Source organism: Acidimangrovimonas pyrenivorans (genome assembly GCF_042643245.1).
Taxonomy (GTDB): domain Bacteria; phylum Pseudomonadota; class Alphaproteobacteria; order Rhodobacterales; family Rhodobacteraceae; genus Acidimangrovimonas; species Acidimangrovimonas pyrenivorans.
Genome location: NZ_JBHRSK010000006.1, coordinates 1 through 54635, shown reverse-complemented (window position 1 = coordinate 54635; position 54635 = coordinate 1). Strand labels below are relative to the sequence as shown.

The following is a 54635-nucleotide window of genomic DNA, read 5'->3' as shown; positions in this document are numbered from 1 at the left end:
ACCGGGTGATAGACGGTGTCGGCCCGGTTGCGGATATCGGCTTCGAGCGCGGCATCGCTGCCGTCATGGGCATAGAGCCGCTTGCCGCGCCAGGGCGCCAGCGGTTCGGCCTTCAGGATGCGGTCGAGCATCCGCGCACCGGTCTTCATCAGGGCGATATCGGCCGGGTCGGTCAGGAAGCCCGGGTCGATGCGCGGTGCCGAGGCCGGGTTGGCGTCGGTCAGCCCGACCGTGCCACGGCTTTCCGGCCGCAGGGCGCAGATATGGGCGGAATAGCCGTCCGCCAGGTGCAGCTTGCGCATGTGTTCGTCGACGATGCCGACGACGAAGTGGATTTGCAGGTCGGGCCGGGTGAGCTCGGGCCGCGATTTCAGGAAGGCCCCGCCCTCGGCCATCGGCGAGGCGAAGAGGCCGGTACCGGTCTTGCGCCAGCGCAGCGCCGCGCGGCCCAGCCGGCCCAGCCCGCGCGGGTTGAGGCCGACGACATCGCGGCGCCGCGATTCGTGGGTCAGGATGTAGTCGATATGGTCCTGCAGGTTCTGGCCGACGCCGGGCAGCTCATGCACCACCTCGATGCCATGGGCGCGCAGCTCGTCCGCCGGGCCGATGCCCGACAGCATCAGAAGCTGCGGCGATCCGAAGGCGCCGCCCGAGACGATCACCTCGCGCCGCGCCTCCAGCGCGATCTGCTTGCCGCCCTGCCGCACCAGCGCCCCGGTCGCGCGGCCATTCGCGATCACGATCCTCTCGGCCCGCGCCTTGGTCAGCACGGTCAGGTTCTTGCGTCCCAGCACCGGCAGCAGGTAGGCGGCGGCGGCCGAGCAGCGTTCGCCCTTGCGTTCGCCGTCGAAGAACTGCGTCACCTGGTAGAGCCCGGCGCCCTCCTGCTCGGGGCCGTTGAAATCGGCGTTGCGCGGGATTTGCAGCGTTTCGCAGGCCGCGACGAAAGCCTCGGCAACCTTGCGCGGGGCGCTCTGGTCGGCGACCTGCAGCGCGCCGTCAGCGCCGTGCAGGGCATCGGCACCGCGCATGTTGCGCTCGGACTGCTGGAACCAGGGCAGGCAGCTTTGCCAGTCCCAGCCCTCGGCGCCCAGTTCGGCCCAGTCGTCGTAATCGGAGGGATGGCCGCGGACATAGAGCATGGCATTGATCGCCGAGGAGCCGCCCAGGGCCCTGCCGCGCGGCTGGAAGCCACGGCGGCCGTTCAACCCGCGTTGCGACACGGTCTGGAAGGCCCAGTTGTTGATCTTGGGCCGGCCCGAGATCATCGCCGCTACCAGTGCCGGGGCACGGATGAAGATGTCGTTGCCGCCGCCGCCGGCCTCGACCAGGCAGACCGAGACCCGCGGATCCTCCGACAGCCGCGCCGCCAGCACCGCGCCGGCCGAGCCGCCGCCGAGAATCAGGTAGTCGTATTGCATCGCGCCCTCCCGTTGCGGGCGTCCTCCGCCCCCGCCGGGACGAGCCTAGGCAATTGCCGCGGCTTGGCAAACCCGACGCTGGGGCAACCCGGGGGGCGGGCACGAAAAAGGGGGCCGCGGCGGGCCCCCTTCGCGATCCCCTTGCGGCAGGCCTCAGCCGCGCAGCACGCCGCCGGTAGCCTTGGCGACCTTCTCGACGATCTTGGCGCTGACCGCCTCGATCTCCTCGTCGGTCAGGGTCTTGTCCTTCGGCTGCAGCCGGACCGAGATGGCGAGCGATTTCTTGCCTTCGCCCATCTGCGCCTCGGCCTTCTCGCCGGTGAACTGGTCGAAGACCGAGACCTTCTCGATCAGCGCCTTGTCGGCGCCCTGCGCCGCATTGACCAGGGTCAGGGCCTCGACCTGGGCGTCGACGACGAAGGCGAAATCACGCTCGACCGCCTGCAGGTCAGAGAGCGCCAGCGCCGGCCGGGTGGCCGTCTTGGCCTTGGGCATCGGCACGTTGGAGATGTGCAGGGTGAAGGCCACCGCCGGACCCTTGACGCCGAGGGCGTTCAGCACCTTGGGATGCAGCTCGCCGAAGCTGGCCAGGACGTTCGGCCCCAGCGCCATCCGACCCGCGCGGCCGGGGTGCCACCAGGGATCGACCTTGCGGTTGATCTGCATCCGCGCCGGAGCGCCGATGGTCGACAGCACCGCCTCGGCATCGGCCTTGGCATCGTAGAGATCCACCGGCCGGCGCGAGCCATAGGGATCGCGCGGGGCCGAGCAGCCGACCAGCAGGCCGGTCGCCTGCACGTCCTGCTCGCCCGGCTCGCCGCCATGGAAGGCCGGGCCGATCTCGAACAGGGCGAGGTCCATGAAGCCCCGTGCCTGGTTGCGGGCGGCGGCCTGCAGCAGGCCGGGCAGCAGGTCGGGCCGCATATGGGTCATCTCGGACGAGATCGGGTTGTCGATGCGCAGCGCGTCCTGGCCGCCGCCGAACAGCGCGGCCGCGGCCTGGTCGATGAAGCTGTAGCTGACGCATTCGTTGTAGCCCAGCCCGGCCAGCATCCGCCGCGCGGCGTTCTCGCGCCGCTGCATCGGCGTCAGGATCGGGGCCGGCACGCCGGTCTGCACCCGCGCCATCGGCTTGCCTTCCAGCTTGGTCAGCGAGGCGACGCGCGCCACCTCTTCCACCAGGTCGGCCGAGCCGAGCACGTCGGGCCGCCAGCTCGGCGGGTAGGCCATGTCGCCGTCGAGCTCGAAGCCGAGCGCCTCGAGCGTGCGGCGCTGCTCCTCGGCCGGGATCTCCATCCCGACCAGCGATTGCACCCGGTCGGTATCCAGCTTGTAGCCGCGGCGGGTGTCCGGCACCGCGCCGTCCATCACCACCTCGGAGGCCTCGCCGCCGCAGAGTTCCAGCACCATTTGGGTGGCCATTTCCAGCCCGGGCAGGGTGAATTCGGGATCGACGCCGCGTTCGAAACGGTAGCGGGCGTCGGAATTGATCTTCAGCGCCCGGCCGGTGGTGGCCACGGTGATCGGGTCCCAGTAGGCGCTTTCAAGGAAGACGTCGACGGTCTCCTCGGTGCAGCCCGAATGCTCGCCGCCCATGATGCCGGCGATCGACTCGACGCCGCTGTCGTCCGAGATCGCCATCATCCCCGGCTGCAGCGTGTAGGTCTTGCCGTCGAGCGCCAGGATCTCCTCGCCGCCCTTGGCCGGGTGGATGCGCAACTCGCCGCCCGCCACCTTGGCGACGTCGAAGACGTGCAGCGGCCGGTTCTGGTCCATGGTGAAGAAGTTGGTGATGTCGACCAGCGCCGAGATCGGCCGCAGCCCGATGGCGCGCAGCCGGGCCTGGAGCCAGGCCGGCGAGGGGCCGTTCTTGACGCCGCGGATCACCCGGCCGGCGAAGAGCGGGCAGCCCTTCTCCTTCAGCGCCGGGTCGATGCTCACGCTGACCGGGCTCTTGAACGAACCGGCGACCGGTTCGATGGTCTGCGGTTTCAGCGTGCCCAGGCCGCGCGCGGCCAGGTCGCGGGCGACGCCGCGGATGCCCAGGCCGTCGGGCCGGTTCGGGGTGATCTTGATGTAGATCATCGGGTCGTTGAGACCGCGATAGTCGATGAAACGCTCGCCCAGCGGCGCGTCCTCGGGCAGGTCGATGATGCCGTCGTGATCCTCCGAGATCATCAGCTCGCGCTCGGAGCACAGCATGCCGTTCGACTCGACGCCGCGGATCACGCCGGGCTTGAGGTCGACGCCGGTGCCGGGGACATGGGTGCCGACCGGGGCGAAGACGCCGACAAGGCCGGTGCGGGCATTCGGCGCGCCGCAGACCACCTGGACCTCCTCGGTCTTGCCGCCGGGACCTTCCGGGTAGGTCTCGACCCGGCACAGCCGCAGCCGGTCGGCATTGGGATGCTGGACCGCCTCGATCACCCGGCAGATGCGAAAGACGCCCAGCGTGTCCTCGGGATTCTCGACCTCCTCGACCTCGAGGCCGAGATCGGTAAGGGCATAGAGGATGTCATCGAGGCTCGCCTCGGTCTCGAGGTGATCCTTCAGCCAGGACAGGGTGAATTTCATCGCCGGGATCCTTCGGATTTCGTGCCGCGTCTTGCGCCTCGGCGGCTTAACGCAAAGCCGGCGCGAGGGAAAGGCCCGCACCGCCGCAGCCACCGCGACAGGGCATCGGCATTTCCGAACCGGAAACGGAGAGTTGCCGAGCTGCCTTGCAAATGCCACATTTCGCCGGGGAATTTCATGTATAAGACACATTATGGACCAAATTCTTGCCATTCCCCAGGGCCGCAAACGGCAGAACATCCCGCTGATGTGTTCGATCATGGCGGTGACGGCGATTCTGATGCTGAGCTACATCAACGTCCTCTCCGTCCCGGTGAAGGTCTCGCACCCCGAGCCGTCGGCCATGCACATGCACGGGTTGATCGTCGCCTCTGCCGACGACTGAGCCCCGATCCGATCCGGATGCCAAAGCCCCGTCACGCGGGGTTTTTCTGTTATTCCAAGATGTTGAGCCGGGTGCCCGGGCCTTCCAAATTGCCGCGCCGCATGCGACAGTCGGGCGAAATCCGTCCGAGAGGTTCCGATGCTCCAGATCGCCCGCCGGCTGAATGCCGTCCTGTCGCGCCTGCTGGGGCTGCGCGCCGCGCCCGCGCTGCTGGTGACGGTGCTGGTGCTGGCCGCCTTCCTGCCCGCCTTCACCACCCTGCCGCCGGTCGACCGCGACGAGGCGCGCTTCGCCCAGGCGACCAAGCAGATGATGGTGAGCGGCGACTATGTCGACATCCGGTTCCAGGACCGGACCCGCTACAAGAAGCCGGTCGGCATCTACTGGGCGCAGGCGGCGGCGGTCGCGGCGGTCGGGCATCCGGGTGACCGGACCATCTGGCACTACCGCCTGCCGTCGCTGATCGCCGCGGTGCTGGCGGCGGTGCTGACCCTGCGCCTCGCCACCCTGTTCGGCGGCGCGGCGGCGGGGCTGGCGGCCGGCGGGCTGATGGCCGGGATCTTCATGCTGGGGGCCGAGGCGCATCTGGCCAAGACCGACGCGGTGCTGCTGGCGGCGACGGTGGCGGTACAGCTGGCGCTGGCCCGGCTCTACCGCGACGCCCGGGCGGCGGGGTTCAGGACGGAAGAGATCGGGCCGCTGGGCTGGGGCCGTTTCGCCCTGTTCTGGGGCGCGCTGGCCGTCGCGGCGCTGGTCAAGGGGCCGATCGGGCCGGGGATCGTCGCGCTGACGGTGCTGCTGCTGGCGCTGGGGCATCGCCGCGTCGGCTGGCTGCGGGCGCTGCGGCCGGGCTGGGGCCTGGGCCTGCTGGTGCTGCTGGTCGCGCCCTGGTTCGTCGCGATCACTTTGAAGGCCGGGATGGGGTTCTGGGACGAGGCGCTGGGCCGCGACCTGATGAACAAGCTGGCCGGCGCGCAGGAAAGCCACGGCGCCCCGCCCGGCAGCTACCTGGCGATGCTGTGGATCACCTTCCAGCCCGCCGCGGTGGCGCTGCTGCTCGCCCTGCCGGCACTGTGGCGGGCGCGGCGCAGCTCGGGCGTGATCTTTGCCGCCGCCTGGGTCGTGCCCGGCTGGATCGGCTTCGAGGCGGCGCCGACCAAGCTGATGCATTACGTGCTGCCCTTCTACCCGGCGCTGGCGCTGGCGATCGGGCTGGTCTGGGCCGAGACCGTCGCCGCCGCGCCGAAGCTCTGGCGCCGGATCGGTTTCTGGGCCCTCGGCGCGCTGCCGGTCCTCGTCCTCCTCGCCGCCGGCGGCTATGCCATCTCGCAGGGCGCCTGGAACGCGCTGCCCTTCAGCCTGATCGCGCTGGTCCTGGCCGGCGCCGGGCTGCTCCTCGCCGCCACGGCGCTGCGCGCGCAATTGCCCCATGCCGCGATCCTCGGGCTATGGCTGCTCGGGGCGGGCTTCCTGTCCGGCCTGTTCCCGGTCGCCGCCCGCCTGCCGGCACTGTGGCCTGCCAGGCAGATCACCGCCCTGATCCCGCCGGACCCGGCTTGCGGGCAGATCACGCTCTACGCCACCGGCTACGAGGAGCCCTCGCTGGTCTTTCTCGCCCCCGGACCGGTGAAATGGGCGACGCCGGACGCGGCGGCGCAGGCGCTGGGCACCGACCGCTGCACCGCCGCCGTGGTGCCGTCAGCCGATGCCGCACCGCTGAGCGCCGCCGGCGCGGTCGAGCGTGGCCGGGTGAACGGCATCAATCTGGGCACCGGCAAGCCGGTGGCGCTGGCGGTGTTCGGGCCGGCAAACAAATAGGAGGGGGCTGCGACTCCCAAAGCCTCTGCCCCTTCATCTTCACGAAAATATCCCGGGGGGCGCCATTGTCGCGCCATTGGTCCGAGGGGCAATGGCGGTGGGGCTGGCCCCCCGGCCTATCTCACCGCGACGACCGACCGTCCTAGCGGTTCAACCCGCCATGCAGCATCGGCACGTCGAGCGACTGGAAGCCGTAATGGCGCAGCCAGCGCAGGTCGCTGTCGAAGAACGCCCTCAGGTCGGGGATGCCGTATTTCAGCATCGCGATCCGGTCGATCCCCATGCCGAAGGCGAAACCCTGCCACTGGTCCGGGTCGACCCCGGCAGATTGCAGCACCTTGGGATGGACCATGCCCGAACCCAGCACCTCGAGCCAGCCGTCGCCCTCGCCGACCTTGACCTGGCCGCCTTCCCACGAGCACTGGATGTCGACCTCGGCCGACGGTTCCGTGAACGGGAAGTGCGAGGCGCGGAAGCGGGTCTTCACATGGGTGCCGAAGAAGGCCGAGAAGAACTCTTCCAGCACCCATTTCAGGTTCGCCATGCTGAGGTCGCGGTCGATCGCCAGGCCCTCGACCTGGTGGAACATCGGCGCGTGGGTCTGGTCCATGTCCATGCGGTAGACGCGGCCCGGCGCGATCACCCGGATCGGCGCGCCCTGGGCCGCCATCGCCCGGATCTGCACCGGTGAGGTATGGGTGCGCAGCACGTGCGGCGGGCGGTCGTCGCCCTCGGCCCGGGCCATGAAGAAAGTGTCGTGCTCCTGCCGCGCCGGGTGCTCCGGCGGGATGTTGAGCGCGTCGAAATTGTACCAGTCGGTCTCGATCTGCGGACCCTCGGCGACGGCGAAGCCCATGTCGGCGAAGATCGCCGTCAGCTCGTCGGTGACCTGGGAAACCGGGTGGACGGTGCCCATCCGCCGCGGCCGGCCGGGCAGGGTGACGTCGAGCCATTCGGCCCGCAGCCGCTCGTCGAGCGCGGCATCGGCCAGCGCCGCCTTCTTGGCCTTGAGCGCGGAGTCGATCTCGGACTTCAACGCGTTGAGCGCGGGGCCGGCGGTCTGGCGCTGTTCCGGGCTCATCTTGCCCAGTTCGCGCATCTTCAGGCTGACCTCGCCCTTCTTGCCGAGCGCGGCAAGCCGCAGCTCTTCCAGCGCGGCCTCGTCGCCGGCCTCGGCGATGCGGCCGAGGTAGTTAGCCTTGAGTGCGTCCAAACCGTCCATCGGGGCCTCCGGGAAATTCCGCGCCTGTGCTAGCGGCAGGGCGGGGCGAATGCAAGCGGCAGGGCGGTCGCGGTTGGGGGAGGCGGTGACCAGCGGCGCCTCCGCCAAAGAAAAACCCCGCGTGCCGAAGCGCGCGGGGCCTTTTCACTGTCCCGGTAAGGGGTCTTACGCGGCGGCCGCGGCTTTCGCCTGTTCGACGATCGCGCCGAAAGCCTCCGGCTCGTGCACGGCCAGGTCGGCCAGGACCTTGCGGTCGACCTCGATCCCGGCCTTGGCCAGGCCGTTGACGAAGCGCGAATAGGTCATGTCGGCATCGGCGGCGCGGACCGCGGCGTTGATGCGCTGGATCCACAGGGCGCGGAAGTTGCGCTTGCGGGTCTTGCGGTCGCGGGTCGCGTATTGGTTGGCCTTGTCGACCGCCTGGGTGGCGGTGCGGAAGTTCGTGCTGCGCGCAGCGTAGTAGCCTTTCGCCTTCTTGATCACCTTGCGGTGGGCGGCGTGGGTGACTTTCCCGGATTTGACGCGTGCCATTGTCCAGCCTCCTCAGCGATCGTAGGGCATGTATTTCTTGACGATCTTGGTATCCGCGTCCGACAGGATCATGGTACCGCGAGCGTCACGGATGAACTTGTTCGTCCGCTTGATCATGCCGTGGCGTTTGCCGGCCGGGCCGGATTTCACCTTGCCCGATGCGGTCGTCGAGAACCGCTTCTTGGCGCTGGCCTTGGTCTTCATCTTGGGCATTTCCATCTCCTCTTGCGAGCGGTTAGCGCGCGACTCGGCATGCCACTTCGGCCGGCCGCACGGATCGAGCGCGCCGTATAGGCGGACGGGACGCCGCTGGCAAGGGGAAAACGCCGCCACCGGAAGGGCGGCAGGCTAAAGCAGGGAGCCGTTGAGCAGCCCGCCGACCACCCGCAATACCACGTCGGGGATGTTCTCGAAGGTGTAGGCGGCGGGTTTCTGGCTCACCGCGGTGACGATCAGGACACCGGCGATTAGCACCATGATCGCGGCGGCGCGGGGGGCGCGACTTTCCGAGAAGGCGCTGAAGATCGAGGGGATGGCCAGCACCCCCACGACCAGGCCGATCACGAACATCAGGTCGGTATTCATCCCGCACCCCCGCGGCTGAAAGCCCCATTATTCGGGATCGGAGCGATAAATCAACCGTTCCTCGCAGGGGGCGACGCGCAGGATGTTGGTGGTGCCGGGCACGTTGAACGGCACCCCGGCGACGACGACGATCTGGTCGGTATCGGTGGCGAAGCTGTGTTCGCGCGCCGCCCGCACCGCCGAGATCACCGCGCCCTTGAACCGTTCCTGCTCCTCGGTCTTGACGCAATGCACGCCCCAGGTCAGCGACAGCCGCCGCGCCGTGCGGTCGAGCGGGGTGAGCGCGATGATAGGCACCCGCGGCCGCTCGCGCGCGGTCAGGATCGCGGTGGTGCCGGACTGGGTGAAGCAGCAGATCGTCTTGATATGGGCGCTCTCGGCGATCTCGCGCGCGGCCGAGACGATGCCGTCGGCGACCGAGCGCCGCTCGACCCGGCGCGAGCTTTCGATCACCTCGCGATAGGTCGGGTCGCTCTCGACCTCGACGGCGACGTTGTTCATGGTCTGCACCGCCTCGATCGGGTAGTTGCCCGCCGCGCTCTCGGCCGAGAGCATGACCGCGTCGGCGCCCTCGTAGATCGCGGTGGCGACGTCGGAGACCTCGGCCCGGGTCGGCATCGGCGATTCGATCATGCTCTCCAGCATCTGGGTGGCGACGATCACCGGCTTGGCCGCCATCCGGCAGCCGCGCACCAGCTGCTTCTGGATCGGCGGCAGGTTCTGCACCGGCAGCTCGACGCCGAGGTCGCCGCGCGCCACCATGATCCCGTCGGACACCGCCAGGATGTCGGCGAAGCTCTTCACCGCCGAGGGTTTCTCGATCTTCGAGATGATCGCGGCGCGGCCCTTGACCAAGGCACGGGCGTCCTCGACATCGGCGGGACGCTGGACGAAGGACAGCGCGAGCCAGTCGATGCCCAGCTGGCAGGCGAATTCCAGGTCCTTGCGGTCCTTCTCCGACAGCGCCGCCACCGGCAGCACCACGTCGGGCACGTTCACCCCCTTGCGGTTCGAGATCATGCCGCCGACCATCACCGTGCAATCGGCGAAGTCCTTGCCGCAATCCTCGACCTGGAGGCGGATCTTGCCGTCATTGACCAGCAGGGTCGCGCCGGGTTCGAGCGCGGCGAAGATCTCCTCGTGCGGCAGCTGGACGCGGCGATCGTTGCCCGGCGCCGGGTCGAGGTCGAGCCGGAACTTCGCCCCTTCCTCGAGCTCGACCGCCCCGGCGACGAAGGTGCCGACCCGCAGCTTCGGGCCCTGGAGGTCGGCGAGGATGCCGATCGGCCGGCCGGTATCGGCCTCGATCTTGCGGATGGTGGCGTGGCGGGCGGCGATGTCCTCGTGGCTGCCATGGCTCATGTTGAGCCGGAACACGTCGGCGCCGGCCTCGAACAGGGCGCGGATGGTCTCGTAAGTGTCGGAGGCCGGGCCCAGGGTGGCCACGATCTTGACGTTGCGAAGGCGTCTCATGCTGCCTTGCTCCTCAGGTTATATTCAACTGTCGTGGCGGGCCGGCGCCTGTATGGCGGAATTCCCCGGCCGGGGCAACTGGCCCCGGTGCCGCGGGGTCACTTTGCCCGGCCCCGGGGGCGGCGTGCCGTTCCGGTATCCGTCCTGCCCGCTTTCCTGGCGGTGCCGGAAGCCAAGGCCGGGGGTTTCACACCCCCGGACCCCCGTGGAGTACTTGGACAAAGAAGAAGACGGGCTGCATTTCTTCTTTGCGAAAATACTCCGGGGGTCCGGGGGCAGCGCCCCCGGCCTTGCTTGCCTATCCCTGCGCATAGCCAACTGGCGCTTTCTCCCGGCATGACCTAAACCGGCGCCGGAATGACAGAACACGGTAACGCCTCCATGACCTACAGCCCTTACGAGATCGTCGGCGAAACCCGCCCCTCGCGCTGGCTGATCACCTGCGACCATGCCGCCAACACCGTCCCGCCCGAGATCGGCGGCGGCAGCCTCGGCATCGCGCCGCATGACATGGAGCGCCACATCGCCTACGACCTCGGCGCCGCCGGGGTGACGCGGCGGCTGGCCGATCTGCTCGATGCGCCGGCGATCCTGACCAATTTCTCGCGCCTGGTGATCGACCCCAACCGGGGCGAGGCCGATCCGACATTGGTGATGCAGCTCTATGACGGCACCATCATCCCGGCCAACCGCCACATCCCGGAAGCCGAGGTCCAGCGCCGTCTGCGCAGCCTCTACTTTCCCTATCACGAGGCGTACGAACGGTTGGCGGCGCGGCGGGCCGACACCGTCATCGTCGCCATCCACAGCTTCACGCCGCGGCTGGTCGGGCGCCATCCGCGGCCGTGGCATATCGGCGTGCTCTACTCGCCGCACGATCCGCGGCTGTCGAAGGCGCTGCTGACCCGGCTGCGGCAGGAAAGCGATCTCTGCGTCGGCGAGAACGAGCCCTATAGCGGCCACCTGCCGGGCGATTCGATCGACCGCCACGCGCTGATCCCCGGCCGCCACAATACGCTGATCGAGCTGCGCCACGACCTGATCGCGACGCCCGAGGGCCAGAGCGAATGGGCCGAACGGCTGGCGCCGATCCTTGACGAAGTGCTGGGCGCAGACGATTTCTGAGGCAAAGGAGATTGCCCATGGACGACGCCACCCGCACCGAGATCGAAGCCGCCGCCTTTCGTGCCCTGCGCGAACACCTGATGGTCAAGCGCCCCGAGGTGCAGAATATCGACCTGATGAACCTCGCCGGCTTCTGCCGCAACTGCCTGAGCCGCTGGTACCAGGAGGCCGCCAACGCGCGTGGCATCGCGATGACCAAGGACGAGGCGCGCGAGATCTTCTACGGCATGCCCTATGACGACTGGAAGGCGCAGCAGCAGACCGAGGCCGATGCCGACAAGCAGGCCGCTTTCGCAAAGGCCTATCGCGAGAACGTGGGCGACGCCGAGAAGGGCTGAGCGGTCCCGATCCGGGACCGAACAGGCCGCGGGGCGAATCGTCGATGGGGGCGATGCGCCCTGGAGGCGGAAACAATGGCGGTCATGGTGCCGGATTGACCTGTGTCAGGCGTTAATAATCACAAGTTTCTCTCTTCAAATCACAAGTTTCTCTCTTCAAATCACAACCTCTTTACTCCCTGCGGCTGACCTCTACTGTCCATGGACAACGGGGGCGTGTGTGGGGCGAGTGCGATGGGGGCGCTGTTTTTCTTTTCTCTTCTGGCTGCCGGGCTTGTCGCCTCGGTTTTCGTCGACGGGTTCGACGGGTCCGATGACGAGGATCACGCAACCGAAGGTGACGACAGGCTCACGGGCAGCAACGGGCCCGATCTCCTGGACGGTATCGGGGGCGACGATACGATCGAGGCCGGGGCTGGCGACGACACCATCGACGGCGGGGACGGCAACGATTCAATAGACGCAGGCGACGGCGACGATCTGGTCCGCGGCGGTGCGGGCGACGACAGCCTGCATGGCGGTACCGGCGACAACACGCTCTACGGCGGCAGCGGCAACGACACCGTTTACGCCTTCGGCGGCAACGACCGGATGGCCGGCGGGCCCGGCGATGACAGCGTTGCCGGCGGGCCGGGGGACGACACGCTCGATGGCGGCGACGGGAACGACACGCTCGACGGCGGCCAGGGCAGCGACCTGATCCACGGCGGCGCGGGCGGTGACCTGATCTATAGCGGCACCGCGGCCCATCTGGCCGGCGCCGACACGATCTACGGCGAGACCGGCGACGACACGATCCATGCCGGCTATGGCGGCCCTCACTCGATCGACGGCGGCGACGGCAACGACTATGTCGACTACAAGGGCAGCGGCGGCAGCGTGTCGGGCGGCGCAGGCGACGACACGGTCGATGCGCGCTACTCCCATGTCGACTCCATCGACGGCGGCAGCGGCGATGACCGGCTGGTCGCGGGTGGAGGCGGCGCGACCGTCAATGGCGGGCTGGGCGAGGACATCGTCATCGGCGGCGCCGGCGACGACAGCCTGAGCGGCGGCGACGGCGCCGATTCCATCACTGGCGGTTTCGGCGACGACAGCATCGACGGCGGGGACGGCAACGACACGATCGACGCCACCACCAACGATCCCGATCAGGGCTGGTCGGGCCACGATCTGGTCAATGGCGGGGACGGCAACGATGCGATCCGGTTCGATCTCTACGATACCGTGACCACCGGCGCCGGTACCGATACGATCACGCTCGACCACCCCTACTCGGCCTACGGCGACAAGATCTCTGTCACCGATTTCGACCCGGCGCAGGACCGGATCGAGATCGACAACAGCCTGCAAAGCGGCGAGACCTTCGAGGATGTGCTGCATCCCAGCGCCGTGCTCCATGTCGTGGACGGCGAGAATGGGGTCGAGCTGCAATTGACCACGACCTATGCGGAATATCCCGACCGGGCCGGCACGCCGGAAGTGATCGGCGTCCTGAACGGGGTGAGCACCGCCGATCTGAACGCGGCGAATTTCAGCTTCGTCGGAGTCAATCAGGCCGGCGAGCCGATCCCGTCGCAGGTGGTGATCGGCGGATAGGGTCCGCTGGGCGCGGGCCCGCGGCGCCATGGCGCGCCCGTGAGGGCGGGGAATGTGCTATGATCGCAAGATGCCGTTGCCTGTCCGCACAGAATACAGCCGCGCCGAGCTGATCAGCGATGCCGTCGTCCATGTCTCGGGTCTGGCGGCGGTGCTGATTGCCGTTCCGGTGCTGATCGCCGTCGCGCTGTGGCGCGGCAGCGCCGGAGAGGCGCTCTTCGCCGTCGCGCTCTACGGTGCGACGCTGATCGCGATGATCCTGTTCTCGGCGCTTTACAACATCGTCGGCCGGCATCGCTGGCACGGCGTTCTGCGGCGGCTCGACCATTCCGCGATCTATGCCAAGATCGCCGGCACCTATACCCCCTTCACCCTGATCCCCGGCGGCCATGGCGGCTATCTGCTGGCCGGGCTCTGGGGCGCGGCGCTGGCCGGGATGGGGTTGAAGCTGATCTCGCCGGCGCGGCTGCGCTGGCTGGCGCTGGCGCTCTATCTCGGCATGGGCTGGGCCGGGGCGGTGGCCGGAGGCAGCTTCTTCGCGACGCTGTCGGGCCCGGTGATCGTGCTGATCGCGGTTGGCGGGGGGCTCTATACCGTCGGTGTCGTCTTCTACCTGTTCGAGCGGCTGCCCTTCCACTACACGCTGTGGCATGTCTTCGTGCTGGTGGCGAGCATGGTGTTCTATGCCGCCGTGACGGTGCACCTGGTGCAGGGCACGGCGTGACCGTGCGGCGGTAGCTGTGCGACGGCGCACTGGCACTGTGTGATCCTTCGCTCCTGACGGCCCGGCCGCGCCGGCCTATGTTCCCCTTGTTCGCAGCCGATCAGGAGGACGCCGATGTCCAGCCGCATGCCGACCTATTTCATCTCGCATGGCGGGGGGCCGTGGCCCTGGATCCCGCAGATGCGCGCCGGGTTTGCCGCGCTGGAGCAGGCGCTGGCCCGGATGCCGGAAGAGCTGCCGGAACGGCCGAAGGCGGTCCTGATGGTCTCGGGGCACTGGGAGACCGAGGCGGTCTCGGTCATGCACGCAGCGCGGCCGCCGATGGTCTACGACTATCACGGTTTCCCGCCGCACACCTACGAGATCACCTATCCCGCCCCCGGCGCGCCGGCGCTGGCGGAACGGGCGGCGGCGCTGATAGAGGGCACCGGGCTGCCGGTGCGGCTGGACGAGACCCAGGGCTATGACCACGGCACCTTCGCGCCGATGGAGATCATGTATCCGCAGGCCGACATGCCGCTGTTCCAGGTCTCGATCCGCAAGAATTACGACCCGGCCCAGCATGTCGAGATCGGCCGGGCGCTGGCGCCCATGCGCGACGAGGGCGTGCTGATCGTCGGCTCGGGGCTGAGCTATCACAACCTGCGCCTGTTCGGGCCGCAGGCCAAGGCGCCGTCGATGGCTTTCGACGCCTGGCTCAGCGACGCGCTGGCGTTGCCGCCGGCCGAGCGGCTGGCGGCGCTGCTGGGCTGGGAAAGCGCCCCCTCCGCCCGGCTCTGCCACCCGCAGGAAGATCATCTCGTGCCGCTGTTCACCGCGTTGGGCGCGGCCGAGAGCGAGCCCGCCAGCCGGCCCTATCACGAGGACGGGATCATGGGCGGGGTGACGGCATCGAACTTCCGCTTCGGGTGAGGGGGCGAGGGGCAGCCTGACAGAAGTCCTCCGGGGCGTCAGCCCCGGATCACGCCCGACCCCGCCCCCCAAGGGCGGGCGCGATTGCGCCCACCCTCGGGGCCGGGCGCGATCCTCGTGCAATTGGCCGAGACTCGATGGCTCCCTTCGCCGAGCCCGAAAACGAAAATGGCGCAGGTCTCCCCGCGCCACCCTCACGAATTCGGCTTGCCGATCCCTCAGGTCGCCGTCTTGCGGCTTTCCTCGAGGTAGATCTCGCGCAGCCGCTTGGCGATCGGGCCCGGTTTGCCGTCGCCCAGGGTAACGCCGTCGATCTCGACCACCGGCATCACGAAGGCCGAGGCCGAGGTGGTGAAGGCCTCGTCGGCTTCCTTGGCCTCGGCGATGGTGAACGGGCGCTCGACCACTTCCATCTGCGCCTCGCGGGCGAAGCGCAGCACCGCGGCGCGGGTGATGCCGTGCAGGATGTCGTGGCTCAGGTCGCGGGTGATGATCCGGCCGCCCTTGACGATATAGGCGTTGTTCGAGGTGCCCTCGGTGACGAAGCCGTCCTCGATCAGCCAGGCGTCGTCGCAGCCCGCCTTCTTGGCCGCCATCTTGCCCATCGACGGGTAGAGCAGCTGCACCGTCTTGATGTCGCGGCGGCCCCAGCGGATGTCCTCGATCGAGATGATCTTGGCGCCGGTCTTCGACATCGGCGCATCGGCCATGCCCGGCTTGGACTGGGTGAACAGCACCAGCGTCGGCCTGGTGGTCTCGGGATCGGGGAAAACGAAGTCGCGGTCGCCCGGGTTGCCGCGGGTGACCTGCAGGTAGATCATGCCGTCGACGAGGTCGTTGCGCTTGACCAGTTCGCGGTGGATTTCCAGCAGCTCCTCGTGGCCGACCGGCGCCTGCATGTCGAGCTCGGACAGCGAGCGGGCAAGGCGGGCGGCGTGGCCCTCGAAATCGAGCAGCTTGCCGTCGAGGACCGAGGTCACCTCGTAGACCGCATCGGCCATCAGGAAGCCGCGGTCGAAGACCGAGACCTTGGCCTCTTCCTCGGGCAGATAGTCGCCATTGACGTAAACGATGCGGCTCATCCTTGGTCCTTTCTGTCACGCGTCGGGCCGGGCCCGGTCATATGGTCGCCCTATCGGGCCGGAAAACTGGCGGGGGCTCCGCCCGTTCGGCGTCAAGCGCGCCTCACCCCCACAGAGCCGCCTGCGGCCCGTGCACGCCGCGCTCGTCGTAGAACAGCGGCGCGTCGCGGTCTTCGGCCAGAAGCAGCGGGCCGTCAAGATCGACGTAATCGGCGCCCTGGGCGACCAGGGTCGCCGGCGCCATCGCCAGCGACGAGCCGACCATGCAGCCGACCATGACGCCGTAGCCCTGCGACCGGGCGAGATCGCGCAGCGCCAGCGCCTCGGTCAGGCCGCCGGTCTTGTCGAGCTTGATGTTCACCATGTCGTACTTGCCGACCAGATCGGGCAGCGAGGCGCGGTCGTGGCAGCTTTCGTCGGCGCAGACCGGGATCGGCCGTTCGATCTCGGCCAGCGCCTCGTCGGCGCCGGCGGGCAGCGGCTGCTCGACCAGCGCGACGCCGATCTTCTCCAGATGTGGCGCGAGGTCGGCGTAGATCTCGGTGGTCCAGCCCTCGTTGGCGTCGACGATGATCTTCGATTTCGGCGCCCCGGCGCGGACCGCGGCCAGCCGGTGCATGTCGTCCGGCGTGCCGAGCTTGATCTTCAAGAGCGGCCGGTGGGCGTTCTTGGCCGCCTCGGCGCGCATCTTGTCGGGATCGTCGAGCGACAGGGTGAAGGCGGTGATCATCGGCTGCGGCGCCGGCAGGCCGGCGAGGTCCCAGACCCGCTTGCCGGCCTTCTTCGCCTCCCAGTCCCACAGCGCGCAATCGACGGCGTTGCGGGCGGCGCCGGCGGGCAGGGCGTCCTGCAGTTCAAGCCGGTCGATGCCGGCAGGCAGGCCCTCGATCTGGGCGCTGACGCTGTCGAGGCTCTCGCCATAGCGGGCGTAGGGAACGCATTCGCCATGGCCGATGACGCCGTCCCGCTCGATCCGCGCGGTCAGCACGCGGGCCTCGGTGCGGCTGCCGCGCGAGATGGTGAAGACCTGGGCCAGACGGAAGGTGTCGGCGGTCACGGTGATGGTCATGGGGCCTCCTAGCCTCTTCGTGGCCCGCCGGGCCCTCATCGGCGAGGAGGGCCCGAGGGGCGCGACGAGCGTCCCGGGTGTCAGATCGCGGCCAGCGCGTCGACCAGCCTGCCGGCACCATGCCGGAACGGATCGACGGCGGGAAGACCCATCCGTGCTTCGACCTCGGCAAGGTAGGCCGTGGCCTCTTCGTCGCCCATATGCTGGGTGTTGACCGAGATGCCGACCACCTGGCAGGCCGGGTTGGCGACCTTGGCAAGGTTCAGCGCGGTGTCGCGCAGCGCCTCGAGGCTGGGCAGCTGGTAGCCGGGCAACCCCCGCATGTGGTCGCGGGTCGGCTCGTGGCACAGGATCAGCGCGTCGGGCTGGCCGCCATGGATCAGCGCCATGGTCACGCCCGAATAGGAGACGTGGAACAGGCTGCCCTGGCCCTCGATCAGGTCCCAGTGGTCGGCGTCGTTGTCCGGCGTCAGGTATTCTACCGAGCCGGCCATGAAATCGGCGATCACCGCGTCCAGCGGCACGCCGTCGCCGGTGATCAGGATGCCGGTCTGGCCGGTGGCGCGGAAGCTGGCCTTCAGGCCGCGGTCGCGCATCTCCTTGTCCATCGCCAGCGCGGTATACATCTTGCCGACCGAGCAGTCGGTGCCGACGGCGAGGCAGCGTTTGCCGGTCCGCTTGACGCCGTTGGCGATCGGGTATTGCACCGAGGGCACGCGGACGTCGTGCAGGGTGCGGCCGTGGCGCTGGGCGGTCTCGACCAGGTCATGCTCGTCGCGCAGCAGGTTGTGCAGCCCGCTGGCGATGTCGAAGCCCTGCTCGAGCGCCGTGTGCAGCACCTCTTTCCATTTCTTCGAGATCACGCCGCCGCGGTTGGCGACGCCGATCACCAGGGTACGGGCGCTGGCGGCATGGGCTTCGGCCAGGTTCATGTCGGGCAGCTTCATGTCGGCCTTGCAGCCGTCCATGCGATACTGGCCCAGCGCGTATTCGGGGCGCCAGTCGCGGATGCCCTGGGCCACCTTGGCGGCGAGTTGGTCGGGGGCATCGCCGAGGAACAGCAGGTAAGGGGTCTGGATCATCGTCGTCTCCTGAATCTCGGGCGGCAGAATGGAGGATGTGGTCGGGGATGTCTTGGGAAAGTTGAAGTCACGGCGGCGTGAGGGCGGGAGGATTTCGCGTCTTTCGGCTCATTTGGCGAAGTTTTGTGCGTCACTGCCGAGCGAGGCGGCGAATCCAGTCTCGGCCCTGCTGCGTCGCGGCGCATATGCTGCGGCGCAAAAACAGGCCTTGCAACCCGGAGCGCAACAATCTATCCACTTCCGTCGTAACGGCGAAACATCATTACCCGAGGAATTCGATGAGCTTCCGCATCCAGCCCGCCGCCCCCGCGCGCCCGAACCGCTGCCAACTCTTCGGCCCCGGCTCGCGCCCGGCGATCTTCGAGAAGATGGCGGCGAGTGCGGCGGACGTGATCAATCTCGACCTCGAGGATTCGGTGGCACCGGGCGACAAGGACACGGCGCGGGCGAATATCATCGCCGCCACGCGTGAGATCGACTGGGGCAACAAGTATCTCTCGGTCCGGATCAACGGGCTCGACACGCCGTTCTGGTATCGCGACGTTGTCGAACTGCTGGAACAGGCGGGCGACCGGCTCGACCAGATCATGATCCCCAAGGTCGGCTGCGCCGCGGATGTCTATGCCGTCGACGCGCTGGTGACGGCGGTCGAGGCCGCCACGGGCCGGAGCAAGCCGATCAGCTTCGAGGTGATCATCGAATCGGCCGCCGGCATCGCCCATGTCGAGGAGATCGCCGCCAGCTCGCCCCGGCTGCAGGCGATGAGCCTGGGCGCGGCCGATTTCGCCGCCTCGATGGGGATGCAGACCACCGGCATCGGCGGGACGCAGGAAAACTACTACATGCTGCACGAGGGCGCCAAGCACTGGTCCGACCCGTGGCACTGGGCCCAGGCCGCCATCGTCGCCGCCTGCCGCACCCATGGCGTGCTGCCGGTCGACGGCCCGTTCGGCGATTTCTCGGATGACGAGGGGTTCCGCGCCCAAGCCCGCCGCTCGGCGACTCTGGGCATGGTCGGCAAATGGGCGATCCATCCCAAGCAGGTGGCGCTGGCCAACGAGGTCTTCACCCCCTCCGAGGCCCAGGTGACCGAGGCGCGCGAGATCCTGGCCGCGATGGAAGAGGCCAAGGCGCGCGGCGAGGGCGCGACCGTCTACAAGGGCCGGCTGGTCGATATCGCGTCGATCAAGCAGGCCGAAGTCATTGTCCGCCAGGCCGAGATGATCGCCGGCTGACACTTGGTCCGGCGCGGCGGGGAGGCCGGCCGGACGACAAGGAGGAGGCGCGCCCCGGGAGACGATCCCCGGGGCGCGATTCGTTTCGGCGGATGGATCGGGCGCGCCCCGACGGGCGCACAGCCCTGCATTTCTGGAAGATCCGCCATGCTGTCACATCCTTGTCGCACAGAACAGTTGACGCGATGCCCATGCGCGGGGCAGCATCCCGGCGACGCTGCGTAAATTGTCCGCAGCCCGTTAAACCGCGTCCGGGCGGCGAGGAGGCCCCTGGACTGGCGGGAGGAGGCGCGCCCCGGAGAGATCCGGGGCGCTGCTTGTTGAAATCCCCGTTTGCAGGGCTTGAGTGGGACCGCGGTCAGCCTTCGGCCGGCGCGACCGGCTGGCGCAGGATCGTGCGCAGCTTCTCGGGCGCAGTGCGGCGCGGGTCGGAGAGATAGATCTCGTGATGCAGCCCCGCCGGCCGCAGCCCGAGCCCGGGGATCACCTCGCCATGCAACCGGGCCAGCACCGGCGCCTCGTCGAGATAGGACCCGACATGAAGCGTTTGCAGGCAGTCGCCCTCGGCGAAGCGGAGCGGCGCAACCCGCGCCAGGGTCGCGGCGTCGCAGGCCGGGGCGGGCTTTTTCGCGAGCGCCTTTGCGGCCACCGCGCGGGCCGCCTCGACCGCGTCGGGGCCGATGTCCCCGGGCATCCGCAGCACGGCCCGCCACTGCCAACGCTCGCGCCCGCCCGAGCCGGGCTGGAAGTCGGCCATGTCCTCGGCCCACCACAGGGCTTCGAGCGGACCGACCGTGAAATCCTCCGTGCCGGCGGCCTTGCGCGCGAATTTCACCTTGTAGGCCACCGCGTAGAGCGCGGCGATGGCGGCGGCAAAAGCCGGCCCGCCGGGGTCGCCCCGACCGTCGATGGCAAGGAAGCTCATCTCGGGCACCGCCAGCCGGTCCCAGCGCCCGACCTTGCCCGAATAGAACGGCTTGTCGATCTTGCGGAAGTCGATCTTGGTCATCGCGGTCTCCTTCTGAGACAAGCCTGCTTGATCGTCGCCATCCCCGCCATGACCGCGCGCAAGATGTCCGCCCCGTTGCAAACGGCCTTTCGTGCCGTCATATAGCGGGGGTCCGCGACAGGAGCCGAGCATGAACTATCTCGAATTCGAAAAACCCCTGGCCGAGATCGAAGGCAAGGCCGAGGAGTTGCGCGCGATGGCGCGCACGAACGAGGGGATGGATGTCGAGAAGGAGGCCAGCGCGCTCGACCGCAAGGCCGAGGCGATGCTGACCGAGATCTACAAGGGGCTGACGCCGTGGCAGAAATGCCAGGTCGCGCGCCATCCCGAACGGCCGCACTGCATCGACTATGTCGACGCCCTGTTCACCGAGTTCACCAGCCTTGCCGGCGACCGCAACTTCGCCGACGACCTTGCCGTGATCGGCGGCCTGGCCCGGTTCGACGACCAGCCGGTGATGGTGATCGGCCAGGAGAAGGGCAACGATACCAAGAGCCGGATCGAGCGCAATTTCGGCATGGCCCGGCCCGAGGGCTACCGCAAGGCGGCGCGGCTGATGGACTTGGCCCATCGCTTCGGCATCCCGGTGATCACCCTGGTCGACACCACCGGTGCCTATCCCGGCAAGGGCGCCGAGGAGCGCGGCCAGTCCGAGGCCATCGCCCGCTCGACGATGAAATGCCTCGAGGTCGGCGTGCCGCTGATCTCGATCATCATCGGCGAGGGCGGCTCGGGCGGGGCGGTGGCGCTGGCGACGGCGAACCGCGTCGCCATGCTCGAGCATTCGGTCTACTCGGTGATCTCGCCCGAGGGCTGCGCCTCGATCCTGTGGAAGGATGCCGGCAAGATGCGCGAGGCCGCCGAGGCGCTGCGCCTGACCGCGCAGGACCTGCTCAAGCTGGCGGTGATCGACCGCGTCATTCCCGAGCCGGTCGGCGGTGCCCAGCGGGATCGCGAGGCGACGATCGCGGCGGTGGGCGAGGCGATCCGGGCGATGCTGAAGGACCTGTCGGGCAAGAAGCCCGACGCGCTGATCAAGGACCGGCGCAAGAAATACCTCGACATGGGCTCGAAGGGGCTCGCCGCCTGATCCGGCGGCGCCCCGGCGTTCCTCCCTCCCCCTGACACGGCCCTGTTGCGGCGTCCGCCCCTCCCTGGCGGACGCACGCGAAGTCACGACCGATCAGGGAATTTCGATCTTCCGAGAGCGCATCGTGCATTTCGGGGCCGCCGCGCGCGGCTCTATCAACGATGGGCAGGCGCTCCGCGGGCAGAGGCCGGCGGCGCGCCGGGCCGGCCACGCCCGGGAGGCCGAATCCCGGGCGGTTCGTTATCTCGGGAGGAAGTCATGCCGTTCACTCAACCGCACACCCCGCAGACGGCGGCAGGTCCGCGCACCCGCCGGCGCCGCAGCGCGGCCCGGCTTCTGACCACGGCGGCCGTCGCCCTTGGCCTCGGCGCCGGCGTCGCGGCGGCGCAGGGGCTGACCGCCACCTCCTTCAGCGCCGATTTCTCGGCCATGGCGCAGCTCAAGGCCGTCGCCGCCAAGGGCCAGGGCAAGATCGGCATCCTGCTGCCGGAAACCACCACCTCGGCGCGCTACACGTCCTTCGACGCGCCCTATCTCAAGCAGGCGTTCAAGGCGGCGGGCCTGTCGCCCGACCAGTTCATCATCACCAACGCCCAGGGCAGCGAGTCGAGCGAGCTGACCCAGGCGCAGTCGGACATCTCGCAGGGCGCGACGGTGCTGGTGATGGACCCGATCTCGTCGGGCGTCGGGGCCTCGATCGAGACCTATGCCAAACAGCACGGCGTGCCGGTGATCGATTACGACCGGCTCACCCTCGGCGGCAGCCGCGGCTACTATGTCAGCTTCGACAATGTCGCGGTCGGCAAGCTGATCGGCCAGGGCATGGAGCAATGCCTGAAAGACTGGAAGGTGAAAAGCCCGCAGATCCTGGTGATGCGCGGCGCGCCGACCGACAACAACGCGACGCTCTTCGCCAAGGGCTACATGGACGTGCTCAAGCCCAAATTTGCTTCCGGTGCCTACAAGAACGTCGGCGAACCGGCGGGAACCTGGGACCCGGCCAAGGCGCGGACCACCTTCGAGGAACAGTTCACCGCCCATCCCGACATGAACGCCGCCGTCGTGCCCAACGACGACAACGCCAACGCGGTGATCTCGTACCTGAAGACGCTGAAGGTGCCGCCGCACAGCTTCCCGACCACCGGTCAGGACGCGACGCTGACCGGGATGCAGAACGTGCTGACCGGCTACCAGTGCGGCTCGGTCTACAAGCCGATCTATCTCGAGGCGCAGGCGGCGGCCGCGCTGGCGCTCTACCTGCGCGCGGGCGAGGCGCCGCCAGCGGGGCTGGTCAACGGCAAGACGATGGATTCGCAGGCCAAGACCGAGGTGCCCTCGGTGCTGCTGAAACCGCTCTGGGTGACGCAGAAGAACATGGCGGCGACGGTGGTGGCGGACGGCTTCGTCCCGGCCAAGAAGCTTTGCGCCGGCGGCACCATGGCCAAGGCCTGCAAGGCTGCGGGGATCAACCCGGCGATGGGGTCGTGACCGCGCATGACGGCCAATGAAACGGAAGCCGGCGGAGGGGCGCAACCGCTCCTCCGCGTGCGCGGACTCGAGAAGAATTTCGGCGCGGTCCAGGCCCTCGCCGGGGCCGACCTAGAGGTCTATCCCGGCCAGGTGACGGCGCTGGTCGGCGACAACGGCGCCGGCAAGTCGGTGCTGATCAAGACCATCGCCGGCATCCATGCCGCGGACGGTGGCGAGATCCAGTGGCAGGGCAAGCCGGTCCGCATCCACAGCCCGCGCGATTCCGCCGCGCTGGGGATCGAGGTCGTCTACCAGGACCTCGCGCTGTGCGACAATCTCGATGTCGTCGAGAACATGTTCCTGGGCCGCGAGCGCACCGCGCGCGGCCTGCTGGCCGAGGACGACATGGAGCGCGCGGCGGCCGAGACGCTGTCGGGGCTGCAGGTCACCACGCTGCGCTCGATCCGGGCGCCGGTGGCGGCGCTGTCGGGCGGGCAGCGCCAGTCGATCGCCGTTGCCAAGGCGGTGATGTGGAATTCCAAGCTGGTGATCCTCGACGAGCCGACGGCGGCGCTGGGGGTGGCCCAGACCCGCCAGGTGCTGGCGCTGGTGCGGCGGCTGGCCGATCAGGGTCTCGCCGTGGTGATGATCTCGCACAACCTCAACGACGTCTTCGCCGTGGCCGACCGGATCGCGGTGCTGCGGCTGGGCCAGATGGTGGCGCAGGGGCCGGCCGAGGAATTCGACCCGCCGCTGGCGGTCGAGCTGATGACCACCGGCCGCTCGGACCGGCTGGGCAAGGTCAAGGTCGATCCCGAGGCCGAGGGCCGCCGGGTGCTGCCCGAGCCGGTCGATGACAGCGGCACGGGCACAAGCCGGACGGCCGTGGTGGGCGCCGGGCAGGTGCAGAGCCTGGGCGCCTATGCCCGCAGCCTCTGGACGAAGGTGGCGGCGGGGCAGAGCGGGGTGCTGCCGGTCGTGCTCGGCGTGATCCTGATCGCGGCGATCTTCCAGAGCCAGAACGCCAAGTTCCTGTCGCCCGGCAACCTGGTCAACCTGCTGGTGCAGGGCTCGGTCTTCATGCTGATCGGCATGGGCGAGGTCTTCGTGCTGCTCTTGGGCGAGATCGACCTGTCGCTGGGTTTCGTTGCCGGCATCGGCGCCACCATCGCCACCATGCTGGTGCAGCCCGATGTCGGCTGGCCGTGGTGGGCGGCGATTGCGGCGGCGCTGGCCTGCACCGCTGCGCTGGGCGCGCTGCAGGGCACGCTGATCACCCGGGTCCGGCTGCCTTCCTTCGTGGTCACGCTGGCCGGCTTGCTGGGATTCCAGGGCGTGATGATCGAGCTGCTGGGCACCGGCGGCACGATCCCGATTCCCGACGAGACGATCAACAACCTCGCCAACGGCACGCTCAGCCGCGCCGGCGGCTGGGCGCTGACGCTGCTGGTGCTGGTGGTCTATGCCGTGCAGACGGCGCTGCGCGACCGCCAGCGGCGCAACAGCGGGCTGGTGGCGCCGCCACCGGGTGTCACGGCGCTGAAGGTCGGTGCCGCGGCGCTGGCCGGCATCGTGCTCGTGGTGGTCAGCAACGTCGCCCGCGGCGTACCGCGCTTCCCGCTCTACGGCATGCCCTGGGTGATCCCGATCGTCTTCGTCGTGCTGACCGGCTGGTCGGTGCTGCTGGGCCGCACCCGGCTGGGGCGCTTCATCTACGCCATTGGCGGCAATGCCGAGGCCGCGCGCCGGGCCGGCATCAACCTGGCCGCCATCCGCACGCTGGCCTTCACCCTGGCGGCGCTGACCGCCGGGCTGGGCGGCATCATCTATGCCTCGCGCCTGCGCTCGATCTCGACCAGCTTCGACGGCGGCACGATCGTGCTCTACGTCGTCGCCACGGCGGTGATCGGCGGCACCAGCCTGTTCGGCGGCCGCGGCCATCCGCTGCACGCGGTCCTGGGCGGGGTGGTGATCGCGGCCATTGTCAACGGCATGGCGCTGCTGGGGCTGCCGGCGGCGGTGCAGCTGATGGCGACGGCGCTGGTGCTGCTGGCCTCGGTCACGGTCGATGTCGTGGTGCGGCGGCGGGGCGAGACGGCCCGTTAGACGGCCTGGTAACGGCAGGGGCGGGTTCCCGCCCCTACCACATCGTCCTGGCGGCGCGGCCGGACCATTCGGCGTCATAGGTGGCGCCGTCGAAGGCGCCCGCGGTCATCTCGCGCAGCATGTCGCCGACGGTCGGCAGGCCCTCGGACTCGTCGCCCGCCGACCAGGTCCGGGCGCGCAGCAGGGCGCGGGCGCATTGCGAATAGATCTCGCCGATCTCGATCACCAGAACGGTGCGCGGCTGCCTGCCCGCCTTCTCGAACCGGGCGCACAGATCGGCGTCGTCGGTGATCCGGGCGCGGCCGTTGACCCGCACCATGTTGTTCGAGCCGGGCACGAGGAAGGTCAGCGACACGCGCGGATCGCGGACGATGTTGCGCAGGCTGTCGATGCGCTGGTTGCCACGCCAGTCGGGCAGGGCGAGCGTGCCGGGATCGAGCTCGGTCACCACCGGGCCGTCGTCGCCGCGCGGGCTGCAATCGGTGCCCTCGGGGCCGACGGTGGACAGCAGGCAGAGCCGCGACCGGCCGATCCAGGCGCGGTAGGTCGGCGTCATCCGTCGCGCCACCTTGACCAGCGACGCTTCGCCCGGCGTGCCGTAGAGCGCCTCGAGCTCGGCGACATCCTCGAGGAACCTCATGCCTTCGCCTCCCGGGCCTGCCGTGCCGCGCGCGCCGCCGGGGCGTCGTAGCCGGCTTCGGCCATCAGCCTGTCCGACGCGGTTTCGACCTCTTCCTCGACCCTGGCCATGAACTCCTGCACCGGCAGTCCCGCCTTGATCCGCGGCAGGAACTCGACCACGGCGAGGCCGGGCTTGCGGTAGATGCCGTGGCGCGGCCAGAACACGCCGACATTGGCGGCGGCCGGCACGCAGTCCTGGCCGAGCTGGTCGTAGAGCAGCCCGGTGCCGATCTTGTAGCTGCGGGTCGCGTCGGGGGCGGTGCGGGTGCCCTGCGGATAGATGATCAGCTGGCCGGGACGGCTGCGGCCGTCCTTCACCCCTTTCATCATCTGGGCGATGGCCTGGCCGCGCTTGCCGCGATCGACCGGCACGCAGCCGATGCGCAGCGCGTACCAGCCCAGGATCGGGGCGCGCAGCAGTTCCTTCTTCATGATGAACTTGGGCCGCGGCGTCTCGCTGACCAGGATGATGATGTCGAAGAAGGACTGGTGCTTGGAGGCGATGATGACCTCGTCGGTCGGGACCTCGCCGCGGATCTCCGAACGCAGCCCGACCATCACCCGCGCGGTCCAGCGCACCCAGCGGCAATAGCTATGGACCGCGGTGAAGGCGGCGTCGGTCTGCACCAGCACCCAGGGGGTGAAGAACAGCGCCATCAGCGCCATCATCAGATACATCTGGATGATGAACAGCAGCGACAGGATCCATTGCACTGCGTAACGCATCAGCTGAGCCTCCTGAGTGAGCGGAAGGCGGCCAGCCGCGTCGCCAGGAAGGCGACCACGGCGGCCAGCGGCGGGATCACCAGCGGCAACAGCCAGCCGGGGCCGTGGAAGCCGAGCCCGGTGAGGAAGCCGCCGGCGGTATCGGTCGCCGGCAGCAGCGCGACGCCGGCGATGCCGAGCGCGGTGCCGACCAGCGCGCCGGCCAGCGCCCGCAGGGTGAAGCGGCGGACGAAGGCGCGGGCGATATAGCTGTCGCGGGCGCCGATCTGGCGCAGCACCCGGATCACCTGGCTGTTGGCGGCCAGCGCGGCGCTGGCGGCAAGGGTGATCATCGCCGCGGTCGAGGCGGCGATCAGGGCGATGGCGATCAGGCCCAGCAGCCGCAGCCGCTGCGCCGCCAGGGCCAGGGGCCGGCGCCAGCGGGTGTGATCGTCCAGCACCGCGCCCGGCGCCTCGGCCGCCAGCCGCTGGCGCAGCCCCTCGGCATCGAAACCGGCGCCGCTTTCGCGGATGTCGATCAGCTGCGGGATCGGCAGGCTGTCGAGCGGCAGGTCGGGCCCGAACCACGGCGCCAGCAGCTTGCGCTCCTCCTCCTTGCTCAGCGTCCGCGCCTCGGCGATGCCGGGCGTTGCCGAAAGCACCTTCAGCACCGCCTTGGTCTGGACCTCGATCTGGCCCGGCGGGGCCGAGATCCGGATCGTCGCGCTGTTGGCCAGCGCCGAGGCCCAGCGGTCGGCCAGCCGGCCCGAGGCCAGCGACAGGGCAAGGGCGAAGACGGCGAGGAAGGCCATCGCCGCGGCGGTGAAGCCGGTCAGCCGGGCGATGACGCCGGTCGGCGGCACCACCCGCGCGGCCTGGCGGTCGCCGACGACGAGAGCGGTGATCGGGGAGAAGAACGCCATGTCAGAGATCGCTCCCCGCCAGTTGCAGCCGCCGGTCGCGGATCCGCAGCACGCGGGCGGAAACCTGCGCCTTGGCGCTGCGGATCAGGTTGAGGTCATGGGTGGCGATGACCACGGTCTTGCCCATCCGGTTGAGCTCGACCAGCAGGGCCAGCAGGCGCTGCGACATCTCCCAGTCGACATTGCCGGTCGGTTCGTCGGCCAGGATCACTTCGGGCCCCATGATCACCGCCCGGGCCAGCGCCGCCCGCTGGCGCTCGCCGCCCGACAGCTCGGGCGGGCGCTGCTCGGCCAGCGCGCTCAGCCCGACCCAGCCCATCAGTTCTTTCAGGTCCTTCGGATCGGCGCTGCGGCCCGAGACGGTCAGCGGCAGGGCGATGTTTTCGGCCACCGGCAGATGGTCGAGGAACTGGCAATCCTGATGGACCACGCCGACCCGGCGCCGGGTATGGGCGATGTCGTCGCGCGTCATCACCCGGACGTCGCGGCCGAACAGCTCGACCCGGCCGGCGGTCGCCTGCAACTCGCCGTAGCACAGCTTGAGAAAGGTGGTCTTGCCCGCCCCCGATGGCCCGGTGAGGAAGTGGAAGGAGCCGGTCGCCAGCGACAGCGTGACCTCGGACAGAAGCTCGCCTCCGCCGTAATTGTAGGCGACGTTGTGAAACTCGATCACGCGATGCTCCGAATCCTGCTGTCCTGCGCCGGGGCAGTCTCGCCCAGCCCGGGCCCGGTTTCAATCAGGCGCGGGCGGCGATGACAAGACTATGACACTAGGGCTTGGAGAAACTTTTGCGCCTTGCTACAATATCAAGAATTTAGCGGGCCTTGCCGAGGATCACCCGGGGATCGCGCGGCAAGTGAGTGGTGAGGCAGGGACATTATGCGGCTGACGTGCCCGAATTGCGACGCGCAATACGAGGTCGATGATCGGGCCATTCCCGAGAGCGGGCGCGACGTGCAGTGTTCCAACTGCGGCCATGCCTGGTTCCAGCTGCCACCGGATGCCGAAGCTCGCCTGCAGGAGGCCGCGCGCCAGGGCACGCAGGTGCAGGACGCGGCGGAGCAGGACACGGCGGTGCAGGATGCTGCGGTGCAGGATACGGCGGCCGGGGATTACCTGCCCGAAAGCACCGCCGGCGTTGATACCGCCGCCGATTTCGATCCCGAAAGCTTCGATGCCGAATCCGCCGAGGCGCCGCTGCCCGAGCCGCCGCCCGCGGCCGCCGCGCCATCGGGGATGGAGCGGCGCCGGCGCGAGCTCGACGAAGGCGTGTTGAACGTGCTGCGCGAGGAGGCCGAGCGCGAGACGGCGGCCCGGAAGGCCGAGGGCGGTGGGCTGGAAACCCAGACCGAGCTGGGATTGGAGGCGCCGGGCTCGGCGCTGCCGGCGGCCGAGATCACCCGACGGTCGGGCGAGCGCGAAGAGACGCCCGCGCCCGAGGCCGCCGCCGCCGAAGAGGCGCCGCGGGAGGCCGAAAGCGAGCCGCCGCGGGAGGTGGCCGCCGCCGCGCCGGAAGCGCCCGCCGTGCCGCGCCGCCCGGCCGCCGCGGAGGGACGGAACGACGCGACCGGCTCGCGCCGCGACCTGCTGCCGGACATCGAAGAGATCAACTCGACCCTGCGGGCCAATTCCGAGCGCGAGCGCGGCGAGCCGGGCGGCATGGCCGCAGCCGAGGCGCCGGCCGAGCGCCGGCGCGGGTTCCGGCTGGGTTTCGGCCTCGTTCTGGGTCTCGTCGCGCTGTTGCTTCTGGCCTATACCTCGGCGCCGCGCATCGTCGCCAAGTGGCCGGCCGCCGGGCCGGCGATGCAATCCTATGTCGCCGCCGTCGATCGCGGCCGGGTCTGGCTCGACGGCCAGATGCAGACCGCGGTGCGGATGCTGCGCCCGGTAGGTGCGGCGGGCGATGGCGGGGCCGAAGACGGCAACTGACCGCAGCGGCCGGTTATCCAATCCCGAGACGCCGGGGCGCCGGCGCGGTGCCTAGAACGGCTCGAGCAGGCGCTTGAGATAGTCGCGCTCGACTTCCGGCCGGCTCTGGTCGCCCGAGCGCCGGCGCAGTTCCTTCAGAAGCTCCTGCGCCCGGCGATAGATGTCCTCGCCCTGCAGCAGGCTGCGATCGGTGCCCATGCGGCCGGTTTCGCCGGTCTGGCGGCCGAGAGGATCGCGGCCCTGTCCGCCCATGGCCTGGTCGCTGTTGCCGCCCTGCTGGCCCTGCTGCGGATCGTTGCGCGCCATCGCCCGGCCCAGGTTGCGCATGCCCTCGCGCAGGGCGTCCATCGCCTCGGCCTGGCGGTCCAGCGCCCCGGCCATGTCGTTGTTGCGCAGCGCCTGTTCGGCCCGGTCCATCGCCCGGCCGGCGCGGTCGAGCGCCTCGCGTCCGGCCTTGCCCTCGGGCGTGCCGGCGCCGGGCAGGCCCTGCTGCGCCTGGCGCCGGAGCTGGTCGCGCAGGGCGCGCTGGCGGTCGGCCAGCGCCTGGGCGTCGCCGCCCTGGCCCTGCTGGCCCTGACCCGGCTGCATGCCCTGGCCGGGCTGGTCGGGCCGCTCACCCATGCCCATGTCGCCCTCGCCGGGCTGCTGGCCTTGGCCCTGGCCCTGGTTCTGCAGGTTGCGGAAGGCGCGGTCGGACAGGCCCTGCTGCTGGCGCAACGTGTCGGCAAGCCCCTGCATCTGCTGCTGGCCCGGGATCGGCATGCCGTTCTGGCCCTGCGCCACGCGCATGTTCTCCATCATCCGGCTGAGCTGGTCGAGCAGCTGCTGCGCCTCGGCCATCCGGCCCTGCTCCATCAGCTGCTGCAGCCTGTCCAGCATCTGCTGCAGCTGGTCGCCGGTGATCTTCAGCGACTGCTGGTTCTCGGCGCTCTGCTTGTCGGGGTTGTTCTGCTGCTGCTGGGCGAGCTGGCGCATGTAGTCGCGCAGCGCCTTGTTCAGCTCGTCCATCAGGCTGGCGATCTCGTCCTTGCTGGCGCCGTTGCGGATCGCCTCGGACAGCCGGTCCTGCGCCCGGCGCAGCCGTTCCAGCGCGTTCGACAGGTCGCCATCCTCGATCTGCACTGCCACCTGCCACAGCGACTCGGCGATCTCGTCGCGGACCTCTTTCGTCAGCCCCTCCTCGTTGGCGCGTTCGAGGCGGCGCAGGGTGATGCGGAGCAGCAGATAGGCGCTCTCGTTGCGGATGAAGCCCTCGGGCTTGTTGGTGATGGCGCGCAGGATCTGGGCGGTGCGCTTGCCGTTGGCGCGCGACCATAGCAGGTCGCGCCGCATCTCGATCACCGCCGCCGCCAGCGGCTCGAAGAAGCGACGGCCGGGCAGCACCATCTGGTGCGGCGCGGTCGTCGTGATGTGGCCCGCGGCGTCCTCGACCGACAGGGTCATCTCGACCGGCAGGTTGGCCCAGGCATCCTTGGACAGGTTCTCGATCAGGGTCTCGTCGAACTTGGTCCGGTCGCCCGAGATCGGCATCGGCAGGTCGAGCACGATCGGGTCGCGCTTCTCGGGTTTGACGGCCAGCCCGTAGCGGCGGTCGAGCGCGCCGGTGTCGAGGCTGATCCGCGCCCGGCCCGTGGTGACGCCGTAATCGTCATGGGCGGCGAAACGCTGGTGCATCTCGCCCGAGGCGCGGCGGGTGGCGGTGCCGAGGAACTTCACCGAGGGCGTGCCGTCGGGGATCACCGTGATCTTCCAGCTGCGGCCGCCGGGGCCCTCGATGGCCAGCGTGCCCGAGCGGGCGATGTCGAAGTTCTGCGCCGGGGCCGAGGGATCGGTCGAGGCGGGACCGGTCGGCTTGGTCTCCGGCTCGGTCGGGGCCGGGGCCGAGAGGTCCTGCGTCACCTTCAGCGCGCCCTGCTTGCCGTAGAGTCGCAGGATGACGTGGCTGCCGACGGGCAGCGAGAAGCCGTCGCGGGTGATGTCGTTGAGGTAGAGCGACGGCTTGCCGGTATAGGCAGGGGGCTGGATCCAGCCCTCCCAGGCCGGGCCGGCGGCCAAGGCGGCGCCGGGGCCGGGGGCGAGGTCCTGCACCCCGATGACGCGGCCGACATTGCCGAACAGCAGCGCCAGGATCGCCGCGATCAGGGTGACGTAGCGCAGCGCCAATGGGTCGCGGGCGGAAAGCCGCAGATCGGGGGCGACGGGCCGGGCCTGCGCGGCGCGTTCGGTCATCCGCTCGATATGGGTGCGCCAGACCGCCACCGATTCGCCGTCCGCCGCGCCGATCGCCTGGTGGTCGCGCAGCGCCGCCAGCGGCCGGCCGGGCAGCCGGGCGTCGAGCCGGTCGAGCACCTCGTCATGGCCGGGGCGACGGAAGCGCATCCCGCCGGCGATCAGGCTCCAGACCACGCCGAGGCCGCAGGCGGCCAGCCCGGCCCAGTCGGCCCAGAGCGGCAGGATGTCCTGCAACCCGAAGGCCAGCGCCGCGAAAAGCCCAAGAAGGATGGTCCAGACCGGCCAGAAGGCGCGCGTGATCCGTTCCAGCCACAGCCCCGCCCAGGTCAGGGCGAGGGGCAGCTTCACGCGGGCCAGCGCCGCCTCAAGGCTCAGGTTGGTCTCTGTCATCTTCCCGTCCGGCCCGGCGGGAGGAGGCCCCGCCCTTCACAGCCATTCGGGAATGGTATCGCGCCCGAGCATTTCGTCAAAGCTCGGACGTGCGCGGATCACCGCGAAGCGGTCGCCATCGACCAGCACCTCGGGGATCAGCGGCCGGCTGTTGTATTCCGAGGCCATCACCGCGCCATAGGCCCCGGCCGAGCGGAAGGCGACCAGATCGCCGGCCTTCAGCGGCGGCATCACCCGGGCGCGGGCGAAGGTGTCGCCGGTCTCGCAGACCGGGCCGACGATGTCGAAGGGGTGCTTCTCGACCCCGGCCTCGGGCTCGACCACCGGGACGATGTCGTGATGGGCGCCATACATCGACGGCCGCACCAGGTCGTTCATCGCCGCGTCGAGGATCAGGAAGTCGCGGCCCTCGCCCGATTTCACGTAGACCACCCCGGCGACCAGAACCCCGGCATTGCCCGAGATCAGCCGCCCCGGCTCGATCTCGATCTCGCAGTCCAGATGGCCCAGGACGCGCCGGATCATCGCGCCGTATTCGATCGGCAGCGGCGGGGCGTCGTTCGAGCGTTCGTAGGGGATGCCCAGCCCGCCGCCGAGGTCGAGCCGGCGGATGTCGTGGCCGGCGGCGCGCAGGGTCTCAGTCAGCTCGGCGACCTTGGTGAAGGCGAGCTCGAACGGTTCCAGCTCGGTCAGCTGGCTGCCGATATGGACGTCGATGCCGACCACCTCGATCCCCGGCAGGGCGGCGGCCTCGGCATAGACCTCCACGGCGCGGGCGATCGGGATGCCGAACTTGTTCTCGGACTTGCCGGTGGCGATCTTCTCATGCGTGCGGGCGTCGACATCCGGGTTGACCCGCAACGCGATCGGGGCGGTGACGCCCAGTTCCGTCGCGATCTCGGACAGCGCCCGCAACTCGGGCTCGCTCTCGACGTTGAACTGGCGGATGCCGCCCTCAAGCGCCAGCCGCATCTCCGCGCGCGTCTTGCCGACGCCCGAGAAGACGATGCGTTCGCCCGGCACGCCGGCGGCCTTGGCGCGCAGGTATTCCCCGCCCGAGACCACGTCCATCCCGGCGCCCAGATCGCCCAGGAGCTTGAGCACGGCGACATTGGACAGCGACTTGATCGCGAAGCAGACCAGGTTCGGCAGGTCGCCCAGCGCCTCCTGGAACAGCTTGAAATGCCGCGTCAGGGTGGCGCTGGAATAGCAGTAGAACGGCGTGCCGACAGCCGCCGCGATCTCGGTCAGCGGCACGTCTTCGGCGTGAAGCGTGCCGTTGCGGTAGAGGAAATGGTCCATCAGGTCACCGGACGGGTTCGAAGAAACAGGTAGAGCGGCAGCCCGCAGGAGACACCGATCAGGAAGGTCGCGGGAAGCGCCGCCAGCGCCCCCCAGTTGCGGCGCACCGTGGTCTCGGCCAGGATCCAGACGGTCAGGGCGATGGCCGAGATCGTCAGGTCCCACATCAGCGCCGTGCTGGCCGCGTTGGCCTGCCACGCCGCCACCATGCCGGACAGGTCGAAGCCGTTGGCCCGGACCCAGCCCAGCAGATGGGCCAGCGGGTGCACGGCGCCCCAGAGCGCGAGGCCGAGATAGGTCAGGCGCAGGGGGGACATCAAAGCTCCTTGGTGACGCCGAGCCGCACCTCGCCCGACATCGTCACCTTGGCGCCGTCCTTGTGGTAGAGCGTGATGCCGTCCTTCGTCGGATGGCGCAGCGGCGCGATGGGTTCACCATCGGCGCCGCAGGCCGCCAGGGCCAGCAAGGACAACAACAGGGCGATCCTCATCCAAGAACCTCGTTCCAGCGGGCGATCTGCGCCCGCACCTGGGCCGGCGCGGTGCCGCCATAGGATGTGCGACTGGCGACCGAGTTGTCCACTCCCAAGACGTCGAAGACCTGCGCCGTGATGCCGCTGTGAACCTGCTGCATCTGCTCCAGCGTCAGGTCGGGCAGGTCGCAGCCGTTCTCCTCGGCCAGCGCGACGAGGCTGCCGGTGACATGGTGGGCGTCGCGGAACGGCAGGCCCAGCGCGCGCACCAGCCAGTCGGCGAGGTCGGTCGCGGTCGAGAAGCCGGCGCCGGCGGCGGCGGCCAGCGCCTCGCGATTGGCGCTCATGTCGCGCACCATGCCTTCCATCGCGGCAAGGCTGAGCATCAGGTTGTCGGCGGCGTCGAAGACCTGTTCCTTGTCCTCCTGCATGTCCTTGGAATAGGCCAACGGCAGCCCCTTCATCACCGTGAACAGCGCGAAGGAGGCGCCGAGGATGCGGCCGACCTTGGCCCGCAGCAGCTCGGCCGCGTCGGGGTTGCGCTTCTGCGGCATGATCGAGGAGCCGGTCGAGAAGCCGTCGGACAGCCGGACGAAGCGGAACTGGGCCGAGGACCAGATCACCAGCTCCTCGGCGAAGCGGCTCAGGTGCATGGCGCAGATCGAGGCGGCCGAGAGGAATTCCAGCGCGAAGTCGCGGTCGGCGACGGCGTCGAGGCTGTTGGCCGCCGGCCGGTCGAAGCCCAGTTCCTCGGCCGTCATGTGGCGGTCGATCGGGAAGGAGGTGCCGGCCAGTGCGGCGGCGCCCAAGGGGCATTCGTTCATCCGTGCCCGGGCGTCGCGGAAGCGGCTTGCATCGCGGCCCAGCATCTCGACATAGGCCATCATGTGATGGCCCCAGGTGACCGGCTGGGCGGTCTGTAGATGGGTGAAACCGGGCATCACCCAGTCGGCCCCGGCCTCGGCCTGGGTCAGGAAGGCGCGCTGCAGCGCCTCGATCCCGGCGATCGCCGCGTCGATCTGGTCGCGGACCCAGAGCTTGAAATCGGTCGCCACCTGGTCGTTGCGCGAGCGTGCGGTGTGCAGCCGCCCGGCCGGCTCGCCGATGATCTCCTTCAGCCGCGCCTCGACATTCATGTGGATGTCTTCCAGCGCGGTCGAGAAGGCGAACTCGCCCGCCTCGATCTCTGACAAAACCGTGAGCAACCCTTCCCCGATCGCCTCGGCGTCGCTAGACGAGATGATGTCCTGCGCGGCCAGCATCGCGGCATGGGCGCGCGAGCCGCGGATGTCCTGGGCGTAAAGCCGCTTGTCGAAGCCGATCGAGGCGTTGATCGCCTCCATGATCGCATCGGGGCCTGCGGCGAAACGTCCGCCCCACATGGTGTTTGCAGTCTTGCGCGTGTCGGTCATTTTCGGGTCGCTCATCTGGCCCCCAGGAGGGAATATGCATCTGGTCCGTACCGCCGTCCTATACGCGGCCCTTGCCCTTGGTGCAAATGCCGCGCTGGCCGAAAGCGTCCCCGACATGGCGGCGCTCTCGGCGCTGCGCGCGGGCGACATGAAGAAGCTGTCCTTCCATCAGGAGCCGAAGGCGCTTCCCGATACGCCGATCTACGATGCCGAGGGCGGCGAGCACAGCCTGGCGGAGTATCGCGGCAAGTATGTCGTGCTGAACTTCTGGGCCACCTGGTGCGCGCCCTGCCGCAAGGAGATGCCGACGCTCGACCGGCTGCAGGCCGATCTGGGCGGCGCGAAGTTCCAGGTGCTGCCGGTGGCGACGCTGCGCAACTCGGTCCCGGCGGTGAAACGCTTCTTCGCCGAGGACAAGATCGCCAACCTGCCGGTGATGCTCGACCCGCATGGCGCGCTGGCACATCAGATCGGCGTCATGGGCCTGCCGGTGACCCTTATCCTCGACCCCGAGGGGCGCGAGATCGGCCGGCTGATCGGCGATGCCGACTGGGATAGCGACAGCGCCAAGGCGATCGTCAGGGCGCTGACCGCGGCGGAGTAGCGACCCGCCGCTTGCGTTCGGCCATCGCCACGCCCGACAGCACCAGCCCCAGCCCGACCAGGTGGTAGACGCGCAGCTGCTCGCCCAGGATCAGCACCGACATGATCGCGCCGAAGACCGGGACCAGGTTGACGAACAGCCCGGCGCGGTTGCTGCCGATCAGCTCGGTGCCGGCGATGAAGCTCGCCTGCGCAATCAGCCCGGGGAACAGCGCCGCGAAGACCGCCACGCCGACGCCCTGCGCGTCGGGCCACAGCACCCGGCCGCTCGCGATCTCCCAGCCGGTCAGCGGCAGCGAGGCGACGAAGGCGCCGCCGGCGATCGCCGCCATGAAGCTCAGCCAGTGCATCCGCGGCTTCCAGCGCAGCGCGGCGGTGTAGCCGCCGTAGAACAGGATAGCGAGCAGCATCAGCGCGTCGCCGCGGTTGAACTGCAGATGCAGCAGCGTCGCCAGGCTGCCGTTGCTGACGGTGGCGGCGACCCCGGTCAGGGTCAGCAGGAAGCCCAGCGCCTGGGCCCCGCTGACCGCACTGCGAAACAGGGCGAAGTTCAGCGCGAAGATGATCAGCGGCATCCCGGCCTGGATGATGACGATATTCAGCGCCGTGGTATAGGCGGCGGCGGTGTAATAGGCGGCGTTGAAGCAGGTGAAGCCGACGGTGCCGAAGGCGAAGAGCAGCGGCAGGTTGCGCCGGATCGCCGGCCAGTCGCGGCGCAGATGCGGCGCCCCCAGTGCCGCGGCCGCCGCCATCGCCAGCCCCCAGCGCGCCGAGGTCAGCAGGAACGGGCTGATATGTCCCACGGCCAGCCGTCCGGCGATTGCGTTCGCGCCCCAGCACAGGGCGGTGGTGACGAGAAACAGGTAGGCACGCAGGAACACGGGGTACTCCAGGGATCGGGCAGCCGGCCGACCCTAGCCGTGCCGTCCGCAATGGTAAATGCCGTCCGCTGGCCGGGGGCGCTGCCCCCGGACCCCCGGGATATTTCCGTGAAGATGAAAGGACAGAAGTCCGGCTTCGCCAATTCACCTTTGCGAAAATACTCCGGGGGAGTCGCCCTTGGGCGACGGGGGCAGCGCCCCCGGACCGCACGCAGTGCCAGAAGGCTTGCGGCGCAGCCGCGCAATCGGGTCAGGCGGCCGGGTCAGGTGGCGGTCAGCTGGGCCTTCAATTCGCGGCGCAGGATCTTGCCGGAGGCGGATTTCGGGATCGTCTCGGCGAAGATCACCCGGGCCGGCTGCTTGTAATGGGCCAGTTGCTCGCCGGTATGGGCGAGGATCTCCTCGACGGTCGGCGCCGCGCCCGGGGCCGGGACGACGAAGGCCACCGGCACCTCGCCCGCCTCGTCGTCCGGGAGGCCGATCACGGCGGCGTCGGCGATCGCCGGATGGGCCATCAGCACTGCTTCCAGTTCCGCCGGCGGCACCTGGAAGCCCTTGTACTTGATCAGCTCCTTCACCCGGTCGCGGATGTAGAGATAGCCGTCCGCGTCATGGCAGCCGAGGTCGCCGGTGCGCAGCCAGCCGCCCTCGACGATGGTCTCGGCGGTGGCTTCGGGGTTGTTGAGATAGCCCTTCATCACCTGCGGCCCGCGCACCCAAAGCTCGCCCTCTTCCCCGGTCGCGACGTCCAGCAACGTCTCGGGATCGACGATGCGGCAGTCGGTCGAGGGCACGGCGAGGCCGACCGAACCGGCCCGCGCCAGCCCGTGCGGCGAGACATGCGAGACCGGGCTGAGCTCGGTCATGCCGTAGCCCTGCGCCGCCTCGCAGCCCAGCCGCTGGCCCAGGGCATTGGCCAGATCGGCGCCCAGCGGCGCGGCGGCGGAGACGGCGAACGCGACCGTCGACAGGTCGTACTGGTCGACCAGCGGATGCTTGGCCAGCGCCACCGCCACCGGCGGCACCAGCCAGAGCTGGCGCGCCTTGTGGTCCTGGTTGAGCTTGAGGAACAGCTCGAGATCGAAGCGCGGCATGGTGACGACGGTGCCGCCGGCGACCAGGGCGACGTTCATCAGCACGGTCATGCCGTAGATATGGAAGAAGGGCAAAAAGCCCACTGTGCGCTCGCCCGGCTTGGTGTCAGTGGTGGCGAGCGACTGGTCGACATTGGCGACCAGGTTGCGGTGGCTGAGCATCACGCCTTTCGGCAGGCCGGTGGTGCCCGAGGAATAGGGCAGCACGGCGATGTCGGTGTCGTAATCGACCGGCGCCTGCGCCGCCAGCGGCGGGCCCATCAGGGCGCTGAACGGGGTGGTGCCTTCGACGGGCGTGATGTCGCCGTCGATCAGGACGATCTCGCGCACCCGGGTGCCTTCGACGGCCTTCTGCGCGGTCTCGGCGAAATGCGAGATGGTGACGAGGATCTCGGCGTCGGAATCGGTCAGCTGGTGGTTGACCTCGTGCCAGGTATAGGTCGGGTTGATCGTCGTCACCGTGCCGCCGGCCCAGCAGGTGCCATGGAAGACGGCGGCGAATTCGGGCAGATTGGGCGCCATCAGGGCCAGGACATGGCCCTTGCCCAGGCCGCGCTCGGTCAGCCCGCCGGCCAGCGCCTTGATCATGCCGGTCAGCCCCTCGGCCGTCACCTCGCGCCCGGTCGGCCCGTCGATCAGCACCGGGTCGGCGCCGCGTCCCGAGATGCCCTCGAACAGACGTTCCGTGATGCTCTGGTCGCGCAGCGCGACCTCGCCGAACCGGCTTTTCACAACCGCCATTGCAGCCTCCTCCCCAAGCTGGCGCCGGGCTCCTCTTTCCCGGCCGAACCAGCCTAGCCGACAAGCGGTGGGCGGGCCACGGTTTCCTAGCCGCGGGTCAGCTTTTCGAGCAGCCGTGCATGCAGGGCCGGCGGGGCGGCCAGCACGCCCCGCGTCTGCGGGTGCTGGGCGTTGAAGCGCAGCGCGGCGCCGAAGCGGTCGGTGACCGCCGCGCCGGCCTGGCGGGCGATCAGGTCGCCGGCGGCGACGTCCCATTCCCAGGCGTCGCGCAGGGTCAGCATCGAATCGTGCCGCCCCTCGGCCACCAGGCAGAGCCGATAGGCCAGCGAGTTGCGGAAGGCGCGGCGGATCTCGGGCACGCCGCCGGGCCATTGCTCGGGCCGCAGGTTGGCGCCCGTCGTCAGCATGCTGGCGCCGGCGATCTCGGCCTGGCCCGACACCCGCAGCACGGCGCCGTCGCGCCGGGCCGGTTCGCCGGCGGCGGCACTGTAGAGCCGGTCGAGCGCGGGCAGGTAGACCACCCCGGCCAGCACCTCGCCGTTCTCGACCACCGCCAGAGAATGGGCGAAGGTTTCCTCGCCGGCGATGAAGGCGCGGGTGCCGTCGATCGGGTCGATTATGAACAGCCGTTCGGTTTCGAGCCGGGCGATGTTGTCTTCGCTCTCCTCCGACAGCCAGCCGTAATCGGGCCGGGCGGCGGTCAGCTCGGCCGCCAGCATCCGGTCGACGGCGAGGTCGGCCTCGGTGACGGGGCCGGCGCCGGCCGGCTTGTCCCAGGCCTCGGGATCGCTGCGCCAGTGTCGCAGGGCGATCTCTCCCGCCGCCCGCGCCGCCTCGATCAGCAGCGCGAGATCGTCATGCGCCGGCAAGGGTGAGCCCCTCGACCAGCAGGCTGGGCACGACGGTCGACAGGTAGTGGCGGGCGTCGTTGGCCGGGATCAGGCTGCGCAGCATCTCGTGCAGGTTGCCGGCGATGGTGCATTCGTTGACCGGGTAGGCGATCTCGCCGCCCTCGATCCAGAAGCCCGAGGCGCCGCGCGAATAGTCGCCGGTCGTCGGGTTGATCGACGAGCCCATCAGCGAGGTGACCAGCAGGCCGGTGCCCATCTCGCGCATCAGCTCGTCGCGGCTTTGCGTGCCCTCGGTCAGGGCGATGTTCGAGGTCGATGGCGAGGGCGGGGAAGAGGTGCCGCGCGCGGCGTTGGCGGTGCTGGAAAGCCCCAGCTTGCGCGCGGTGCCGAGGTCGAGCGTCCAGCCGGTCAGCACGCCATTGTCGACGAGGGTGCGGCGGGCGGTCGGCAGGCCCTCGGCATCGAAGGGGCGCGTGCCCGAGACCCGGGGCCGGTGCGGGTCCTCGATCACCGACAGCCCGGCGGGCAGCACCTGTTCGCCGAGATTGTCGCGCAGCCAGCTCGAGCCGCGGACGATGGCGGCGCCGTTGCTGGCGGCGAGAAGGTGGCCGATCAGGGAGCTGGCGACGCGCTCGTCGTAAAGCACCGGGTAGGCGCCGGAGGGCGGCTTGCGGGCGCCGGCGCGGGCGACGGTGCGCTCGGCGGCCAGCCGGCCGACCTCTTCCGGGGCCATCATGTCGGACTGGAAGACACGGCCGTCGCCGTAATAGTCGCGCTCCATCGCCGTGCCCGCGCCGGTGATGGCGACGCAGGAGACCGAGCGCGAGGTGCGGGTATAGCCGCCCGAGAAGCCGTTGGTGCCGGCAAGGTGGATGCGGCGGCGGCCATAGCCGGCTCCGACGGCGTCGACTTTCGAGATGCCCTTGACGGCCAGCGCCGCGGCCTCGGCTCGGCGGGCGTCATCCTCGAGCGCCGCCGCCTCGGGCTCGGGCGCCGGGTCGGCCATTTCCAGCGCCGCCAGGTCCCAGTCGCGGGCAAGCTGGTCGGGATCGGCCAGGCCGACGGTGGCGTCCTCGGGCGCCTCCTTTGCCATCGCTACCGCGCGTTCGGCCATCTCGGCCAGGGTGGCGTCGCGGGTGTCCGAGGCCGAGACGCAGGCCTGGCGCTTGCCGATCAGCACCCGCAGCCCGATCTCGATCCCTTCCGAGCGTTCGGCCTGTTCCAGCACCCCGCCGCGCACGTCGATCGAGACCGAGCTGCCGTCGACGGCGATGGCATCGGCGGCCTCGGCCCCGGCGCGCCGGGCGGCCTGAAGCAGGGCGTCGGTGAGATCGGAAAGCGTGGTCGGCATCGTGAACCCCTTGTAGCGGACCCTACGCACCTAGTGCGCTGTGGCGTTTCGCGCAAGCACGAGAGGGGGGCGCCGACCGGCCGGAACGAGAACCGCCCGCCCCGGCGGCCGGGACGGGCGCCGCCCGGCGCGGGGCCGGGCGCAACAGGAGGCGGGGGCGTTACTGCAGCCGCTGGCCGTTGGCGAGCACCTCGCCCTCGGGCGTGACCTCGATCTTCGAGACCATGGTGTCCGGGCCGTCGCCGGGCCGGGCGAAGAGACCGAGCATCATCCGCGCCCCCGAGGCCTGGTCGGCGGGCACCAGGCCCATCTTGACCAGGTTGTCGATCAGCCCGTTGCCGCCCACCAGCTTGAGATCGACCGCGCCGGTCGGCTTCGGCATGCCGTTGAAGGTGGTGGTGTCGGAATTGTCGAAGGTGAAGCTGCCGGTGCCGGTCAGCTCGGCCCCGGCGGCGGCGACGTCGAGGTTTTTCAGGGTGACTTCGTGGAGCTTGATCGGCTCTTTCGGCGGCGCCTTCTGCTGGGCCGGATCGAAGATGTCGAACAGCCAGTTCGCCTTGCCCGCCAGATCGACCACCAGCGTCGCCGGATCGCGCGGCAGCACCTTCTGCGGGTCGATCATCGACCAGACCTCGTCATTCACCTTCAGCCCGGCCAGCTTGACCAGCAGGCCGAAATCCTGCGGCGTGTCGGATTTCGAGGTCGGCATCAGCAGGTTGAAGGCGGCCTCGGTCATCTGGACGGTCACCTGCGGCATCGGGATCTGCGAGCCGCTGAAGGTCATCTTCATGTCCTTGCCGCTGGCACCGTATTTCAGCCGGTTCTTGTCGAAGGCGAAATCCAGCGTGCCGCCGCCGCCGCTGGTCTCGCTATGCATCTGCGAGCCCTTGTCGGAAAAGTCCGATGTCATCTGGCTGCTGGCGTAGGAGAAGGAGGCGTCCATCGCCAGACCGGCCTGCAGCGCGGCGTTCATGTCGGCCATGTCCATCTTGCCGACCAGCGTCGCGTTCGAGGTGAAGGTCAGCCCGGTCAGCTTGCCCTTGGCGTCGAAGGTGCCCTTGCCGTCGGGGTTCTTGGCCGAGACCGTGTAGCTCAGCGCGTCGGCGCGGCCCGAGCTGGCCGTGGTCCGGGTCTCGGTCCCCTTGACCAGGTTCTGCCCCTTCATCCCGGTCAGGCCGATATCGACCGTGAGGTCGACATCCTTGCCGTCGGCCTTCATCCCGTCCATCTTCACCGCGAAGCTGGGGATCTCGTAGCTGTAGTTCATGTTGCCCGGGCTGCCCGAGACCACCATGCGCAGCCCGCTCTGGCTGAACTTCATCTGCATCTCGGTCGGCTTGCCCTCGGGCGGCGTCACCGTCATGTCGACCGGCCACTCGGGCGACATCGTGACTGCGACGCTGCCGTCGCCCTGCTCGCGCAGGTCGATCTCGGCCATCGTGCCGCTGATCTTGGCGTCCTTGGTTTCCGAGCTCAGCGTGACGTCGCGGATCACCAGCGTGTCGCCGGTCTTGGTCTCGCTGCCGGCGGTGACGGTCGGGCCGTTGGCGGCGATCAGCGCCTTCCAGTTGTTCCAGACCTGTTCGGCGGTGACGTCGGCCTGCACCGCCGTCGTCGCCAGCAGAAGGGCGAGAACCGAGCCGCCGCAAATGGCAAGTTTCTGTGACATAAGGAAGCCTTCCTGTTGAAATGCTTTGCGGAACAATCTTGCGAGCGGCGAGAATGGTCAAGGGATTCCGCCCGTCGTTACGATAGGATAACAGAGAAGGCGGAAATTCGTCAGGGAGAGACCGATGGACATGACAGGCAAGGTTGTCGCGATCACCGGAGCCAGCCGCGGTATCGGCGCGGCCGCGGCGCGGGTCTTCGCCGAGGCCGGGGCGAAGGTCGGCCTGATCGCCCGCAGCGGCGAGGCGATCGGGGCGCTGGCGGCCGAGATCGGCCCGGCCGCGATGGCGCTGCCCTGCGATATCGCCGACGCGGGCGCGCTGGCCGGCACCATCGCCCGGCTCGAGGCCGCCTTCGGCCCCGTTGACGTGCTGATCAACAATGCCGGGGTGATCGAGCCGATCGCGCCGCTGGCCAAGGCCGACCCGGAGGCCTGGGGCAAGGCGATCGACATCAACCTCAAGGGCGTGTTCCACGGCATGCGCGCGGTAATGCCGGGGATGCTGGCGCGCAAGGCGGGCACCATCATCACCGTCAGCTCGGGCGCCGCCCACAACCCGCTGGAAGGCTGGAGCGCCTATTGCAGCGCCAAGGCCGGCGCGGCGATGCTGACCCGGGTGGCGCATCACGAGGCCGGCCATTCCGGCCTGCGCATCATGGGGCTGTCGCCGGGCACGGTGGCGACCGAGATGCAGGTCAAGATCCGCGCCAGCGGCATCAACCCGGTCAGCCAGCTCGACCCCGAGGTCCATATCCCCGCCGACTGGCCGGCCCGGACCCTGCTGTGGATGTGCACGCCAGAGGCCGACGATTTCCTCGGCCAGGAGATCGCCCTGCGCGACGAGGATATCCGCCGCCGCGTGGGCCTGATCGAATGATCGGGCTGGAGATCGAGGACGGGCTCTGGACCGTCACCCTGAACCGGCCCGACAAGGCCAATTCGCTGACCCGGGCGATGCTGGAGGAGCTCGACGATATTGCTCGGCGGGCCGGCGACGACGGCGCCCGCGTGCTGGTGATCACCGGCGCCGGCAAGGTGTTCTCGGCCGGGGCCGATCTCGACGAGGCGCGGGCCGGGCTGGCGACCGACGGGGTCTGGGAACGGCTCTCGGGCCGGATCGCCGCGCTGCCCTGCCTGACCGTCGCGGCGCTGAACGGCACGCTGGCGGGCGGGGCGATGGGCATGGCGCTGGCCTGCGACCTGCGCATCGCGGTGCCCTCGGCCAAGGTCTTCTACCCGGTGATGAAGCTCGGTTTCCTGCCCCAGCCCTCCGATCCCGGCCGGCTGGCTGCGCTGGTCGGGCCGGCGCGGGCCAAGATGATCCTGATGGCCGGGGTCAAGGCGACGGCGGAAGAGGCGCTGGGCTGGGGGCTGATCGACCGGCTGACCGAGCCGGGCGCGCTGCTGGAAACGGTGGCGGAGCTCACCGCTGACGCCCGCGGCGCCAGCGCCAGCCACGTCGCCGCAATCAAGCGGATGATCCCGCCAACGCCCTCGGGCGCATGACCGGCTACGCCCCGCCACAGGAGCCGCTGCGCATCCTGCATCACGATCATCACCTGCTGGTGCTCGACAAGCCCTCGGGCCTGCTGACGGTGCCGGGCAAGGGCGAACACCTGTCCGACTGCCTGATCGCGCGGGCCCAGAAGGTGTTCCCCGAGGCGCTGCTGGTCCACCGGCTCGACCGCGACACCTCGGGCGTCATCGTCTTCGCCCTGACCAAGGCGGCGCAGCGCGCCCTGTCGCTGCAATTCGAGCAGCGCAAGACCAAGAAGGTCTATGTCGCCCGGCTCTGGGGCCGGCTCGAGCAGCGCACCGGCACCGTCGACCTGCCGCTGATCGTCGACTGGCCCAACCGCCCGCGCCAGCATGTGAACCACGAGACCGGCAAGCCGGCCGTGACCGACTGGCGCGTGCTGCGCTACGAGCAGGAGCCGACGGGCGAGACGACCCGCGTCCGGCTGATGCCGCATACCGGCCGCAGCCACCAGCTCCGCGTCCACATGATGGAGATCGGTCACCCGATCCTCGGCGATCCGTTCTACGCCGAGGGTCCGGCCCGCGACTTCCCGCGCCTGATGCTGCATGCCGAGAGCCTGCGGGTGAACCATCCCGACGGCGGCAGGGGCGTGACCTTCAAGGCGCCGGTGCCGTTCTGAAGGCCGGGGCGCTGCCCCGGCGCCATTGTCGCTCGGACCAATGGCGTTCCAATGGCGCCCCCCGTGATATTTTCGAGCAGAAAGTGGGCAAGAGACTCTTCTGCCTTTCACCTTTGCGAAAATACTCCGGGGGAGTCGCCCCTGGCGACGGGGGCAGCGCCCCCGGCGACGCCGGGGTCAGGTGGAGGTCGCGGCCATCAGTGCGGTGTCCATCAGCGCCTTGATCTGGGCCCGCGAGGTGCCGGCGACGATGCGGCCGAGTTCCTTGTCGCCCTTCAGCACGACCAGCGTCGAGCGGCGCGGGATCTTCAGCTCGGCCGACAGCATGCCGTCCTTGTAGCTATCCCAGTCGACGACGACGAAGACGATGTTCTTCTCGTAGTCCGGGTTGCCGGCCTTGAGCGTGTCCATCACCCGGTGCTGGGTCTGGCAGGTCGAGCACCAGGAGGCGTAGAAGTCGACGAAGACCGTCTTGCCGGCGTCGAGCGCCTCGGACACCACGCCGGGCTTGTAGGTCACCGTCTCGGCCCGCAGCCGGGTGGCGCCGAGCGGCGCGGCGAGGGTGACGGCGGCGGTCAGCAGGACAAAATCGCGTCTGTTCATGGCGGATTCCTTTCAGATCGAAACCGAGAGATCCTGCAGCCAGTAGGGCAGGACGGAGAGCAGCCAGCCCTCGATCACGTGATGGAGCTGGAAGAAGAGCATCAGGCCGACGGCGGTGAAGGTGATCCCCATCACCGGCTTGGCCCAGTCGGCCAGCGCGCGCAGGGCCGACTGGCGCCGGCGCAGGGCCTGGCGGGCGCCGTAGCCGAGGCCGAGGATGACGGTCGAGACGCCGAGTGCGAAGCTGGCCATGATGGCGGTGGCGCGGCCCAGGTCCTGGCCCTGGGCGGCGAGCGAGATGGCGCCGCCCAGCGTCGGGCCGACGCAGGGGCTCCAGACCGCGCCGAGCAGCAGCCCACCGAGGAACTGGCCGCCGGCGCCGCCGGTCTCGATCCGGTCCATGCCGCGGTCGGCGCGGCCGGCCATGCCGGCGGTGGCCAGCGCGAAGCCGCGGTTGAGCCGGGGCACCAGCAGCACGAGGCCGAAGCCGACCATGAGCAGCGCGGCGCCGCGGGCGAGTTCGTCCGGGCCGAAGCCGAGGCTACGGCCGGCGATGGCGAGGGTCATGCCGAAGGCGACGAAGGCCAGCGACATCCCGGCGGCCAGCGCCACCGGCCCCCAGCGGCTGGCCTGCAACGCGGTGGCGAGCACGATCGGCAGCACCGGCAGCACGCAGGGATTGATCAGCGTCAAGAGCCCCGCGCCATATCCAAGGATCAATTCCATCGCCGTGCCGTTTCCTTTCCGCTTCGTCCCGTCCGGGCCTGTCCATCATTCGGGATACAGACCCTCTGCCCAATGGATTGTTACGGTCTACACGGGCTTGTCAGATCTGTTTCAGCCCTGCTGCGTCGCCGCTTGCGGGGCGACCGGGACCGGCATCCGCCGTTCGCTCTGGCGCGACAGCTGCACGGCGAGGATGCCGGCGGCGATGATCGCCACGCCGAGGACGTCGGCCCATTCCAGCCCCTCGTGCAGCAGCGTCGCCGCGATGGCGACGCCGAAGAACGGGTTGAGGAAGTGGAAGGTGGCGGCCCGGACCGCGCCGATCCGCTTGACCAGCGTGAACCAGACCCAGGTCGCCGCCAGCCCCGGCACCAGAGTGGTATAGGCGAAGGCAGTGACCAGGCGCGCGCTCCAGGTCACGTGCCAGGGCTCGGCTACGGCGGCGACGGTGCCGAGGCAGGCGCTGCCGACCAGCATCTGCAACCCGACGATCATCAGCACGTTGCCGCCCGAGGAGGCGCTGCGCACCGACAGCGTCGCGAAGGACAGCGCCAGCACGCCCATCCCGCAGAGGGCAAGCCCCGGCAGGCTGACGCCTTCTGACAGGCGCGAGCCCATGATCACGGCAACGCCGATCACCCCGGCGCTCAGGCCGAGGATGCCCAGCGGCCGCACCTTCTCGCCGAAGAGCAGCCAGCCGGCGAAGGCGACGATCAGCGGCATGGTCGAGGCGACGATGGCGGCGAGCGAGGCCTCGACCCATTGCATGGCGACGAAGTTGAGCCCGAGATAGAGCGCATTCTGGCAGATGCCGAAGACGATGGTGGCGCGCCACTGGCTGCGGGTGAGGCGGGCGCGCTGGCCCATCGCGAAGGCGATGATGACGCCGAGCCCGCCGGAGATCAGGAAACGCAGGGCGAGGGCGTGGAGCGGTGCGGCCTCGGCCACGATCATCCGCGCCGAGGTGAAGGCCGAGGACCACATCAGCGCGAAGGCCAGTCCCATCCCGATCGCGCGCAGGTCCATTCGTCCATCCTCCCCAAGTCCCGCAAGGCATAGCGGCAAAGCCCCACCCGCCGCAATGCGCCGCGATGGGGGCAATCGGAACTTCGGCGGAGGAACGCCACGGATTTTCTGCGTTGCGGCGAATTCGCCCTTGCCGAATATGCCGCGAATGTGGTCTGTGGCGAAACAATGTTGCGAGGAGAAAGAATCATGGATCCGCGGTCCCGTCCCTGGCGTTCGGTGCTTTACATCCCCGGCTCGAAAGAGCGGGCCTTGGAAAAGGCGCGCGGGTTGCCGGTCGACGCGATCATCTTCGACCTCGAGGACGCGGTGGCGGTCGAGGAGAAGGCGAACGCCCGGGCGCTGCTGGCCAGGACGCTGGCCGAGACCGATTACGGCGGCCGGGCCAGGATCGTGCGGATCAACGGCTTCGACACCGACTGGGGCCGTGACGACGTCGCCGCTTTTGCCGGGCTGCCGATCGACGCGATCCTGATCCCCAAGGTCAATTCGGCCGCAGATCTCGACGCGGTGGCCGCCGCCATCGCCGACGTGCCGCTCTGGGCGATGATGGAGACGCCGCTGGGCATTCTCAACGCCGCCGAGATCGCCGCCCATCCGAGGCTGCAGGGCATGGTGCTGGGCACCAATGACCTGGCCAAGGACCTCGGCACCCGCTTCCGCGCCGACCGCCTGCCGCTGATCGCCAGCCTGCAGATCTGCCTGCTGGCCGCGCGGGCGCACGGCATTGTCTGTGTCGACGGCGTCTACAACGCCTATCTCGACGAGGACGGCCTGCGCGTCGAATGCGACCAGGGCCGCGACATGGGCTTCGACGGCAAGACGCTGATCCATCCCAAGCAGGTCGAGGTCACCAACGCCGCCTTCGCGCCGTCGGAGGAGGAGATCGACCTCGCCCGCCGCCAGATCGCCGCGTTCGAGGCGGCCGAGGCCGAGGGGCTGGGCGTCGCGGTTGTGGATGGAAAGATTGTCGAAAACCTGCATATCGTGACGGCGCGGCAGACGCTGGCCAAGGCGGAGGCGATTGCCGCGCTTCAGGCTGGTTAGGAGACGCGCAATGACCCTTCTTATTCTCGGCGTCGCCCTGTGGTGGGTGGCCCATCTGTTCAAACGCCTCGCACCCGGTCCCCGTGCCGCATTGGGCGATGCCGGCAAGGGCCTCGCCGGGCTGGTGCTGCTGGCGGCGCTGGTGCTGATGGTGATCGGCTACCGCGCGCTGCCGAACATGCCGAACATGGTGGCGATGCCCGGCAACGGCCATGCCAACAACACGCTGATGCTGATCGCGCTGATCGTCTTCGGTGCCGGCATGTCGAAGGGCTGGCTGTGGACCAAGATCCGTCACCCGATGCTCTGGGGCGTGGTGCTCTGGTCCGTTGCCCACCTGCTGGTGCGCAACGACCTGCCGTCGCTGATCCTGTTCGGCGGCATGGGGCTATGGGCGCTGGTCGAGATGGCGCTGATCAACGGTGCCGGCCCGTGGCAGCGCCCCGCCTCCGGCGGGATCAAGCGCGACGGGGCGCTCGCCGCCATCGCGCTGGTGATGTACGGGCTGATCGCCTTCGTTCACATCTGGCTGGGTTACAGCCCGTTCCTGGGGAACTACGGATGAAACTCTATCGCTTTCTGACCGAGGACGACACTTCGGCCTTCTGCCACAAGGTCACCGCGGCCCTGAACAAGGGCTGGGAGCTCTACGGCGAACCGACCTATGCCTATGACGCCGGCAACGGCGTGATGCGCTGCGGCCAGGCGGTGGTGAAGGAAGTGCCGGGCATCTACACGCCGGAAACCAAGCTGGGAGAGCATTGATGAAGACCAATCCGGGCCGGTTCTTCGAGGATTACCGCCTGGGCGAGGTGATCGCCCATGCCGTGCCGCGCACCGTGTCGGGCGGCGAGCGGGCGCTCTACCACGCGCTCTACCCGGCCCGCGGGGCGCTCTATTCCTCGGACGAATTCGCCCGGGCCTGCGGCTTGCACGCGGCGCCGATCGACGACCTTGCCGCCTTCCACCTGGTCTTCGGCAAGACCGTGCCCGACATCAGCCTCAACGCCGTCGCCAATCTCGGCTATGCCGAGGGCCGCTGGCTGGCCCCGGTCTGGCCGGGCGAGACGCTGCGGTCGAAATCCGAGGTGATCGGGCTGAAGCAGAACTCGAACGGCAAGTCGGGCGTGGTCTGGGTGCGGACGACGGGCTGGAACGAGCATGACCGCAAGGTGCTGGAATATGTCCGCTGGGTGATGGTGCGCAAACGGAACCCGGGTGCGGGCGATGCGCCCGACCCTGTGGTGCCCGAGCTGGCCAGGGCGGTGGCGGCCGAGGACCTGGTGGTGCCCGAGGGGCTGCATTTCGAGGGCTACGACTACACGTTGGCCGGCGAGCCGCATCGCTGGGGCGATTACGAGATCGGCGAGAAGATCGACCATGTCGACGGCGTCACCATCGAGGAGGCCGAGCACATGCTGGCCACCCGGCTGTGGCAGAACACGGCGAAGGTTCATTTCGATGCCACCAACCGCCCGGACGGCAAGCGGCTGATCTATGGTGGCCATGTCATCAGCCTCGCCCGGGCGCTGAGCTTCAACGGGCTGGCCAATGCCCAGATGATCGTCGGGCTGAACGGTGGGGCGCACGCCAATCCCTGCTTTGCCGGCGACACCGTGCGGGCCTGGTCCGAGGTGCTGGACAAGGCCGAGACCGGGGTGCCTTCGGTCGGCGCGATCCGGCTGCGGCTGGTGGCGGTGAAGCACGGCGCGGCGCCCTTCGCCCTGCGCGGCGAGGACGGCAAATACGCCCCCGAGGTGCTGCTCGACCTCGATTACTGGGCGCTGATGCCGCGCTGAGCCGGCGGTCCTCCGATTTCGGAAAACACTGACAGGCGCGCCCGGCAGACCGGAGCGCGCCTTTTTCCTGCGCCGGTTCGATCCCGTGGGGCTGTTCCGCGCGCCGCCATGGGGCGCGGATCGCGGCTGACTTGGCGTCATCGCGATAAATTGATTGTTTTTGTCAGGAATATGCGCCACCCGGTAATCCTGATGGAATCACTCAGGAGTTACGAATGCGCGCGCACCTTCCCTTCCTCCCCGTCGTCGCCCTGTCGTTGTTGTCGGCCCCGGCCGCGGCCGCGGCCGCCGAGTTGACGATCGACGGCAACCTCACCTTGACCAGCCGCTACATGGCCAGCGGCCAGCAGCAGACCACCGGGGCCGCGTTCCAGCCCTCGATCGAACTGGGCTATGGCGGGGCCTATGCCGGGCTCTGGGCCTCGAACCTGTCCTCCTCGCTGGCCGGCCATTCCGCCGAGTTCGACATCAGTCTCGGCTACCGGACCCAGTTCGGCCCGCTCGCGGTCGATCTCGGCTATGTCCGCTATTTCTACACCGCGCCTTGGGACGCCAGCAGCGGCCAGCTGGTGCTCGACCTCTCCGGCGCGCCGGCCGAGGGCACCGAGCTCGGCCTCAACATCGCCTATGACCCCGACGCCCGGGAGTCTGATATTTCGGCCTCGATCGGCCAGCAGATCGGCGAACGTTTCGCGGTCGCGGCCGGCTATGGCCGCGTCGAGAACAGCCACAGCTACTGGTCGGTCGGCGGCAGCTACGCCCTTAGCGACGCCGCCAATGTCGACCTGACCTGGCACGACACCACGGTCGACAAGGGCATCGCGGTGCTGTCGCTGTCCTACGACTTCAGCCTGCGCTGAGGCCGGGGCGGGGCGGGCGGACAGGTGCGGCCTCTGCCCGCCCTCGCATTCGAGACATCGCCGGCCGAAGGGGGCAGGGCGCCTCTGGCTCCCGCCCGCGCGGCGGTGCTATGATCGGCCACCATGCCCGCCTTGTGCCGCGACTGCCTGACCCCGTTCGAGACCGGCACCCGCTGTCCGGCCTGCCGGTCGCCGCGTGTCGTTTCCCATCCCGAGCTGTTCGAGCTGTCGGTCGCGCACATGGATTGCGACGCCTTCTACGCCTCGGTCGAGAAACGCGACAATCCCGAGCTGCGCGACAAGCCGGTGATCATCGGCGGCGGCAAGCGCGGGGTGGTGTCGACGGCGTGCTACATCGCCCGGATCAAGGGGGTGCGCTCGGCGATGCCGATGTTCCAGGCGCTCAAGCTGTGCCCCGAGGCGGTGGTGATCAAGCCGCGCATGTCGGCCTATGTCGAGGTCTCGCGCCGGATCCGGGCGATGATGGAGGAGATGACCCCGGCGATCGAGCCGCTGTCGCTGGACGAGGCCTTCCTCGACCTCACCGGCACGGCGCGGCTGCACGGGGTGCCGCCGGCGGTGATGCTGGCGCGGCTGGTCAAGCGGATGGAGCAGGAGCTGGGCGTCACCGGCTCGATCGGGCTGAGCCACAACAAGTTCCTGGCCAAGATCGCCTCCGACCTCGACAAGCCGCGCGGCTTCTCGGTGATCGGCAAGGGCGAGACCGAGGCCTTCCTGCGCGACAAGCCGGTGCGGATCATCTGGGGCGTCGGCGCGGCCGGGCAGATGGCGCTGGAGACCGCGGGGATACGGACCATCGCCGACCTGCTGCGCTGGGACCGCAAGGAGCTGGGGCAGCGTTTCGGCCAGATGGGCGATCGGCTGTGGCATCTGGCGCGCGGGCTCGACAATCGCCGGGTCAGCCGCGACGCGCCGCTCAAGTCGATCTCGAAGGAGACGACCTTCTTCGAGGATACCGCGGATCGCGAGCTGCTGGACGGCCACCTGTGGCGGCTGGCCGAACAGGTGTCGGACCGGGCCAAGGCAAAGGAGCTGGCGGGCGGGACGGTGGTGCTCAAGCTGCGGCGGGCGAGCTTCTCGCTGCTGACCCGGCGCCACGGGCTGCGCGAGCCGACCCAGATGGCCGACCGCATCTATCGCGAGGCACGGGAGCTGCTGGACCATGTGAAGGAGCCGGGGCCGTTCCGCCTGATCGGGGTCGGGATCTCCGACCTGGTGCCGGCCAGCCGGGCCGACCTGACCGGCGACCTGCTCGACCCGGAGGCCGCGCGCCGGGCCGGGGCCGAACGGGCGACGGACGCGATCCGGCGCCGGTTCGGCCATGACGCCATCGTCAAGGGGCGGAGTTTGCGGTAGGGGAAGCCGGGGGCGTTAGGGGGAGACGGGGGCTTTGTGATCCCTCTCATTGGCGCAACGTGAGCGGGGCGGGCGGCTGCCCGTGGGGTGGCGCGCGCAGCCGTCGAATTTCGCGCTTTATGGCAGCCAGGCCCCTCTTAATTCTGAGCGAAGCGCGCAAGCCCCCAAAGCGCCAGCCCGTCACGCCACAGGCGTGCCGGCGATACGCGAAGGGCGCGTCGTTCCATTCAGCACGTATGCCGCGCGTCCAGTTCAACTGGGGCTGAAGCCGTGCCTCAGTTCCCGACCGCGTCGGCGATGATGTCGTCGAGCAGCTTGTTTACCGGCGCCATCGACTTGCCGGGATATTTGGCGTGGCCGACGACGATCTTGCCGGGCGCTTCCGGGCGCTCGTAAAGGAAGATTGCGTAGGGGCAGTATTGCACGTTCTCGATATTCGCCTCCATCGCCTGGCGGCTGACGGTGGCCGAGCAGAAGCTGTAGATGTCGGCATGGGTATAGAGCGTGCGCGTCGCGCCGACATCCTTCTTGGTGCGCTCGAGCATGTCGCCGGTATGGCTGAGATGGTCGACCACCAGCCCCTTGCCGATGATCGAGCTTTCGATCGCGAAGGCGACGTTGTCGAAGCTGTCCTCGACCGTCACCGTCACCGGGGGCACGGCGCCCTCGTCGGCCTGGGCGGTGCCTGCGGTCAGGATCGCGGCGCCGAGCGCCAGGGCGAAATGCTTCATTCTGTCCTCCCTATCTGTGGGTCTGCCCGCCTCTCCCGGCGCCAGCGAATTCCCCATGGTGCAGAACTTGTGGACGAAGGGAAGGGGGCGCGGCGCTTTGTAACAGCGGCCTTGGTTACTGTAACATGGCTCACGATCTCGGCAGATGCGGTTTCGGAGTGAAACTTTTTCCGGCTCCCGTTCGTCTGTCTCAGGTATCGTGGAGCCAACCGGACTGATGGAGAAACAGATGGCCAGCCGATTTGCGACCGACCTGAAATGGTCCGACATCACCCCGAAAGAGGTGTTTCTCAACCGCCGCCAGCTGATCGCGGGGGCCGGCGCCCTTGCCGCCACCGGGTTGGGGGCGGGAATGGCCGAGGCGCGGCTGAAGACCGTTCCCGGCAAATACTCGACCAGCGAAAAGCCGAACACGCTGACGGAGATCACCAATTACAACAACTTCTACGAATTCGGCCTCGACAAGACCGACCCGGCGCGCAACGCCCATACCCTGACCACCGATCCGTGGAGCATCAAGATCGACGGCATGGTGGACAAGCCCGGCACCTACGGCCTCGACGACCTGCTCAAGGGCGTGACGCTGGAGGAACGCATCTATCGCTTCCGCTGCGTCGAGGCCTGGTCGATGGTGATCCCCTGGGACGGCTTCCCGCTCTCGGCGCTGCTGAACCGCGTCGGCGTGCAGTCGGGCGCCAAATACGTCGCCTTCCGCACCCTGCTGCGGCCCTCCGAGATGCCGGGCCAGCGGAGCCGCATCCTCGACTGGCCCTATCGCGAGGGGCTGCGGCTGGACGAGGCGATGCATCCGCTGACGATCCTCGCCACCGGCATCTACGGCGAGCCGATGCCCAAGCAGGACGGCGCCCCGATCCGGCTGGTGGTGCCGTGGAAATACGGTTTCAAGTCGATCAAGTCGATCGTCCATATCAGCCTGACCGATCGCCAGCCCGAAACCACCTGGAACATGCAGAACCCGCGTGAATACGGCTTCTATTCCAACGTGAACCCGCAGGTCGACCATCCGCGCTGGAGCCAGAAGAGCGAGCGGCGGATCGGTGGCGGCCTCTTCGCCAAGCGCGTCGATACGCTGATGTTCAACGGTTATGGCGACCAGGTGGCCGGGCTCTACAAGGGGATGGATCTGAAGAAGCACTATTGAGGATGGAGCTGCGCTCCACCCTGACCTGTCCCGAATGCGGGCATCGCCAGACCGAGACGATGCCGGTCGATGCCTGCGCCTTCTTCTACGACTGCCCGTCCTGCGGCGCGCGTCTCCGGCCCAAGCCCGGCGATTGCTGCGTCTTCTGTTCCTACGGCACCGTGCCCTGTCCACCGGTGCAGGACGGCCGAAGCTGCTGCGAGGTCCAATGACTCTCTCTCAAACCATCAACGGCAAGCTGCGCAAACTGCCGGCCTGGCCGCTCTACTTCTTCGGCCTGTTGCCGCTGGGCTGGCTGGCCTGGTTGATCGTCACCGGCGACCTCGGCGTCGATCCGGTCAAGACGCTCGAGCACAAGGTCGGCAAGATCGGGCTCCAGTTCCTTGTGGCCACGCTCTGCGTCACGCCCCTGCGGCGCTTCACCGGGGTCAGCCTGATCAAGTACCGCCGGGCGCTGGGCCTTCTGTCCTTCTTCTACATAGCCCTGCACCTGATGGTCTGGCTCGGCCTCGACATCCAGTTCCGCTGGACAGAGATCGGCGCCGATATCCTCAAGCGGCCCTACATCACCATCGGCATGCTGGGCTTCGCGGTGATGCTGCCGCTGGCGATCACCTCGAACAATCTCTCGGTGCGCCGGATGGGGGCCGTGGCCTGGGGCAAGCTGCACAAGCTGACCTATGTCGCCGCCGCCGCCGGAGCGATCCACTACATGATGCTGGTTAAGGCCTGGCCGCTGGAACCGATGCTCTATCTTGCCGGTGTGGCGGCGCTTCTGGCCCTCAGGGCGCTCTGGTCCTGGCGCCGCGCGGCGGCCCGAACCGCCTGACTCGGCCGGATTCGGGGTGACTCGGGCGCCCCGTCGGGCCGTTTGCCGGTCCGAGAAGGGGCTGAGGCTGCGCCGCGCAATCTTCTTGCGCAACGCCCCGGGCGCCTAGTTGCGAAGATTGCGCTAACCCCCAGATTTTGGGGAACAATCGAGAAATGAGAAAAAAATGTCATCTTTCTGCATTTTCGCTCTTGCAGCCCCCCGGCCTGATCCGTAAATACCGCCTCAC

General features: G+C 69.1%; 54 protein-coding genes (1 of these 54 running past the window's edge). 25 read left to right on the top strand and 29 right to left on the bottom strand.

The window, feature by feature from the left end; all coding sequences use genetic code 11:
• Positions 1-1421, bottom strand: the 5' portion of a protein-coding gene (locus tag ACFOES_RS10065; RefSeq protein WP_377833140.1) for a GMC family oxidoreductase. The gene continues 178 nt to the left of window position 1, outside the view; the window shows 1421 of its 1599 coding nt (coding positions 1-1421); its start codon is at positions 1419-1421; its stop codon lies off the left edge, out of view.
• Positions 1422-1574: 153 nt separating this feature from the next.
• On the bottom strand, positions 1575-3995 hold the full coding sequence (gene pheT, locus ACFOES_RS10060) for a phenylalanine--tRNA ligase subunit beta (RefSeq protein ID WP_377833139.1): 2421 nt from the start codon (positions 3993-3995) through the stop codon (positions 1575-1577).
• Between the two features lie 193 nt (positions 3996-4188).
• On the opposite strand from pheT, the gene ACFOES_RS10055 reads away from it, so the two are divergent.
• Together ACFOES_RS10055 and ACFOES_RS10050 are read left to right on the top strand one after the other, a co-directional pair.
• On the top strand, positions 4189-4380 hold the full coding sequence (locus ACFOES_RS10055; protein ID WP_377833138.1) for a hypothetical protein: 192 nt from the start codon (positions 4189-4191) through the stop codon (positions 4378-4380).
• Between the two features lie 138 nt (positions 4381-4518).
• On the top strand, positions 4519-6198 hold the full coding sequence (locus ACFOES_RS10050) for an ArnT family glycosyltransferase (protein ID WP_377833137.1): 1680 nt from the start codon (positions 4519-4521) through the stop codon (positions 6196-6198).
• Between the two features lie 142 nt (positions 6199-6340).
• Here ACFOES_RS10050 and pheS read toward each other — a convergent pair whose 3' ends face one another.
• From pheS to pyk, 5 genes are all read right to left on the bottom strand, one after another.
• Positions 6341-7411, bottom strand: a complete 1071-nt coding sequence (gene pheS / locus ACFOES_RS10045) for a phenylalanine--tRNA ligase subunit alpha (RefSeq protein ID WP_449222437.1) — start codon at positions 7409-7411, stop codon at positions 6341-6343.
• A 174-nt stretch (positions 7412-7585) separates the two neighbouring features.
• On the bottom strand, positions 7586-7951 hold the full coding sequence (gene rplT, locus ACFOES_RS10040; protein WP_377833135.1) for a 50S ribosomal protein L20: 366 nt from the start codon (positions 7949-7951) through the stop codon (positions 7586-7588).
• Positions 7952-7963: 12 nt separating this feature from the next.
• A complete protein-coding gene (gene rpmI, locus ACFOES_RS10035; RefSeq protein ID WP_377833134.1) occupies positions 7964-8164 on the bottom strand; it encodes a 50S ribosomal protein L35 in 201 nt (66 codons plus the stop codon).
• A 135-nt stretch (positions 8165-8299) separates the two neighbouring features.
• The gene (locus ACFOES_RS10030; protein WP_377833133.1) at positions 8300-8536 is read right to left on the bottom strand and encodes a hypothetical protein; all 237 of its coding nucleotides are present in this window, start codon (positions 8534-8536) and stop codon (positions 8300-8302) included.
• A 27-nt stretch (positions 8537-8563) separates the two neighbouring features.
• Positions 8564-10009, bottom strand: coding sequence for a pyruvate kinase (gene pyk / locus ACFOES_RS10025; RefSeq protein WP_377833132.1), 1446 nt, complete (start codon positions 10007-10009; stop codon positions 8564-8566).
• A gap of 381 nt (positions 10010-10390) precedes the next feature.
• Between pyk and ACFOES_RS10020 the strand changes: the two genes are divergently transcribed.
• From ACFOES_RS10020 to ACFOES_RS10000, 5 genes are all read left to right on the top strand, one after another.
• The gene (locus ACFOES_RS10020) at positions 10391-11134 is read left to right on the top strand and encodes an N-formylglutamate amidohydrolase (protein WP_377833131.1); all 744 of its coding nucleotides are present in this window, start codon (positions 10391-10393) and stop codon (positions 11132-11134) included.
• A gap of 17 nt (positions 11135-11151) precedes the next feature.
• A complete protein-coding gene (locus tag ACFOES_RS10015) occupies positions 11152-11472 on the top strand; it encodes a DUF1244 domain-containing protein (protein WP_377833130.1) in 321 nt (106 codons plus the stop codon).
• 216 nt (positions 11473-11688) lie between these two features.
• Positions 11689-13071 carry a calcium-binding protein gene (locus ACFOES_RS10010; protein WP_377833129.1) on the top strand — a complete coding sequence of 461 codons (1383 nt, stop codon included), beginning with the start codon at positions 11689-11691 and terminating at the stop codon, positions 13069-13071.
• A 76-nt stretch (positions 13072-13147) separates the two neighbouring features.
• On the top strand, positions 13148-13795 hold the full coding sequence (gene trhA / locus ACFOES_RS10005; protein ID WP_377833128.1) for a PAQR family membrane homeostasis protein TrhA: 648 nt from the start codon (positions 13148-13150) through the stop codon (positions 13793-13795).
• Positions 13796-13909: 114 nt separating this feature from the next.
• Positions 13910-14707, top strand: a complete 798-nt coding sequence (locus ACFOES_RS10000) for a DODA-type extradiol aromatic ring-opening family dioxygenase (protein WP_377833127.1) — start codon at positions 13910-13912, stop codon at positions 14705-14707.
• 218 nt (positions 14708-14925) lie between these two features.
• Here ACFOES_RS10000 and ACFOES_RS09995 read toward each other — a convergent pair whose 3' ends face one another.
• The 3 genes from ACFOES_RS09995 to dgcN all read right to left on the bottom strand — a co-directional run bounded on the left by ACFOES_RS09995 (position 14926) and on the right by dgcN (position 17940).
• Complete coding sequence (locus tag ACFOES_RS09995; RefSeq protein WP_377833126.1) at positions 14926-15789, bottom strand: D-amino-acid transaminase; 864 nt, start codon at positions 15787-15789, stop codon at positions 14926-14928.
• A gap of 103 nt (positions 15790-15892) precedes the next feature.
• Positions 15893-16858 (bottom strand): N-acetyl-D-Glu racemase DgcA, encoded by a 966-nt coding sequence (gene dgcA, locus ACFOES_RS09990; protein ID WP_377833125.1) that lies wholly within the window; start codon positions 16856-16858, stop codon positions 15893-15895.
• An 80-nt stretch (positions 16859-16938) separates the two neighbouring features.
• Complete coding sequence (gene dgcN, locus ACFOES_RS09985) at positions 16939-17940, bottom strand: N-acetyltransferase DgcN (protein ID WP_377833124.1); 1002 nt, start codon at positions 17938-17940, stop codon at positions 16939-16941.
• 278 nt (positions 17941-18218) lie between these two features.
• On the opposite strand from dgcN, the gene ACFOES_RS09980 reads away from it, so the two are divergent.
• Positions 18219-19175, top strand: coding sequence for an L-malyl-CoA/beta-methylmalyl-CoA lyase (locus tag ACFOES_RS09980; RefSeq protein ID WP_377833123.1), 957 nt, complete (start codon positions 18219-18221; stop codon positions 19173-19175).
• Positions 19176-19533: 358 nt separating this feature from the next.
• Here ACFOES_RS09980 and ACFOES_RS09975 read toward each other — a convergent pair whose 3' ends face one another.
• Positions 19534-20184, bottom strand: coding sequence for a GyrI-like domain-containing protein (locus ACFOES_RS09975; RefSeq protein ID WP_377833122.1), 651 nt, complete (start codon positions 20182-20184; stop codon positions 19534-19536).
• Positions 20185-20314: 130 nt separating this feature from the next.
• On the opposite strand from ACFOES_RS09975, the gene ACFOES_RS09970 reads away from it, so the two are divergent.
• The 3 genes from ACFOES_RS09970 (at position 20315) to ACFOES_RS09960 (ending at position 24850) form a co-directional block, all read left to right on the top strand.
• A complete protein-coding gene (locus tag ACFOES_RS09970) occupies positions 20315-21274 on the top strand; it encodes an acetyl-CoA carboxylase carboxyltransferase subunit alpha (RefSeq protein ID WP_377833121.1) in 960 nt (319 codons plus the stop codon).
• A gap of 258 nt (positions 21275-21532) precedes the next feature.
• The gene (locus tag ACFOES_RS09965) at positions 21533-22762 is read left to right on the top strand and encodes a sugar ABC transporter substrate-binding protein (RefSeq protein WP_377833120.1); all 1230 of its coding nucleotides are present in this window, start codon (positions 21533-21535) and stop codon (positions 22760-22762) included.
• Positions 22763-22819: 57 nt separating this feature from the next.
• Positions 22820-24850 carry an ATP-binding cassette domain-containing protein gene (locus tag ACFOES_RS09960; RefSeq protein ID WP_377833119.1) on the top strand — a complete coding sequence of 677 codons (2031 nt, stop codon included), beginning with the start codon at positions 22820-22822 and terminating at the stop codon, positions 24848-24850.
• 34 nt (positions 24851-24884) lie between these two features.
• On the opposite strand, the gene ACFOES_RS09955 is transcribed toward ACFOES_RS09960, so the two are convergent.
• The 4 genes from ACFOES_RS09955 to ACFOES_RS09940 are packed head-to-tail and all read right to left on the bottom strand — an operon-like array spanning position 24885 to position 27832.
• Positions 24885-25490 (bottom strand): pyridoxamine 5'-phosphate oxidase family protein, encoded by a 606-nt coding sequence (locus tag ACFOES_RS09955; protein ID WP_377833118.1) that lies wholly within the window; start codon positions 25488-25490, stop codon positions 24885-24887.
• Positions 25487-26257: a lysophospholipid acyltransferase family protein gene (locus tag ACFOES_RS09950; RefSeq protein WP_377833117.1), complete on the bottom strand. Its 771-nt coding sequence runs from the start codon at positions 26255-26257 to the stop codon at positions 25487-25489. Before ACFOES_RS09950 ends, ACFOES_RS09955 begins: the two co-directional genes overlap by 4 nt.
• Positions 26257-27159: a cell division protein FtsX gene (locus ACFOES_RS09945; protein WP_377833116.1), complete on the bottom strand. Its 903-nt coding sequence runs from the start codon at positions 27157-27159 to the stop codon at positions 26257-26259. Before ACFOES_RS09945 ends, ACFOES_RS09950 begins: the two co-directional genes overlap by 1 nt.
• A 1-nt stretch (position 27160) precedes the next feature.
• On the bottom strand, positions 27161-27832 hold the full coding sequence (locus tag ACFOES_RS09940; RefSeq protein WP_377833115.1) for a cell division ATP-binding protein FtsE: 672 nt from the start codon (positions 27830-27832) through the stop codon (positions 27161-27163).
• A gap of 207 nt (positions 27833-28039) precedes the next feature.
• On the opposite strand from ACFOES_RS09940, the gene ACFOES_RS09935 reads away from it, so the two are divergent.
• Positions 28040-29089 (top strand): zinc-ribbon domain-containing protein, encoded by a 1050-nt coding sequence (locus ACFOES_RS09935; protein ID WP_377833114.1) that lies wholly within the window; start codon positions 28040-28042, stop codon positions 29087-29089.
• 51 nt (positions 29090-29140) lie between these two features.
• On the opposite strand, the gene ACFOES_RS09930 is transcribed toward ACFOES_RS09935, so the two are convergent.
• Genes ACFOES_RS09930 through argH form a run of 5 tightly spaced genes read right to left on the bottom strand, consistent with a single transcriptional unit; the run spans position 29141 to position 34897 of the window.
• The gene (locus ACFOES_RS09930) at positions 29141-31711 is read right to left on the bottom strand and encodes a TIGR02302 family protein (RefSeq protein ID WP_377833113.1); all 2571 of its coding nucleotides are present in this window, start codon (positions 31709-31711) and stop codon (positions 29141-29143) included.
• Between the two features lie 36 nt (positions 31712-31747).
• The gene (gene lysA, locus ACFOES_RS09925) at positions 31748-33013 is read right to left on the bottom strand and encodes a diaminopimelate decarboxylase (RefSeq protein WP_377833112.1); all 1266 of its coding nucleotides are present in this window, start codon (positions 33011-33013) and stop codon (positions 31748-31750) included.
• Positions 33013-33330 carry a DUF2834 domain-containing protein gene (locus ACFOES_RS09920; protein WP_377833111.1) on the bottom strand — a complete coding sequence of 106 codons (318 nt, stop codon included), beginning with the start codon at positions 33328-33330 and terminating at the stop codon, positions 33013-33015. The genes lysA and ACFOES_RS09920 overlap by 1 nt, the downstream gene beginning before the upstream one ends.
• Positions 33330-33503, bottom strand: a complete 174-nt coding sequence (locus tag ACFOES_RS09915) for an argininosuccinate lyase (protein WP_377833110.1) — start codon at positions 33501-33503, stop codon at positions 33330-33332. The genes ACFOES_RS09920 and ACFOES_RS09915 overlap by 1 nt, the downstream gene beginning before the upstream one ends.
• Positions 33500-34897, bottom strand: coding sequence for an argininosuccinate lyase (gene argH, locus ACFOES_RS09910; protein WP_377833195.1), 1398 nt, complete (start codon positions 34895-34897; stop codon positions 33500-33502). The genes ACFOES_RS09915 and argH overlap by 4 nt, the downstream gene beginning before the upstream one ends.
• 34 nt (positions 34898-34931) lie before the next feature.
• On the opposite strand from argH, the gene ACFOES_RS09905 reads away from it, so the two are divergent.
• Positions 34932-35501, top strand: a complete 570-nt coding sequence (locus ACFOES_RS09905; protein WP_377833109.1) for a TlpA family protein disulfide reductase — start codon at positions 34932-34934, stop codon at positions 35499-35501.
• Here ACFOES_RS09905 and ACFOES_RS09900 read toward each other — a convergent pair.
• The 5 genes from ACFOES_RS09900 to ACFOES_RS09880 all read right to left on the bottom strand — a co-directional run bounded on the left by ACFOES_RS09900 (position 35476) and on the right by ACFOES_RS09880 (position 42087).
• A complete protein-coding gene (locus ACFOES_RS09900; RefSeq protein WP_377833108.1) occupies positions 35476-36381 on the bottom strand; it encodes a DMT family transporter in 906 nt (301 codons plus the stop codon). The two genes, ACFOES_RS09905 and ACFOES_RS09900, sit on opposite strands and share 26 nt — an antisense overlap.
• A gap of 263 nt (positions 36382-36644) precedes the next feature.
• The gene (locus tag ACFOES_RS09895; RefSeq protein WP_377833107.1) at positions 36645-38216 is read right to left on the bottom strand and encodes an AMP-binding protein; all 1572 of its coding nucleotides are present in this window, start codon (positions 38214-38216) and stop codon (positions 36645-36647) included.
• A gap of 86 nt (positions 38217-38302) precedes the next feature.
• Positions 38303-39085 carry a 3'(2'),5'-bisphosphate nucleotidase CysQ gene (locus ACFOES_RS09890; protein WP_377833106.1) on the bottom strand — a complete coding sequence of 261 codons (783 nt, stop codon included), beginning with the start codon at positions 39083-39085 and terminating at the stop codon, positions 38303-38305.
• Positions 39072-40418 carry a TldD/PmbA family protein gene (locus tag ACFOES_RS09885; protein WP_377833105.1) on the bottom strand — a complete coding sequence of 449 codons (1347 nt, stop codon included), beginning with the start codon at positions 40416-40418 and terminating at the stop codon, positions 39072-39074. The genes ACFOES_RS09890 and ACFOES_RS09885 overlap by 14 nt, the downstream gene beginning before the upstream one ends.
• 160 nt (positions 40419-40578) lie before the next feature.
• Positions 40579-42087 carry a DUF2125 domain-containing protein gene (locus ACFOES_RS09880; RefSeq protein ID WP_377833104.1) on the bottom strand — a complete coding sequence of 503 codons (1509 nt, stop codon included), beginning with the start codon at positions 42085-42087 and terminating at the stop codon, positions 40579-40581.
• A gap of 124 nt (positions 42088-42211) precedes the next feature.
• On the opposite strand from ACFOES_RS09880, the gene ACFOES_RS09875 reads away from it, so the two are divergent.
• The 3 genes from ACFOES_RS09875 to ACFOES_RS09865 are packed head-to-tail and all read left to right on the top strand — an operon-like array spanning position 42212 to position 44246.
• On the top strand, positions 42212-42964 hold the full coding sequence (locus tag ACFOES_RS09875; RefSeq protein ID WP_377833103.1) for an SDR family oxidoreductase: 753 nt from the start codon (positions 42212-42214) through the stop codon (positions 42962-42964).
• A complete protein-coding gene (locus ACFOES_RS09870; protein WP_377833102.1) occupies positions 42961-43593 on the top strand; it encodes an enoyl-CoA hydratase/isomerase family protein in 633 nt (210 codons plus the stop codon). The genes ACFOES_RS09875 and ACFOES_RS09870 overlap by 4 nt, the downstream gene beginning before the upstream one ends.
• Positions 43590-44246, top strand: coding sequence for a pseudouridine synthase (locus ACFOES_RS09865; protein WP_377833101.1), 657 nt, complete (start codon positions 43590-43592; stop codon positions 44244-44246). The genes ACFOES_RS09870 and ACFOES_RS09865 overlap by 4 nt, the downstream gene beginning before the upstream one ends.
• Positions 44247-44423: 177 nt before the next feature.
• On the opposite strand, the gene ACFOES_RS09860 is transcribed toward ACFOES_RS09865, so the two are convergent.
• From ACFOES_RS09860 to ACFOES_RS09850, 3 genes are all read right to left on the bottom strand, one after another.
• Positions 44424-44849, bottom strand: coding sequence for a thioredoxin family protein (locus tag ACFOES_RS09860; protein WP_377833100.1), 426 nt, complete (start codon positions 44847-44849; stop codon positions 44424-44426).
• Between the two features lie 12 nt (positions 44850-44861).
• Positions 44862-45575 (bottom strand): cytochrome c biogenesis CcdA family protein, encoded by a 714-nt coding sequence (locus ACFOES_RS09855; RefSeq protein ID WP_377833099.1) that lies wholly within the window; start codon positions 45573-45575, stop codon positions 44862-44864.
• Between the two features lie 111 nt (positions 45576-45686).
• The gene (locus tag ACFOES_RS09850) at positions 45687-46601 is read right to left on the bottom strand and encodes a DMT family transporter (protein WP_377833098.1); all 915 of its coding nucleotides are present in this window, start codon (positions 46599-46601) and stop codon (positions 45687-45689) included.
• A 189-nt stretch (positions 46602-46790) separates the two neighbouring features.
• Between ACFOES_RS09850 and ACFOES_RS09845 the strand changes: the two genes are divergently transcribed.
• The 6 genes from ACFOES_RS09845 (at position 46791) to ACFOES_RS09820 (ending at position 51684) form a co-directional block, all read left to right on the top strand.
• On the top strand, positions 46791-47648 hold the full coding sequence (locus tag ACFOES_RS09845; protein WP_377833097.1) for an HpcH/HpaI aldolase/citrate lyase family protein: 858 nt from the start codon (positions 46791-46793) through the stop codon (positions 47646-47648).
• Between the two features lie 10 nt (positions 47649-47658).
• The gene (locus tag ACFOES_RS09840; RefSeq protein ID WP_377833096.1) at positions 47659-48213 is read left to right on the top strand and encodes an NnrU family protein; all 555 of its coding nucleotides are present in this window, start codon (positions 47659-47661) and stop codon (positions 48211-48213) included.
• Positions 48210-48413, top strand: a complete 204-nt coding sequence (locus ACFOES_RS09835) for a DUF1737 domain-containing protein (protein ID WP_377833095.1) — start codon at positions 48210-48212, stop codon at positions 48411-48413. The genes ACFOES_RS09840 and ACFOES_RS09835 overlap by 4 nt, the downstream gene beginning before the upstream one ends.
• Positions 48413-49447 carry a MaoC family dehydratase gene (locus tag ACFOES_RS09830; RefSeq protein WP_377833094.1) on the top strand — a complete coding sequence of 345 codons (1035 nt, stop codon included), beginning with the start codon at positions 48413-48415 and terminating at the stop codon, positions 49445-49447. Before ACFOES_RS09835 ends, ACFOES_RS09830 begins: the two co-directional genes overlap by 1 nt.
• 215 nt (positions 49448-49662) lie before the next feature.
• A complete protein-coding gene (locus tag ACFOES_RS09825) occupies positions 49663-50307 on the top strand; it encodes a TorF family putative porin (RefSeq protein ID WP_377833093.1) in 645 nt (214 codons plus the stop codon).
• A 123-nt stretch (positions 50308-50430) separates the two neighbouring features.
• Positions 50431-51684 (top strand): DNA polymerase IV, encoded by a 1254-nt coding sequence (locus ACFOES_RS09820; RefSeq protein ID WP_377833092.1) that lies wholly within the window; start codon positions 50431-50433, stop codon positions 51682-51684.
• A 275-nt stretch (positions 51685-51959) separates the two neighbouring features.
• On the opposite strand, the gene ACFOES_RS09815 is transcribed toward ACFOES_RS09820, so the two are convergent.
• On the bottom strand, positions 51960-52415 hold the full coding sequence (locus ACFOES_RS09815) for a DUF302 domain-containing protein (protein ID WP_377833091.1): 456 nt from the start codon (positions 52413-52415) through the stop codon (positions 51960-51962).
• 229 nt (positions 52416-52644) lie between these two features.
• On the opposite strand from ACFOES_RS09815, the gene msrP reads away from it, so the two are divergent.
• From msrP to msrQ, 3 genes are read left to right on the top strand one after another with little or no spacing between them, the layout of a single operon-like run.
• Positions 52645-53577 (top strand): protein-methionine-sulfoxide reductase catalytic subunit MsrP, encoded by a 933-nt coding sequence (gene msrP, locus ACFOES_RS09810; RefSeq protein WP_377833090.1) that lies wholly within the window; start codon positions 52645-52647, stop codon positions 53575-53577.
• Between the two features lie 2 nt (positions 53578-53579).
• Complete coding sequence (locus tag ACFOES_RS09805; protein WP_377833089.1) at positions 53580-53789, top strand: GDCCVxC domain-containing (seleno)protein; 210 nt, start codon at positions 53580-53582, stop codon at positions 53787-53789.
• Entirely contained in the window at positions 53786-54406 is a 621-nt protein-coding gene (gene msrQ, locus ACFOES_RS09800; protein ID WP_377833088.1) for a protein-methionine-sulfoxide reductase heme-binding subunit MsrQ, read from the top strand. The genes ACFOES_RS09805 and msrQ overlap by 4 nt, the downstream gene beginning before the upstream one ends.
• Positions 54407-54635 lie beyond the last annotated feature (229 nt).

What these genes read in the sequence shown, in the direction of transcription:
- pheT (WP_377833139.1), bottom strand. Translation starts at nt 3,995, where the DNA reads ATGAAATTCACCCTGTCCTGGCTGAAGGATCACCTCGAGACCGAGGCG.
- ACFOES_RS10055 (WP_377833138.1), top strand. Translation starts at nt 4,189, where the DNA reads ATGGACCAAATTCTTGCCATTCCCCAGGGCCGCAAACGGCAGAACATC.
- ACFOES_RS10050 (WP_377833137.1), top strand. Translation starts at nt 4,519, where the DNA reads ATGCTCCAGATCGCCCGCCGGCTGAATGCCGTCCTGTCGCGCCTGCTG.
- rplT (WP_377833135.1), bottom strand. Translation starts at nt 7,951, where the DNA reads ATGGCACGCGTCAAATCCGGGAAAGTCACCCACGCCGCCCACCGCAAG.
- rpmI (WP_377833134.1), bottom strand. Translation starts at nt 8,164, where the DNA reads ATGCCCAAGATGAAGACCAAGGCCAGCGCCAAGAAGCGGTTCTCGACG.
- ACFOES_RS10030 (WP_377833133.1), bottom strand. Translation starts at nt 8,536, where the DNA reads ATGAATACCGACCTGATGTTCGTGATCGGCCTGGTCGTGGGGGTGCTG.
- pyk (WP_377833132.1), bottom strand. Translation starts at nt 10,009, where the DNA reads ATGAGACGCCTTCGCAACGTCAAGATCGTGGCCACCCTGGGCCCGGCC.
- ACFOES_RS10020 (WP_377833131.1), top strand. Translation starts at nt 10,391, where the DNA reads ATGACCTACAGCCCTTACGAGATCGTCGGCGAAACCCGCCCCTCGCGC.
- ACFOES_RS10015 (WP_377833130.1), top strand. Translation starts at nt 11,152, where the DNA reads ATGGACGACGCCACCCGCACCGAGATCGAAGCCGCCGCCTTTCGTGCC.
- ACFOES_RS10000 (WP_377833127.1), top strand. Translation starts at nt 13,910, where the DNA reads ATGTCCAGCCGCATGCCGACCTATTTCATCTCGCATGGCGGGGGGCCG.
- ACFOES_RS09995 (WP_377833126.1), bottom strand. Translation starts at nt 15,789, where the DNA reads ATGAGCCGCATCGTTTACGTCAATGGCGACTATCTGCCCGAGGAAGAG.
- dgcA (WP_377833125.1), bottom strand. Translation starts at nt 16,858, where the DNA reads ATGACCATCACCGTGACCGCCGACACCTTCCGTCTGGCCCAGGTCTTC.
- dgcN (WP_377833124.1), bottom strand. Translation starts at nt 17,940, where the DNA reads ATGATCCAGACCCCTTACCTGCTGTTCCTCGGCGATGCCCCCGACCAA.
- ACFOES_RS09980 (WP_377833123.1), top strand. Translation starts at nt 18,219, where the DNA reads ATGAGCTTCCGCATCCAGCCCGCCGCCCCCGCGCGCCCGAACCGCTGC.
- ACFOES_RS09975 (WP_377833122.1), bottom strand. Translation starts at nt 20,184, where the DNA reads ATGACCAAGATCGACTTCCGCAAGATCGACAAGCCGTTCTATTCGGGC.
- ACFOES_RS09970 (WP_377833121.1), top strand. Translation starts at nt 20,315, where the DNA reads ATGAACTATCTCGAATTCGAAAAACCCCTGGCCGAGATCGAAGGCAAG.
- ACFOES_RS09965 (WP_377833120.1), top strand. Translation starts at nt 21,533, where the DNA reads ATGCCGTTCACTCAACCGCACACCCCGCAGACGGCGGCAGGTCCGCGC.
- ACFOES_RS09955 (WP_377833118.1), bottom strand. Translation starts at nt 25,490, where the DNA reads ATGAGGTTCCTCGAGGATGTCGCCGAGCTCGAGGCGCTCTACGGCACG.
- ACFOES_RS09950 (WP_377833117.1), bottom strand. Translation starts at nt 26,257, where the DNA reads ATGCGTTACGCAGTGCAATGGATCCTGTCGCTGCTGTTCATCATCCAG.
- ACFOES_RS09945 (WP_377833116.1), bottom strand. Translation starts at nt 27,159, where the DNA reads ATGGCGTTCTTCTCCCCGATCACCGCTCTCGTCGTCGGCGACCGCCAG.
- ACFOES_RS09935 (WP_377833114.1), top strand. Translation starts at nt 28,040, where the DNA reads ATGCGGCTGACGTGCCCGAATTGCGACGCGCAATACGAGGTCGATGAT.
- ACFOES_RS09930 (WP_377833113.1), bottom strand. Translation starts at nt 31,711, where the DNA reads ATGACAGAGACCAACCTGAGCCTTGAGGCGGCGCTGGCCCGCGTGAAG.
- lysA (WP_377833112.1), bottom strand. Translation starts at nt 33,013, where the DNA reads ATGGACCATTTCCTCTACCGCAACGGCACGCTTCACGCCGAAGACGTG.
- ACFOES_RS09920 (WP_377833111.1), bottom strand. Translation starts at nt 33,330, where the DNA reads ATGTCCCCCCTGCGCCTGACCTATCTCGGCCTCGCGCTCTGGGGCGCC.
- ACFOES_RS09915 (WP_377833110.1), bottom strand. Translation starts at nt 33,503, where the DNA reads ATGAGGATCGCCCTGTTGTTGTCCTTGCTGGCCCTGGCGGCCTGCGGC.
- argH (WP_377833195.1), bottom strand. Translation starts at nt 34,897, where the DNA reads ATGACCGACACGCGCAAGACTGCAAACACCATGTGGGGCGGACGTTTC.
- ACFOES_RS09905 (WP_377833109.1), top strand. Translation starts at nt 34,932, where the DNA reads ATGCATCTGGTCCGTACCGCCGTCCTATACGCGGCCCTTGCCCTTGGT.
- ACFOES_RS09895 (WP_377833107.1), bottom strand. Translation starts at nt 38,216, where the DNA reads ATGGCGGTTGTGAAAAGCCGGTTCGGCGAGGTCGCGCTGCGCGACCAG.
- ACFOES_RS09885 (WP_377833105.1), bottom strand. Translation starts at nt 40,418, where the DNA reads ATGCCGACCACGCTTTCCGATCTCACCGACGCCCTGCTTCAGGCCGCC.
- ACFOES_RS09880 (WP_377833104.1), bottom strand. Translation starts at nt 42,087, where the DNA reads ATGTCACAGAAACTTGCCATTTGCGGCGGCTCGGTTCTCGCCCTTCTG.
- ACFOES_RS09875 (WP_377833103.1), top strand. Translation starts at nt 42,212, where the DNA reads ATGGACATGACAGGCAAGGTTGTCGCGATCACCGGAGCCAGCCGCGGT.
- ACFOES_RS09870 (WP_377833102.1), top strand. Translation starts at nt 42,961, where the DNA reads ATGATCGGGCTGGAGATCGAGGACGGGCTCTGGACCGTCACCCTGAAC.
- ACFOES_RS09865 (WP_377833101.1), top strand. Translation starts at nt 43,590, where the DNA reads ATGACCGGCTACGCCCCGCCACAGGAGCCGCTGCGCATCCTGCATCAC.
- ACFOES_RS09860 (WP_377833100.1), bottom strand. Translation starts at nt 44,849, where the DNA reads ATGAACAGACGCGATTTTGTCCTGCTGACCGCCGCCGTCACCCTCGCC.
- ACFOES_RS09855 (WP_377833099.1), bottom strand. Translation starts at nt 45,575, where the DNA reads ATGGAATTGATCCTTGGATATGGCGCGGGGCTCTTGACGCTGATCAAT.
- ACFOES_RS09850 (WP_377833098.1), bottom strand. Translation starts at nt 46,601, where the DNA reads ATGGACCTGCGCGCGATCGGGATGGGACTGGCCTTCGCGCTGATGTGG.
- ACFOES_RS09845 (WP_377833097.1), top strand. Translation starts at nt 46,791, where the DNA reads ATGGATCCGCGGTCCCGTCCCTGGCGTTCGGTGCTTTACATCCCCGGC.
- ACFOES_RS09840 (WP_377833096.1), top strand. Translation starts at nt 47,659, where the DNA reads ATGACCCTTCTTATTCTCGGCGTCGCCCTGTGGTGGGTGGCCCATCTG.
- ACFOES_RS09835 (WP_377833095.1), top strand. Translation starts at nt 48,210, where the DNA reads ATGAAACTCTATCGCTTTCTGACCGAGGACGACACTTCGGCCTTCTGC.
- ACFOES_RS09830 (WP_377833094.1), top strand. Translation starts at nt 48,413, where the DNA reads ATGAAGACCAATCCGGGCCGGTTCTTCGAGGATTACCGCCTGGGCGAG.
- ACFOES_RS09825 (WP_377833093.1), top strand. Translation starts at nt 49,663, where the DNA reads ATGCGCGCGCACCTTCCCTTCCTCCCCGTCGTCGCCCTGTCGTTGTTG.
- ACFOES_RS09820 (WP_377833092.1), top strand. Translation starts at nt 50,431, where the DNA reads ATGCCCGCCTTGTGCCGCGACTGCCTGACCCCGTTCGAGACCGGCACC.
- ACFOES_RS09815 (WP_377833091.1), bottom strand. Translation starts at nt 52,415, where the DNA reads ATGAAGCATTTCGCCCTGGCGCTCGGCGCCGCGATCCTGACCGCAGGC.
- msrP (WP_377833090.1), top strand. Translation starts at nt 52,645, where the DNA reads ATGGCCAGCCGATTTGCGACCGACCTGAAATGGTCCGACATCACCCCG.
- ACFOES_RS09805 (WP_377833089.1), top strand. Translation starts at nt 53,580, where the DNA reads ATGGAGCTGCGCTCCACCCTGACCTGTCCCGAATGCGGGCATCGCCAG.
- msrQ (WP_377833088.1), top strand. Translation starts at nt 53,786, where the DNA reads ATGACTCTCTCTCAAACCATCAACGGCAAGCTGCGCAAACTGCCGGCC.